This window comes from Ruegeria sp. AP11 (genome assembly GCF_056535865.1).
Window position 1 is genome coordinate 1 of sequence record NZ_JBQFJB010000002.1, and the last position, 57,671, is coordinate 57,671.

The window sequence follows — 57,671 nt, forward strand, 5'->3', positions numbered from 1 at the left end:
GCTATGACATTGGGGGGCTGGTCCTGCGTTATGCGCGTTTGCAGTCGTTGCGACGATTGCAAACCTGACGACCCAACGGCTGGTTTTGCTTTGGGGCGAAAGTTTGGGCCACTTCGTAATTGCCAAGGCGCAGGTACATTCGTAGGTCTGGTTATTAAGTACCTTCTGGACAAACGCTGGATCTTCTATGATCTGTCCTCGGCGCGGCAGCGCATGGCAAGAAATTCACGCTTTATACCATCATGGGGCTGGTCACGACCACAATCTTCTGGGGTTCCGAGACGGCCTGCTGGCTGATCTGGAAAACCGAACTTGCACGAGATTGGTGCCGTAATCGGCCTGACCATCGGCTATGTGGTGAAATACAATCTGGACCGGCGCTACGTGTTCACTGACGCGATGCTGTCGCTGGGGCGTGCCACATGATGCTCAGCGGCTGGGGGCGGTTTCCAGTCATCTTTGCACCGGTCGTTGACAGGCCGCGTTCCGAGGCCGACCTGACCGCGCTTTGACCAAAGGCGGCGTCATCGCGCGCGGGAACGGGCGTGCATATGGCGACTGCGCCATCAGTCGTCGTGGCACAATCGACATGCGTCACTTCAACCGCATGATCTCGTTCGATGCGGAAACCGGCATTCTGGTTGCAGAGGCTGGTGTGTTGCTGGCGGATGTCATCACCTCTTTCCTGCCGCGCGGTTGGTTCCCTCTGATCACGCCGGGTACCAAATTCGTGACCTTGGCGGCATGATCGCCGCCGATGTGCATGGCAAGAACCATCATCGTGACGGCTCAATGGCGGCGGCCCTTGAATGGGTCGATGTCATGGATGCCTCCGGTCAGGTGCACCGGGCATCCCGTACGGAAAACCCTGATCTGTTTGACTGGGTACCCGGCAGTATGGGGCTGACCGGAATTATCCTGCGGGCCGCCATTCAGCTTCAACCGGTCGAGACCGGCTGGATCAGGCAAACCACGATCCCGGCCCGGAACCTGTCTGAAGCGATGGAGATTTTCGAGACCTCCAACGCAAGCCCGTATTCAGTCGCATGGATCGATTGTCTCAAAGGCGGCGCAAACCGGGGCCGGTCTTTGGTTATGTTGGGCGAACACGCCCCGCGCGACATGCTGGGTGCCCGGGAAAATGTTGACCGGTACGCGCTGCGTCCCAAACGAAAAAAGAGTGTGTCCTTCGACTTTCCAGGTTTTGCCATGTCCGGCCCCGCGGTGAAGGCGTTCAACGCGCTCTACTACCGCGCTGGATTGCGCAAGGCCGGCGACAGCCTGGTGGATTGGGACAGCTATTTTTATCCTCTGGATGCGATTTTGAACTGGAACCGGATCTATGGGCGAAAAGGGTTTCTGCAATTCCAATGCGCTTTGCCGCTTGAGGCATCCAAAGCAGGTCTCGAAGCTCTGCTTGAGGCTATTTCCGAGGCTGGCGCCGGGTCATTTCTGGCTGTTCTGAAACGGTTTGGCGAACAATCCAGCAAGTTTTCGTTCCCCATGCTCGGTTACACACTGGCACTGGACTTTCCTGCCACCACCAAAAACCTCAGGTTGCTGGAACGGCTCGACCAAATTTCCATCGCCCATGGGGGCCGCTTCTATCTGGCCAAGGATGCCCGGATGACCGCACAGACATTGATCAAGAGTGATCCGCGTGTAGCGCGGTTCGTGGCACAACGTCAGGACAGCGGTGCCTCTGATACTTTTCAATCCTCCCAATCCGAAAGGCTCGTGCTATGAGCAAAGATTCCGTTCTCATTCTTGGTGCGCGCTCGGACATCGGCCTCGCGGTGGCGCATAAGTTCGCAAGCCTCGGCCATCCGATCCAGCTAGCGGCGCGCAATGTCGAAACTCTGGAACCCAATCGCGCCGACATCACGACGCGCTACAACGTCGACGTTACACTTCATACGTTCGACGCGCTGCAGCCCGATGGTTTTGCAGACTTCGTTGACGGCCTGCCAGACCTGCCAACGATCGCGGTTTGCGCCGTCGGGTTCATGGGTGAGCAATCGCAGAACGAACATCTAGCAGCCTCCCGCCTTGTCATGCGTTCGAATTACGAAGGTCCGGCGGGCATTCTGGCGGAACTCGCCAACCGGTTCGAGACGCGTGGTTCCGGCACGCTGGTCGGTATCAGTTCGGTCGCCGGTCTGCGCGGGCGCGCCACAAACTATATCTATGGCTCGGCCAAAGCAGGGTTTACCGCCTTCCTGTCTGGTCTGAGGAACCGGCTGGCAAAGAAGGGTGTGCATGTGGTGACGGTGCTGCCCGGTTTTGTCGCCACGCAGATGACGGAAAACATGGACTTGCCCGAACGGTTGACGGCACAACCGATGGAGGTTGCCGATAAGATCGCCACAGCTGTCGAACGTGGTAAAAACGTGGTTTATGTCCGTTCGATCTGGTGGCTCATCATGACGATCATCTGCAACATTCCAGAGAATGTGTTCAAGAAACTGAAACTATGAGATCGCTACCCGCTGCGTTCAGGGCCCGGAAGATTCCGGGCATTTGACCTTCAGGACGTAACCGGGACTGAGCAGCGTTTCAAAAACACCAACCGGTTCATAGTCGCAGGACCTTTCGTCAAGCACTTGTCGCAACCCGTGGGTCGCCCGCCCCGGTTCTCCGGGCCAACTTGCATGGATCGAGCTAATATAGAACGTGCTGCCATCGCGGGGCGCCGCATCCAGAACAAACCGCGCCAGCGGGCGAAAATCGCCGCGTAACCGCAGCATGATGTACATTTTCGACCAGGCCGTAGGGTCATTATGCAGCATATCCTTGATCGCTTCGGAATATCGCTCGGCGTCCATCCCGTCCCATTTTGGGTCGAAATAAGACGGATCTATCGCAACGCTCTGGGTCGACAAAGATGGCGCGTAGCTGTGATGCGATATGGGTGCGCCGCGCTCGATCATCAGCGGGATCAGACGAAATGTTCCGAAATAATGCAATACCTGCGATGGCGGCAGGTCCGCCAATGTTTCGATCACCTGACTGCCTGATCCTTCGACAAGACGCGGCGGCCATTTCGTCACCACGCGCATCCCGGTCGCTGCGAAAACGCAGCACAGCACAGCCAACCCCGCAAATGCAAAGGGACGGCGATAGCTTGTGGAGCGTAAAAGGCAATCGACCACCGCCCCGGACAATACGGGAATATCCCCAACATCCAAACCAGATGGCGCGAACTGACCGCCGGATATTTGCCAATTGCGGCAAGACCCAGAAAGACTGCCGTAATGGTGGTGACAAACAAAACCAGACCCGCTAGCTGCGATTGCTCTGACCCTTTCAAGAACGCAAGTGCGGCCAAAGCGGTCAGACACACCAATAGCAGTATGGCTGCGCCCCTAGTCTGAAACAGCTCCTGCGCGGCGTTGCCGAACCGGTACAACGCCTCCAATCCCAGCCCCCCATAAGCGTCGGGGAACGCGGTGATCTGGATTTTTGTCGCATGACCAATCTGAAGATAGTAGGCCAGAGCCAGCACAATCATCAGGCCAGCCAGCGCGATCTCTCTGACCTCAAGCTGACGCCTGAGCAGCCGTAGGATCAGAAATACACCCACCACGACACAAGAGCCTACAATGGTCGAAACGCCCAGAAGAAGACCCGCCAAAGGATCGCAATGTCGCAAAAATTGAGTGTCGCACTCCGGTCTTTCGCGTAGATCCAGGCCGCGAAGATGGCGAACCCGGCTGCATCGAAGGCATAGAATTTCAGCATCGAGCCGTTGATCAAAAATGACGGAAGCGACAGCAACACGAACAACCCTGCCGCCAGCGGCAGAGCACGCTTGCCAAAGGCGCCGACAAGTGCCGCCGAGATCACGCACAGCGTCAGCAGGATGATGACCAGTCGCATCGAATGAATTGACAGGCCAGAGATGGAGTGAAGCAGCAGGTTGAACACCGGCGGCCCTGCCTGCTGCGCCTCGGGCAAAGGGCCGAAGGCCTGGGCCAGGTTGTCCAGCGGAAAATTCAGAAGCTGCGAAACTTCATCTATCCAGATACTGCGGTCGGTCCAGAAGTAGATTTGGACGGCCCCGAAAACCAAAACCAGAATTAAAATCAGTAAACCAATCGGGCCGTTGGGCCGGCCAATGTCCTTTCCATGGCAGTCTCTCTGAATGTGCCTACATGGCAATGAGTAAACGAAACTGGGACAACGGGGCAAGGCGAGCGCATCAGGAGCCAGCGACCTTCTGGTGATGCGGGTCTTGTCGATGAGTTATTGCCGCGTGATCCGCAGACACGCGCGCAGGCCCTGATCTCCGACCTCGAAACTCAGCGCACCTCCGTGTTGTTCGGCAATCGTGGCGGCAATCGTCAGGCCCAGACCGAACCCATCGGAAGACCCTGTGTTCGAACCTCGCCGGAAGGGCGCCATCAGCGCCTCGATATCCGCGACAGACAAATCTGCCCCTTTGTCTTCCACCGTAATGGTCGCAGTGGTGGCGTCGGTTTCCAGTTGGACCTCGGCGCAGCGGCCGTATTTCAGCGCGTTGTCGATCAGGTTGGTCAAGGCCCGCCTGAGCGAGATTGGCCGCCCCACAACAAGCATTCGCCGAGTTTCCGTCAAAGATCCGTGCCCGCGACGGGACATGAAAACCGAAGGCGCGCCCTCAATCTCGACCGGGGCGATTTTCTGCAGCGTGACGGGCTTTTCCATATCCTGATAATCGGCGACAAGCGATTCAACCAAGGCGGTCAGCGAAATCTGTTGCGGTTCCTCAACGCTGAGTTCCGAGCGGGTGTAGGTCAGCACGCTTTCGATCATGCCGGTCATCTGGTCCACATCGGCCTCAAGCTTTTCGCGTAGTTCATCATCTGCGATCAGCGCGGCGCGCAGGCGCACACGGGTCGCTGGCGTGCCCAGATCATGGCTGACGCCCGACAGAACCGTGGCGCGCTTTTCCAGTTGCATCCGTTCGTCATCCAGATGCGCATTCACGGCCAGAACGATCTCGCGCAGTTCCGCAGGGCCGTCCGCCTCATAGCTATTCGGCCCGCCCCGGCGTTTGCGGTCGCGCAGAGCAGTGGCAAAGCGGGTGAAGCTGTCGGACACATTGCCGACCGATCCGAGAATGACCGCCAGCGCCACAACTGCTGCCAGAATGGCGGGCAGGCGCAGATCAGTGGGCGCAGCCCTGCAGCCCCAGACATCGGTGCCATCCACCCGTTGCCAGGGCTGCGCCCGAATTGCGCGATCAGGATGGGCTCACTGCAGTAGGTTGCCAACAGCCGGGTCAGGTTGCCCAGCTTCTCGGGTCCGGTCTGATCGATGCGCGACATGATATCCGAGACTGGATAGACCAACCGATCAGACATCACCGCAAGCGTCAGTTCGCGCCCAGCCAAAGGCGCAGTGCTGTCCGTGAGGATCGAGAGGTTTGTCACAAAGCTGCGATCCGACAGTCCCGGCAATTGTTCGAATTCCCCGGCATCGGCCAGCCGAGAGATCTCGGGTGGAAGCGGCGTGATTTTGATCCCCGGCGGCGGTGTCTGAGCCACGCGCAGATCCTCATACACGGTGAACCCGGCGACATAGGCGCGAGTCAGGAAGCTATCCCATGCGCGCGCCGAGGCGAACCATAATCCGGCAGCAAGCAGGCCGGTGGTAAAGGCCGCCCCGGTCCAGATCCATCCCAGGCTGCGCAGGCGCGGTGTCATGCGTCCTCTTCCACCGACACCTCGGCGGCAAAGACATAGCCGACCCCGCGTTCCGTGCGCAGCATTTGCGGGTCTTTCGGATTAACCTCGATCTTCGAGCGCAGCCTGCCGACCAGCATATCAATGGCGCGGCCCTGCGCCTCGGGTTTGTCTGCTTCGCCTGTGACATCCAGCGCAGCGGCAATCTCATCCCGGGTTAGCGGGATATGCGGGTTGGCCAGCAAAACCTTAAGCAGCGCGGTTTCCCGTTGCGACAGCGAGACCAGATAACCTTCGGGCGAATGAACCTCGTCGCGTTTGCCATCATAGCTCCAGTCATTGAACCGAAAGCTCTTGGTCCGACGGCGATAGGCCAAAGACGGCGTGCGGCGGGCGCGCTGCATCACCGCGCGGACACGCGCGAGCAAGAGCTGCGGGTTGAACGGCTTGGCAATATAGTCGTCGGCGCCGACTTCATATCCTGCCATCCGTTGATGGTCGGCAGACAGCGCCGAGACAAGAATGATCGGCACATCCTGTTCGGCGCGCAGGCGGGCGCAGATCTCGACACCATTCTCATCGCCCAGCATCACGTCCAGCAGGATCAGATCGATCCGGCCCGCGGTCAGGTGTGACCGGACCTCGGATTCGGTGCTGGCGGGCAAGGCGATGAACCCATTCTGTTGCAGGAATTGGGTCATCATCGACCGCATCTCGGGGTCGTCATCCACCACCAAAAGTCGCGGAATGCTCACGCGGTATGTCCTCCCAATCTTTGCACCTCTGGCATCATCCATTGTAACGAACGGAAACAGATTCAATGTCAACGTAACACGCTGTAACAAAAGCAGTGAAAAACTGGGCCTCGAAAGATGCACAGTACGGATTCCGCGTTGCCAGACGCTGATCTAGTCGCAGTATTGCGGGCATCGCTGCTCCGGCAGTCAAAATACAATCTTGGGAGGAGACAAGATATGAATCGTTTTGCATTTGCCACCGTTTCGACACTGGCCGTTGCGGCCGCGTCGTCCGCTGTGGCCGAGCCGCAGGCTGAAGTTCTGCATTGGTGGACATCGGGTGGTGAAGCCAAATCAGTAGCCGTTCTGCAGGAAGAATTCGCCTCGAACGGTGGCACCTGGACCGATATGCCAGTTGCCGGTGGTGGCGGTGATGCGGCGATGACCGCACTGCGCGCACGTGTTCTGGCCGGTAACGCACCAACTGCCGTTCAGTTGAAAGGCCCCGCCATTCAGGAATGGTATGAAGAAGGCGTTTTGGCCGACATCTCCAGCGTTGCCGAGGCAGAAGGCTGGGCGGACGTACTACCCGCCTCGATTGCTGGCCACATGCAATGCGAAGGTACCTGGTGCGCGGCTCCGGTTAACGTTCACCGCGTCGACTGGATCTGGGCCAACGCCGACGTTCTGGCCGCAAACGGCATCGAGATGCCGACCACATGGGACGAATTCAACGCCGCAGCCGATAAACTGCAAGCCGCTGGTGTGATCCCGCTGGCCCATGGTGGTCAGGCGTGGCAGGACGCAACCGTCTTTGAAACCGTGGTTCTGGGCATTGGCGGACCCGAGTTCTTCCAGAAAGCACTGGTCGATCTGGACCCCGAGGCGCTGACCTCGGACACCATGGTTCAGGTCTTTGACCAGATGCGCACCCTGCGCGGATACGTGGATGAAAACTTCTCGGGCCGCGACTGGAACCTGGCGACCGCGATGGTCATGAACGGCGAAGCGGCGTTCCAGATCATGGGTGACTGGGCCAAGGGTGAATTCCTGGCGGCCGGCAAGAAGCCCGGCGAAGATTTCCTGTGCGCCTCGACCCCGGTGACGGCTATCTGTACAACGTCGACAGCTTTGCCATGTTTGACGTGGAAGGCGACGACAAGAAAGCCGGTCAGGACCTGCTGGCCAAGCTGATCGTCGCGCCAAACTTCCAGAAAGTGTTCAACCTGAACAAAGGCTCGATCCCTGCGCGGACCGACGTGGCGCTGGATGACTTTGACATCTGCGCAAACCTGTCGGCCGAAGATATGGGGTCAACCTCGGCAGGTGGCTCGCTGCTGCCGTCCTACGCCCATGGCATGGCGCTGCGCGGTGCGCAGTCCGGTGCGATCACCGATGTTGTGACCGCGCATTTCAACTCGGATATGTCCTCGGCTGACGCGGTTCAGCAACTGGCGGACGCGGTAGCGAACAGCTACTGATCAACACGCTCTGCCCCTATAATGCGGGGCAGAGCATCTTTCCCGGAGGCTAAAATGTCCGAATGGCTGGAAAACCACCTGCCCAAGGTGGTGCTGGCACCGTCGTTCATCGCCGTATTGATCTTTGTCTACGGATTTATCGGATGGACCGCATGGGTGTCACTGACCCGATCGAAACTACTGCCGAAATACGAGATCAATGGCTTCATCCAGTATGAACGCCTGTTCGACTCTCCCCGTTGGGATACGGCGATCAACAACCTGTATATCTTTGGCGCGCTGTTCATCGTCATCGCGATGGTACTGGGCCTGTTGCTGGCCATCCTGCTGGATCAGAAGATCCGCGTCGAAGGGGCGATCCGCACGATCTACCTGTACCCCATGGCGCTGTCGATGATCGTGACCGGCACGGCGTGGAAGTGGATTTTGAACCCAGGTCTGGGCATTGAGTCCATGGTGCAGGGCTGGGGCTTTACCAATTTCGAATTCGACTGGCTGGTGAACCCTGACTACGCCATCTACACCATTGTTATGGCCGCGATCTGGCAAAGCTCGGGCTTCGTTATGGCGCTGTTTCTGGCTGGTCTGAGATCGGTGGATGGCGAAATCATCAAGGCCGCGCAGGTCGATGGCATCCCCACCTGGCGCATCTATACGGCGATCATCATCCCCTCGATGGCCCCGATCTTCCTATCGGCCTTCATCGTACTGGCGCACCTCGCAATCAAGAGCTTTGATCTGGTCATCGCCCTAACGGGTGGTGGTCCGGGTTATGCGACCGATCTGCCAGCCACCTACATGTATGCCATGGCTTTTTCGCGCGGCGATATCGGTCAGGCGGCCTCGTCCGCGATGATCATGATGCTGGTCGTCTTTGCCATCGTGGTTCCCTACCTTTACTCAGAGCTGAGGGCGAAAAATGACTGATCTGTCGATGCCCCAAACCCAAACCCGCACCCAAAGCGCCGCCGGCAAGATTGCCCTGCGATGGCTACTGTATGTCCTGCTGGGCCTGTTCGCGCTGTATTACCTGATGCCGCTGTTCGTGATGTTGACCACATCGCTGAAAAGCCTTGAGGAAATCCGTACTGGCAGCCTGATTTCGCTTCCGCGCGAGGTCAGCTTTGTCGCCTGGAAAACCGCATGGTCCGGGGCCTGTACCGGTATCCAGTGCGAAGGTCTGCGCCCTTACTTCTGGAACTCGGTCCTGATCGCGGTGCCTGCGGTCGCCATCTCCACCCTGCTGGGTGCGCTGAATGGCTATGTCGTGGCGCAGTGGCGGTTCAAAGGGGCCAACATCATCTTCTCGCTGATGCTGTTCGGCTGCTTCATCCCGTTTCAGGTTGTTCTGCTGCCGATGGCGCGTCTGTTGGGCATGATGGGGATCGCCGGGACCATTCCGGGCCTGATCTTTGTCCACGTGATCTATGGGCTGGGCTTCACCACGCTGTTCTTCCGCAACTACTATGTCACCATTCCGGCCGAGCTGACCAAGGCGGCCCGTGTCGATGGGGCCGGTTTCCTGCGGATTTTCTGGTCGATCTTCCTGCCGCTATCGCTACCCATCATCGTGGTGACCGTGATCTGGCAGTTCACCCAGATCTGGAACGACTTTCTGTTCGGCGTGTCGTTCAGCCAGGCGGGGACGCAGCCCGTGACCGTAGCGCTCAACAACATCGTAAACTCCACCACCGGCGTCAAAGAGTACAACGTCGACATGGCCGCCGCGATCATCGCGGGGCTGCCGACGCTGCTCGTCTATGTCGTTGCCGGTAAGTATTTCATCCGCGGCCTGACCGCTGGCTCAGTGAAGGGATAAGACCCATGGCTCCCATCCTTGATATCAACAATCTCTATAAGAACTACGGCGCAACCGAGATTCTGAAAGACATCAACATCTCGATTGATCCGGGCGATTTTCTGGTGCTGGTTGGCCCCTCAGGCTGCGGCAAGTCCACTCTGCTGAATTGCATAGCGGGACTGGAACCGATCACAGGCGGCACGCTTTCGATTGGTGGCAACGACATGACACATGTCAGCCCCAAGGATCGCGACATCGCGATGGTGTTCCAATCCTACGCTCTGTACCCGACCATGTCGGTGGCCAAGAACATCACCTTCGGCATGAAGGTGCGTGGTGTGGATCAGGCGACGCAGGAGGCCAAGCTGAACCAGGTCGCCTCACTTCTGCAAATTGAGCAGTTGCTGAACCGCCGACCCAGCCAGTTGTCAGGTGGTCAGCGTCAGCGGGTGGCGATGGGTCGGGCGCTGGTGCGTGACCCCAAGCTGTTCCTGTTTGACGAGCCGCTGTCGAACCTCGACGCCAAGCTGCGGGTCGAAATGCGTACCGAGATCAAGAAGCTGCACCAGACGCTGGATGCTTCAATCGTCTACGTGACCCATGACCAGATCGAGGCGATGACTTTGGCCACCAAGATCGTCGTTCTGAAAGGCGGGATCGTGCAGCAGATCGGTAGCCCGGCCGAGATCTATAACAATCCGGCCAACCTGTTTGTGGCCGATTTCATGGGCTCGCCTGCGATGAATCTGATCCCGGCGCAGGCAAGTCAAAACGGTTCGGCGACGCAGATTGCCATTTCTCGGCCTTCGGGCGAGACTTTGGTATTGAACGACGCCCGCAATCTGTCTCTGCCAAAGGATGTGATCCTGGGCTTGCGCCCAGAAGACATCGCCGAGGCCGGATTCCGTGCCGGAGCCGGTGTACAGGAGGCCGAATGCATGGTCGACATGGTCGAGCCCGCCGGGGCTGATACTTATGTCGTCTCAGAACTGGGCGGCAAACAGGTCACCGCACGGCTGCATGCCGAAACCAGTGCCAAGGCCGGTGAGGTGCTGAATTTTGCCATCGACATGAGCAAAGTATCATATTTCGCGAAGGAAACGGGTGAACGGTTGAACTAGCGCCCGGCACCGACTTCACGCCGGATCGTCTGTTATGTTGGAGCTGTTCAACATTCACTCGATCCGGTCCGTGCAGCGACAATCACTGAAATGCGCAGGCAAGATCGAGCGCGCGGGCCGGTCGTCAGAACGACGACCGGCCCGGCATCTTTAGAAATGCACTGAATTGGAAGTCGCCGGATCGACCGCCGATGGCACGAAGCGAGTCAGGTCAATGCCTTCGACCGCAGCCTTGTATTCTTCTATTTTCGGTGTGCGTCCCAGAATGGCGGACAACACCACAACCGGGGTCGAAGCCAGAAGGCTCTCGCCTTTCTTGTCCGGTGCGTCTGCCACGACGCGGCCCTGGAACAGGCGGGTCGACGTGGCCAGAACCGTATCACCCTTAGCGGCTTTCTCCTGGTTGCCCATGCAGAGATTGCAGCCCGGGCGTTCGAGATACAGGATATTTTCGTACTCGGTACGCGCCTTCTGTTTCGGGAACAGGTCGTCGAATTCGAAGCCCGAGTATCTTTCGAGCACTTCCCAGTCGCCCTCTTCCTTCAATTCGTCGATGATATTGTAGGTCGGCGCCGCGACCACCAGAGGTGCCTTGAACTCGACCTTACCGGTCTCTTTCTCGAGGTTCTTCAGCATCTGAGCGACAATCTTGATGTCTCCCTTATGCACCATGCAAGAGCCGACAAAACCCAGATCCACCTGCTTTTCAGCATTGTAATAAGAGATCGGACGGATCGTGTCATGCGTATATCGCTTGGACACATCGGCGTTGTTGACATCGGGGTCGGCGATCATCGGCTCGTCGATCTGGTCCAGATCAACGACAACCTCTGCGAAGTATGTGGCATTGTCATCCGGACGCAACGCAGGCTTCTCACCCGACTTGATCTCGGCAATGCGTGTATCTGCGATGTCGATCAGCTTTTGCAGCATGCCATTTTCATGCTCCATGCCTTTGTCGATCATGATCTGAATGCGCGATTTGGCCAATTCCAGCGACCCGACCAAAGTCTCGTCATTCGAGATACAGACCGAGGCCTTAGCCTTCATCTCAGCCGTCCAGTCGGTGAAGGTAAAGGCCTGATCCGCCAGCAGCGTTCCGATATGCACTTCGATCACGCGTCCCTGGAACACGTTGTCGCCATGCTGTTCCAGCATCTGCGCCTGTGTGGCATGGACCACATCGCGGAAATCCATGTGCCCGGCCATCTTGCCCTTGAAGGTCACTTTGACCGATTCCGGGATCGGCATCGATGCCTCACCGGTCGCCAGCGCCAATGCCACGGTGCCCGAGTCTGCCCCAAAGGCCACGCCTTTTGACATACGGGTGTGGCTGTCGCCGCCGATGATGACAGACCAGTCATCCACGGTGATGTCGTTCAGCACCTTGTGGATCACATCCGTCATCGAATGATAAACGCCTTTCGGGTCACGTCCGGTGACGAGGCCGAAATCATTCATGAACTTCATCAGGCGCGGCGTGTTGGCCTGCGCCTTGGCATCCCAGACCGATGCTGTGTGACACCCCGACTGATAGGCTCCATCAACACTGGGCGCCACAACTGTCGCGGCCATCGCCTCAAGCTCCTGCATGGTCATCAGGCCAGTGGTATCCTGCGAGCCAACTATATTGACCTTTACACGCACATCAGAACCGGCATGCAGTGTCTTGCCTGGCGTTGTGCCCAAGGCATTTTTGTTGAAGATCTTCTCAACGGCAGTCAGGCCCTGCCCTTCGTGACTGATTTCCTTGGATGGCGCGAAAACCAAAGGCGCTTCAATTCCCAATGTTTCAGCCGCAAATGTCTGGAGTTTCTTGCCGAAGACAATCGCGTACGAACCCCCGGCCTTCATGAACTCCACTTTCTGCGGGGTAAAGGACGAGGATACGTCGACCAGTTCCTCTCCATCTTCGCTCAGCAGCTTGCGGTCTTTGGAGTTGATCTTGAGGACGGTGCCGGTTGCGACCGAATACTTCTCTTCAAGGATCGGGTTGCCATCATTGTTCAGGATCGCTTTGCCATCCTCGTCCACCTTCTTGACCCAGTTTTTCAGATCAAGACCGATGCCACCGGTCACGCCCACGGTGGTCAGGAAGATCGGCGAGATACCGTTGGTGCCCGCAACGATCGGGGCGAAGTTGACGAAGGGCACATAAGGGCTGGCCTGTTTGCCAGTCCACAACGCCACGTTGTTAACGCCGGACATGCGCGACGAGCCCACACCCATGGTCCCCTTTTCCGCAATCAGCATCACATGCTTGCCGGGGTACTGCAACTTCAGCGCCTCAATCTCTTGCTGCGCCTTCTCGGAAATAAAGCACTTGCCGTGCAGTTCCCGGTCTGCACGTGAATGCGCCTGATTGCCCGGCGACAGCAGATCGGTCGAGATGTCACCTTCGGCGGCAACATAGGTCACGACTTCGATCTCTTCATCGATATCCGGCAGCTTGGTGAAGAACTCAGCCTGGGCATAGCTTTCAAGGATTTCGCGCGCCTTGGAATTGCCCGCCTCGAAGGCTTCTTTCAGGCGATCGGTATCAGCGTCGTACAAGAAGACCTGCGTTTTCAGAACCTCTGCCGCCTGCGCTGCGATCTCGGCGTTGTCACTCAAAGCCAGGTCCAGAAGCACCTCAACCGAAGGGCCACCCTTCATGTGCGACAGCAATTCAAAGGCGAAGGCCACCGAAATTTCTTCGACCACCGCATCGCTCAGAACGATCTCCTTCAGGAATCGCGCCTTCTCACCGGCAGCGCTGGTCGTGCCAGGCAGCGTGTTGTAGATGAAATGGTTCAGCGACTCTGCCCGATGCGGATGATCGACATCCTTGATCTGATCAACAAGCTCTCTGACAAGCGCGCCGTCATCAATGGGCTTGGGGTGCAGGCCCTGCGCTTTGCGGGTTTCAATTTCGTCGAGGTATTCTGTGTACAGGCTCATGGCTCATTCCGGCAATTGTGGCTTGCTGGCAGATGCTCAAAGTGTAGCGAACACCTGACCAAATTTATTTGTATGCCGCGGTATACTATAATGAAGCGAGTTGCAAGTGACCTAGCGCCAAGTCTCACTCATTTTTCTACTGCATTTACTAACGCCGTTAGACCGCACGTCACAGCCAAAACCGCATTAACAGCTCTGGTCACCCTGAAATTCAGGTCAAAAAACCCAGTTGTTTCAAACTCGATCCGTACTTTGGGAAATTCGTCCAGGATAGGTGCTGGTCAATTCGCTTCAGAACCCATATTAGGAGTGTCACGCGTTTATCAGGCAGAAAACCAGTCCCGTGTTCGACCTTCCCGCGCAGCGCGCGCACCTCTCCGAAAAGTATGACCTTGCCCCGTCGCCCGAGCTTGCCGCAAGCATGAGCGATATTTATGACCGGATGTCCCGTGTGGTATCTCCGGTGGATTGGGCGGTGTACGCGCCATACGTCAAGGCGATCAACGATCTGAAGACCGAGCGGAATGCGGTCATTCTGGGTCATAATTATATGACGCCCGAGATTTACCACGGCATTTCAGATTTTGGCGGTGACAGTCTGCAACTGGCCATCAAAGCGACCGAGGTCGAGGCGGATGTGATTGTGCAATGCGGTGTGCATTTCATGGCCGAGACATCAAAGATCCTCAGCCCCGGGAAAACCGTGCTGATGCCGGATATGGAGGCCGGATGCTCTCTGGCGGAATCGATCACCGCTGAGGGTATCGCCGAGATGCGCCGCCGCTATCCCGGCGCGCCCGTCGTATCCTATGTAAACACCACCGCCGAGGTCAAAGCGGCCTCGGACATCTGCTGTACCTCGTCCAACGCGGCACAGATCGTGGCGGCGCAGGACAGCCACACTGTCATCATGACCCCCGATCAGTATCTGGCGCAGAACGTCGCGCGCGACGTGCCGCAGAAAAACGTGGTCTGGTGGGAAGGCTCGTGCATTGTGCACGAGCAGTACAGCGCCAATGACCTGCGCGATTTCCGTGAATGGAACCCGGGCACGCGTCTGATCGCGCATCCCGAATGTCCGCCGGATGTTGTGGCCGAGGCCGATTTCTCGGGCTCCACCAGCGGCATCATCAAATATGTCACCGATGAGAAACCGGAAAAGGCGCTGCTGATCACTGAATGTTCGATGGCTTCGAACATTGCCGACGCGCTGCCCGAGGTCGATTTTGTCGGCCCCTGCAACATGTGCCCGTACATGAAGAAGATCACGCTTGAAAAAGTGCTCTACGCACTCGACACCATGACCGGACAGGTCAAGGTGGATGCCGAAATCGCCAGCAAAGCAAGACTGTCGGTGCAGCGTATGATCGATCTGTCGCGCCAACTGGGTATTTGACCGACGACATGCAGACTGTCGAGACGCCACGTGTGGTGATCATCGGGGCCGGGCTGGCGGCGGTTTACGCGGCGCTGAAGTTGGCCCCTGCCCCGTCGTGATGATCTCGCCCGAACCGCTTGGAATTGGAGCAAGCTCGGCCTGGGCGCAGGGTGGCGTCGCAGCGGCAATGGCGCGCACAGACAGCCCGCAGGCGCACGCAGAGGACACCATGCGCGCCGGGGCTGGTTCGGTTCTGCGCGAAGTGGCCGAGTTTGTGACCAACGCCGCGCCGGAGCATATCCTTGATCTATCCGATCTGGGCACCGGGTTCGACCGCACTGCCGATGGGGGCTTTGTCCAGTCACGTGAGGCAGCGCATTCAGCCGCGCGGGTGGTTCGGGTCAAGGGCGATCAGGCCGGGGCCGAGATCATGCGAGCGCTGATCGTCGCCCTGCGTCAAACTCCGTCTATTCAGGTCGTAGAAGGGGCGCTGGCGGTTGGGCTGGAAAGCGATGGTGAGAAGGTCAGCGGCGTCTATCTGACCAACGCCGAAGCACCGGGTGGACCTCAGGTTCTGTTGCGCGGGTCGGCGCATATCTTGGCAACCGGCGGCTCGGCTGGTCTTTATGCCCAAACCACCAATCCTGCGCGTATTCGGGGTCAGGGCATTGGTATGGCCGCCCGCGCCGGTGCGCGGATTGCGGATGCCGAGTTCATCCAGTTTCACCCCACTGCAATCGACGTCGGTGAAGACCCTACACCGCTGGCGACCGAGGCATTGCGGGGCGAAGGTGCCGTTCTGATCGATAGCAATGGACATCGGTTCATGCCCGATATCCATCCTGACGCTGAACTGGCTCCGCGCGACACTGTTGCGCGTGCCGTCTACCAGCAGACGCAGTTGGGCAATCGTCCCGCTCTGGATACGCGCAAGGCCATCGGCGCCGCGATCGGGGACAACTTTCCGACCGTGACCGAAGCCTGCCTGCGCCATGGTGTGGACCCGGTACACGATCCGATCCCGGTGACGGCCTCGGCGCATTACCACATGGGCGGTGTCGAAACCGATCTGGCCGGCCGAAGCTCATTGAACGGGCTTTGGGCCTGTGGCGAGGCCGCCTCGACCGGGTTGCACGGCGCGAACCGACTGGCGTCGAACGGTTTGCTTGAGGCTTTGGTGTTTGCGCGCGCCTGCGCGCGAGACATTGCGACGGATGTCTCCGAACGGAGCGCGCCGGAAGTCGACATCGCTCTGGTGCCCGATGGTTCTGCCGGGCAACACCCCGATTTGTCCGCTCTGCGCAACACCATGACCAAATTTGTTGGCGTGGTCCGTGATCAGGATGGTCTGCACCATGCCCTGACCGATATCGCAACGCTTGAGGCCCGGCACACGGGCTGCGACCTATTCCTGAACATGACGGCCACCGCCACCCTGATCGCGGCAGCCGCGTTGCTGCGCGAGGAAAGCCGTGGCACGCATTACCGCTCTGATTTTCCTGATCTTATTCCCGGACCCGGCCAACGCTCTGCCCTGATGCTGGGCGATGCTCTGGCCTTGCGGGACCGTATTGCAAAGGACGCAGAATGACCCATCCGGCTTTGCCCGACCTGATCTTGGAACCTTTGGTGCGATCAGCACTGATGGAGGATTTGGGCGCCTATGGCGATATCACCACTCAGACCGTAATCCCCGAGGATGCAACCTATGCCGCCCGACTGAACGCCCGCGCGGATGCCGTGGTCTCGGGAATGCAGGTTGCTGCGTTGGCCTTCCGGCTGGTCGATCCTTCGTTGGAGATCTCGACACACATTGCGGACGGGCAGCGCTGCGCCAGGGGCGACACGCTGATGGAGATCCGGGGCAAAGCGTCCTCGATCCTGTCAGGAGAGCGCGTGGCGTTGAACTTTGCTGGACGGCTGTGCGGTGTGGCCACCGCGACGGCGGCGCTGGTGGCGGAAACCAGGGGCACCAGGGCGCGCATCACCTGCACGCGCAAAACCACACCCGGTCTGCGCATCGTAGAAAAACAGGCCGTTCTGCATGGCGGTGGTTTCAATCATCGGTTTTCCCTGTCCGACGCGATCCTGATCAAAGACAACCATATCGCGGCGGCGGGTGGCGTGCGTGCGGTACTGGAGGCGACGCAGGCTCGCGCCTCGCACATGATGAAGGTCGAGATCGAGGTGGACACGCTGGATCAATTGGCCGAAGTGCTTGAGGTGGGCGGAGCCGATGTCGTCTTGCTGGACAACATGTCGCCCGACATTCTGACCAAAGCGGTTGCGCTGGTCGACGGTCGACTGATCACCGAGGCCTCGGGCAACATCAACATCGACACGGTGGCAGCCGTGGCGGCGACGGGCGTGAATTACATCTCGTCCGGGGCGCTGACCCATTCTTATCCTTGTGTCGATCTTGGGCTGGACTTTTGATGGGAGGGGATACTTAGACGCCCCCACTGATCTCGATTTGCCGCAATGGTTTGCAGATAATCCCTTCCCGGGCGGAATATGTCGCTTACACCCTTTGATACCGGGTGGCCCTAAAGGCCGACAGATCGTGGTTCATCGGTGTACCCGCCGCGATATCCGCAACCAACTCGCCCGTCTTTGGGGCCATCATCAAGCCATAGTGGCTGTGGCCAAACGCTGCGATCAAGCCGGGAAACCCCTCGATCTCGCCAATACAAGGCAGGCTGTCGGGTAAACTGGGCCGCTGACCGGACCATGTGGACATGTTGCTGTCGTCAAGATCGGGCAACAACGCACGAGCCAGTGTAACCAGCCCCTCAAGGCGTTTCGGGTTGTCGGGTGCGTCAAGCCCTGCGAACTCTGCAGTTCCGGCAACGCGCAACCCTTCGGCCATCGAGGAAGCGACAAATTTCATGTCCATATCCATGACCGAATGAGTCAGCGTGACGCCCGGATCGGTGAATGAAACATGATATCCACGCTCGGATTCCATCGGGATTTTTAAGCCCAATCGTCGCAAAAACTCCGCAGACCATACGCCCATTGCAATGACCAGTTTTGCCGCCGTTCTCTGGCCCTGATCGGTGGTGTAAAGCCAATCACCGTTAGGAGTGGGTCCAACACCATGCACAGTTTCGCGCAGAATAGTGCCGCCCAGGGTTTGAAATTTCTCGGCCAGAACAGTGGCGATCCGACCCGGAGACACCGCCCGCGCCTGTCCCTTTATCAGAATAGCAGCTTGAAATTCTGTCGTCAGATGCGGCTCCAATTCGCGAAGCTCGCCTGCGTCTATCCGTTCGATTTCTGCGCCGCGAGACTGGCGCATACTGTAGTCCAGCGTTTCAGGATTGGCAGAGTCGGCGTTTCGAAAGGCGTGCACATAGTAACTGTCCACAATCAGGTCTTCATGACCGGTTCCCGCCAGATGGCGGCGGAATAAACTAATGCAGCCGCCGTTCAGGAAATCCATCGCGTCCGAAATCGGACCAATTCGGTCGGGATGCCCTTCTCGCAAGAACCTCAGGCCCCAGGGAAGCAATCGGGGCAGGTAAGAAGGCTTCACCGTCAAAGGCCCATCGGGATCAAGCAGACAGCCGGGCACTTTTTTCCACATACCTGGAAGAGGCTGTGGAATGCTGGACCATGGTGAGATGATCCCCGCATTTCCGGCGGATGTGGCCTGCCCGGGCGCCGCCCGATCTATCAGCGTGACTGCGAAGCCGCGTTGAACAAGGGACAGAGCACAGCATATCCCCACGATCCCGGCCCCCAGAACCGTGATGTTATCATTTTCAGCCATTTGGAACGCTTAATTCGGTGTTGCTTGATAGACAGCCCCGACATTTGGGGCTGCCGTGCTTCAGACCGGTTCAGATCGTGCCCAGCTCGACGTCCTTACCATCCTTGATGACAAAGTGCGCGAAAGGCCGGTCTTTCAGATTGCCATCCGGGTGGAAGGCTACGTCCATGCCGTAGCCGGTATAGTTGACCGGATTGCCGGTCCGAACAGCTTCGAGCAACGGAACCGCTCCGCCGACATCTGATCCACCGCCATTGGTGATGTTCAGGATTTCCTTGGTATAGACCGTCGCGTCCGGCGTGCCTGCCTTTTCCATTGCGGCGGCGTGCACGGCCATCGAATCCGCGCACAGGGCCGAGAAAGGCAGGAAGGTGCCGGGTTCGACACCCATCAGACCCTCGAACTCTTTGTAAGCAGCGGAAGAACTGTCATTGGTGGCCTGCAGGTGGTTGATACCCTCGCCGACCTCGGTGCCGACGGCTTCGATGAACTTGCCGCCGCCGTTCACACCGGCGCTGGCGGCGATGGTCAGAGTGTAAAGCTCGGCCTCATAACCGCCCCGGAACCATTCCTTGGCGATCGAGGTGAACTGGGTGACATAGGCGGGCAGGAAGACGGCGGTGACGTCCTCGCTCATGACCTTGTCGACTTCGGCGCGGAAGCTGGGCTGATCGGGCTTTACCTCGGCCTGCACCACCACTTCGCCGCCACCGGCCTCGATGGTCTCGATGAAGGGGCCGATCATCGACTGGGTGAACGCGGTCTGCACCGCAAGGATACCGACCTTTTTGTGGCCTGCCGCCAGCATCGCCTTGGCCGGGGGTATACCCCACTCGCGGCCCGTGGCCTGAAAGCGCCAGATCAACCCGCCATGGTCGCCCTCGGTGATCGCATCCGCCGCGCCCAGACAGCTGACCGAGACGCCCTTTTCGATGGCCAGCGGCTTGACCGCCAGCGTCGGGCCGGACCCCCACATGCCGACAATGGCGCTGACCTGATCTACGTCCAGCAGCTTGCGCGCGGCGCGCACGGCGGAGGTGGGGTTGGTTTCGCTGTCCTCGGCGATGATCTCGATCTGACGGCCATCCAGAATGCCGCCCGCGTCGTTGATCTGGCCTGCGATCACCTGCGCCGCCTTGACGATGTTGGGCCCGTATGAGGCCCCGCCGCCGGTCAGGGGCGAAATCATGCCAATCTTGACCGGTGCGTTCTGCGCCAGCGCGGGCAGCGGCAGGCTCGTGGCGGCAAGTCCCGCCGCCGTCGTGCCCAGAAACCGCCTGCGGTTCATGATCAGTTTCGTCATCACTCTGTCCTCCTCTGAGTGGTCATGTGCTGGCGGGGACCTCCTCGACCCCTTCCTCCAGCGTCAGTTGCAATGCGTCGTTGAAGCGGTTGAACGCGCCACACAGCGCGATGCGCCAGGTCAGCTCGACGATCTGCGCATCGGTGAAATGGGCGCGCAGGTCAGTGACCTCGGCATCGCGCATCCGGTTTGCGCGGGTGGTGACGGCCACGGTAAAGCGCACCACCATCTTGTCGACCTCGTCCAGTTCCGGGTGATCCTCGACATCTGGCAGACGCGCGATGCCCTCGGCGCTGAGGCCCGCAACCTCCAGCATCGGCGCGTGGTGCGAGATGCAATAGGTGCATTCGTTCAGCTTTGACACGGTCACCAGCGCCAGTTCCAGCGCGCGGCGGGGCAGCACCGCCTCGTCCCGCAGGTCCAGCAACATGCCGAACAGGTGCTTCAGGATCACCGGACGGTGCGCCATCGCGCCGACCAGATTGCCGAACGGGCCATAGCGGTTCATTTCATCAAAGACGGCGCGGGCCTCATCCGGAAGGGAGTCTGCCGAGAGGGGAGAAATCCGGCTCATGACAGATCTCCGTCTTTCGCCTGCAGGCGGTATTCACGCATGAAACCCTGCGGGCGATAGATCAAGAGAAGGATGAGGCCCACACCGATCAGGATCAGACGTAGTGACGCGGCCTGCCCAGCGTCCAGAAACGGCATGAGGTCTTTCAGGAAACGGGTGCCTTCCAGCAGCACCATCACCGATACAGCGCCGATCATCAGGCCGGTGTTCGATCCGCGCCCGCCCGCAATCACGGCCATGAAGGCATAGGCGGTGACAAAAGCGCCGAATTGCGTGGGGTCGATATAGCTGAAGTAAAAGCTGTGCAGGCTGCCCGCCGCGCCGATGATGGCCCCGCCTGCGGCAAAGGTGCGGACGCGGAACGACAGGGTGGTTTTCCCCAGCGTCGCGGCGACCAGATCATCCTCGCGCAGCGCCCGCAGGACGCGCCCGAAGGGCGAGACCGTCAGCAGTTGTGCAAAGACAAAGCACAAGGCGAAGACCGCGACCGAGATGGCAAGGAATATCAGCTCATAGTTCAGGCCCGAGGCAACGCCGGACAGCGGTCGGGGATGCCGGGCAAGCCGTTGGCACCACCGGTCAGCCAGGTCTCGTTCAGCAGGAACAGGCGGACGGCCTCGGCAAAGGCGAGTGTGGCGATGGCCAGATAATCCTCGCGCAATCGGGCCGAGACCAGCGCCACCAGTGCCGACAGGATCACGGTCACGATCACCGCCAGCACGGCGGCGATCAGCGCGGGCACCCCGGCCAGCGCCGACAGGCCCGCGACATAGGCGGCAACGGCGAAGAAACCGAAGATGCCGAAATTGACCATCCCGGCCTGACCCCATTGCAGGTTCAGCGCCAGCCCGATCAGGGCCGAGATGACGACGAAGATGAGAATTGCGGTGAGATAGCCGATCATCTGCTGATCCTCGCTTTGCCAAACAGTCCGTGCGGGCGCAGCAACAGCACCAGGACGATAATCAGGAAGGCCACTGCCTGACGGTAGGTGGTGGGTAGGATCAGGGTCGACAGCTCTTCGGCCACGCCGATCAGCAGCGCGCCGACAACGGCCCCCAGCGGGTTGCCGATGCCGCCCAGAATGACGGCAGCAAAGACCGGCAGGATATAGTTCCAGCCCATCAGCGGATCGACCACGCCGTCCATGCCCACCAGCACCCCGGCAAAGCCCGCCAACACCCCCGAGATCGCCCAGACCGCCCCGATAACATAGTTGCGGTTGATGCCCCGCACGCCCGCCAGATCAGGGTTGTCCGACACCGCGCGCATGGCGCGGCCCAGCGGGGTACGCATCAGGATGAACCACACTGCGACCATTGCCAGCAGGGAAACGATAACGATGGTAATCTGCTCGTTATTGACGCGCATCCCCATCCAGCGATGCGGGCGCGCCACGGCAATGTCATAGCCGCGAATATCCGACCCCCACAGGAACCGCACCACATTCTCCAGCACGAAATAGACCCCCATCGACGCCACCAGCAGCGTCACATGGTCCGAATTGCGCAGCGGCCTATAGACCAGCCGATCTGTCAGCAGCGCGACCGAGGCCAGCCCGACCGCCCCCAACCCGGCGGCCAGCAGCAGCGGTGCGCCGATATCGACGTTGAAAAACAGCGCGATATAGGCCCCCATCGTAATCATCGAGCCGATGGCGAAATTGGGAAAGTTCAGAACACCGTAAGTCAGCGACAGCGCGATGGCGGGCAGGGCCACCAACAGCCCCGAGACCACGCCGTTCAGCAGGATTTGCAACATCACACAGACTCCGCCGCTGTGACATCCGCCGTGCCCATATAGAGCGCGTGGATATCCGGATGGTTGAGGAAATCGGCGGCGGGCATCTGCGCCCGGACCTGACCCGAGACAAGCACGATGGCGGTTTCCGAGATCACCATCGCCTCTTTCACATTCTGTTCGATCATCAGGATCGACACGCCCGCATCTTTCACGGCCTTCACGGCCTGAAACATCTCGGCCACGTATTTCGGGGATAGCCCGGCGCTTGGTTCATCCAGCAACAGCAGCGAGGGGTCGGGCATCAGCGCGCAGCCAAAAGCCAGCATCTGCCGCTGACCGCCGGACAGATTGCCCGCCATGTCGCCTTCGCGATGGGCAAGATCGGGGAAGATGTCGAACACCCGCTCGCGCGCGGCTTTCAGGCCCTTGGTGTCTTTGGCGATGAACTCATAGGCCAGCGTCATGTTCTCGCCGATGGACATGTTGCGGAACACGTTGTGTTCCTGAGGCACGTACCCCAACCCAGCGCGGGCCTTGGACGGCGCGTTCAGCCGGGTCACATCGGCGCCGTTCAGCGTGATCGTGCCCGCGCGCGGCGTCAGCAGGCCAACCAGCGATTTGATCAGCGTCGACTTGCCCGCCCCATTAGGCCCCACGATGGTCGAGATCGCGCCTTCGGACACGGTGAACCCAGCGCCCTTGATGATGTCGCCGCCGCTGCCGTAACCGGCGCGTAAGGAATCGACTGTCAGGATCGGATTGCTCATCACGCCATGCTCCCCAGATAGGCTTCCAGAACGCGTGGGTCGGTGGTGATCTGCGCGAACGAGCCGTGCATCATCTCGCGCCCTTCGGTCATCACGTAGACGCTGTCGCACAGGCGCTCAATCATCTCCATGTCGTGTTCGACGATAGCGAATGTGACGCCTTCGGCCTTGAGCGACAGGATGAAATCGGCCAGCACGCCCTCCATCGTCGGCGCGACACCGGCGGCGGGTTCGTCCAGCAGGATGACCTTGGGCGACAGCATCATGGCGCGCAGTACCTCGAGCAGCTTTTTCTGCCCGCCAGACAGGTTCGCCGCCGACTGATCAGCCAGCCGCCACAGATCGACCCGTTCCAGCAGGGCGCGGGCCTGTTCGATGGCTTTCTCTTCCTCAGCCCGGATACGGGCGCGGGAAAACAGCGAGGCGGCGATGCCTTCGCCCAGTTGTCCGGGGCGTGCCAGCAGCAGGTTTTCCAGAATGGTCAGCGCCCCCAGATCGCGGCTGATCTGGAAGGTGCGCACCAGCCCTTGTTCGGCCAGCTTGTGCGGCGGCAGGCCGGTGATGTCGGCGCCATCTAGAACCACTTGGCCCGCGTCAGGGCGAAAGGCACCGCCGATAGTGTTGAACAAGGTGGTCTTGCCCGCCCCGTTGGGGCCGACAATCCCGGTCACCTGCCCGGTGGGTATGTCGATTTGCCCGACGTTCAGCGCCTGAAAGGCCCCGAATTTCTTGATCAGGCCTGAAATCTTCAGCGCGCGTCCCCTCCCATGTTCCAGATTTTCTGCGCCTTGCCGTCGGTTGCGTAGGGCAACCAGTAATCCGACAATTGCTTGGGTGTGTGTTTGATGCGGTGGCTCAGCAACGCCTGTGCGCAGGCGGCCAGGGCGGCTGCATGGGCCGGATCACCGGCCAGGTTGTCATGACAGTGCGGGTCCGCGTTCAGGTCGTACAGCAACGCGGACTGCGCCGGGAAATGAATGTATAGCCAGTCCCGCGACATCAGCGCGGTAAAACAGCAATCGTCTACGTGATCCGGCAGTAGATGAGCCAAACCCGGGTTCAGGCGCAGCTCGCGGAAATCGGTTTCCCACACCGTATGCCAGCGCCAGTTCTTGGGCGCGCGGCCGCGCAGGAACGGGGTCAGGGCATGACCGTCACAATGCGGCGCAAGCTGGCCCACAGCCTCGGCTATGGTGGGCAGGATGTCGATGGTTTCGGTGAAGGCGTGGCTCTCGGAGCCATGGCTGGCCGGATGGCGTGGATCGCGGATCATGAGCGGCACATGGAACAAGCCCGGGAACGGCCCGCGCCGCCCATAGATCCAGTTGTCGCCCAACTGGTCGGCATGGTCCGAGGTGAAGATGATCAGCGTTTCATCATACCGCCCGCTGGCCTTGAGATCGGCGATCAGCGCGCCGAACTTCTGGTCCACCTCGGCCATGTTGCCGTAATAGGCGGCGCGCATGGCCCGGTCGTGATCGTCGGTCACCTGATCGGGCGCAAGATCAGCGCGGAAATAGCGCTTGGACCCGTAAGCCTCAAGGGACGCGGCCAGAAACGGGTGGCTGTCGGAAACCTGGGCAGGCGTAGCGGGCCGCGCCGGGACTGACAGATCCGCCGAGTCGAACATTCGGTTGAACGGTTCGGGTGCGACCATCGGCGGATGCGGGCGCAGGCAATTGAGGTTCACGAACCACGGCCGCAGCCCCATCTCGGCGATGTAATCCCGCGCCGCGCCGAACATGAAGGCGGTATCGCTGAATTCCGCCGGGTACTGGCAGGGTGCATCCGGTTGCGCCGGATCATAGCCGCCTTTGGGCAGAAAGATACTTTCGGGATCGTCGCCCTGCTCGATCACGACCCCTTGCCCATCCAGCCAATCGCGCCACGCGGCAAAGCCGTCATGGTAGAAGAACCCCGCGCGCGTTTCGAACCCGGGACAGACCCAGGGCTGCAGCTGCGCGGTATTGTCGGGGTCGTTGGGGGTATCGGTATAACCGAACAGAACCGGCGTGCGACCGCTGTCCGCCACCAGATGCGCAAGGGTCGGAACGCTGGCGGGCAGTGGAGTTTCATTGCTGACCTGCCGGTGGTTCATCAGGTACAGCCCGGTCAGCAGCGAGGCCCGCGACGGCCCGCAGGGCGCGGCCTGCGCGTGATGCCGGCGGAACGACATCGCCTCGGTCGCGAAGGCGTCCAGATGCGGCGTTTTCACGTCCGGATGCCCCCATGCGGCAATAGAATCCCCGCGCCACTGGTCGGCAATGACCAGCAGCACATTCCGAATTGCTGACATATCTCTCCTGTATTTTTCTAGTTTGCGTCCTCGGCCATGGCCTGGATCGCGTGTCTGAAAGCGTTCTTGAGGGACGCCATCATCTCGGTTTCAAATTGCGGACTGTGATAGACCAACGATTGCACTTTGAGCCCACGCAGCGCGCAGAGCACCAGATTGATGCAATCGCGGATGGCACCTTCGTCCCAGCCTTGCGCGGCGAAGGTGTCGTGCAAAATGGCGTAATAGCTGTTGAACAGATCGCGCAGCCCCTTGGCCACGGGTTCGGCCAGTTCATCGTCATTGCGCGCTGCAAGCGTCAACTCCAGTGAAGGCAGAACAACATCATCGGCAAACATGTTCTCCCACGCGCCATCGACAAAGGCGTCGACGTCGAATGCGCCGTCCTTGAGATCAGCAACCAGCCCGCGCAAACGCTCGGGGACCTCCTGCCAGAGATCAAGCGCCGCATCCAGCAGCAGCGCGTTGCGGTTGGGATAGTGGTGAAACATCGCCCCCCGCGAGACACCGGCCTGACGGCAGATTTCCGGCGTCCCGGCATTGCGAAAGCCCTTCTCCATCAGCGTCAGCAAGGTGGCGCGCCGCAATCTGGCACGCATCTCTTCGCTTTTTTGTTGTTGTCTACTCTGGGTCATGGGCCTTCGAATCGTCCTCGGTGTCGAGGTTGGTTTACGTTAGGATGACCCGGACGTCCCCGTCAAATAAAAAACATACACGTCTGTTTTTATTTTCTGCAGAAGTAAATATCTTTGAACGAGATCACTCTATCGCCTGCCCATGATCGGCATTGGAGGTCGCTTGCCGAAACACGCATTTTCGCCCGACTAACTCAAAGCTCCTAAAACTCTTTTAATTACAGTCAAATGGGATGCGTCAACTCGTAAGCCATTCCATAACCTGCCGCACCTCTCGTCGCACGGGGCGGCTTCCCGAACCTCAATGAAATAGCCATGTGTCGGGGAATGACCTCATCAAACAGCCGAACGACCCGGCCCTCGGCAAGGTCCTGATCGATCAAAGGCAACCAGCCGATCACGATCCCCTGCCCTTGCGCCGCGCCGCGCAACAGAGCGTTTGCGTCCTGAAATATCGCACCGCGCAGCCGGTCTGAAACCGCCACATTCATAGCGGAAAACCAATCCAGCCACCCCCAATGGTTCCTTTGATGCAGCAAAGGCAGGTGCAGCAGATCTTTTGGATCCTCAATCGGTCCATGGGCAGCCAGAAAAGACCGAGAGGCAATGGCAACGGGGCTGAGCTCCAGCAGTTTGATCGCGTCATCCGATGCTTCGGACATGCGGTCCCAACGGATCACGATATCAACGTTTTCATGCGTGCGCGTTCCGGGTTCGAATGATGGCACGACCTCAAGCTCGGTATCGGAGTGGATTTCCCAGAAATCACTGATCCGTGGCATCAGCCAGCGCGCTGTAAGGATCGGACCAGCGGCCAGACGCACCACTTTGCGGGACCGGCGGTGCAGCGTGCGCACCGCGTCATCCAAAATTCCAAAGGCCTGTGCGGTGGCCTCGGCCAGCCTTTCGCCGTCTTCGGTCAGCGTGACATTTCGACCGCTGCGGACAAACAACTGCGTACCGAGCTGATCCTCCAGACCGCGAATATGGTGGCTGATGGCCGTCGGCGTGACTGACAGCGCCTCGGCCGCGGCGCGGAAGCTGCCCTGCCGGGCCGCGGTTTCGAAGGCGCGCAAAGCGGGAAGTGAGGGCTTCATCACAGGACTATTGATTAGTTTTTCTCATTGGTTGCTGAGAAAGTTGCTTTTGTAAATGGCAAAGCTCTCTGGAAAACTACAATAACGCATAGCAAAACTCATGAGTTGATGGTCCATTCCAGCCGGCGCCGCGGTCGCAAAGACCGATTGAAAGACACCGCTCAGGACGATGCTGCCCCGCCGGTCTGGCCGGGCGTGGTTGCCGGGCGGTTCAAGCCGCTTGCTCTGGATGAGGTACAGCGGGTCGAGGCTTCTGCATTCTCCCTGCTGGCGGCGCTTGGCCTAAGTCAGGCCACCCCTTCGATGATCGACAAGGTGATCGCGGCGGGTGGCGCGCTGACCGATGACGGGCGGCTGCTGTTTCCCGAAGCGCTGGTCCGCTGGGCGATTGATGGGGCGCAACGCGGTTTTACTCTGTGCGGGCAGCGGCCCGAAAACGACCTGAAGATCGAAGGCGCGCGCGTGCATATGTCGACCGGCGGGGCGGCTCCGGGGGTGTTCGATCTTGATACGCATGATTATCGCGATTCCACCCTGCAGGACCTTTATGACGCGGCGCGCATCGTGGATCGGATGGACAATATCCACCATTTCAGCCGGTCGGTGGTGGCGCGCGATATCGAAGATACCGCCACAATGGACCTCAACACCGCTTATGCCTGTCTGACCGGCACGTCCAAACATGTGTCGATTTCGATCACCGAACCGCAGAACGTCGCCCTGATTGCCCAGCTTTGTTATCGCATCGCAGGCGGTGAGGCTGCGTTTCGCGCCCGACCCTTTCTGACGGTCATGGTCTGCCACGTGGTGCCGCCGATGCGCTTTGCCGAAGAGGCCTGCGAAGTGCTGGAACTGGCGATCGGGGCGGGTTTTCCGGTTCAGTTGATCAGCGCCGGTCAGGCCGGGGCGACCAGCCCTGCGACAATTGCGGGCTCGCTGGTGCAGGCGGTGGCCGAAACGCTGGCCGGACTGGTCTTTGCGCGGCTGGTCGATCCCGAAGCACGGGCGATCTTTGCGCCCAAACCGCTGGTGGCCGATCTGCGCACCGGTTCCATGAGCGGCGGCGGCGGCGAACAGGCCATTCTGATGGCGGGCGCCGCGCAGATGGGGCGGCATTGGGATTTGCCCACCAGCTCGATTGCCGGGATCACCGATGCCAAGCGGCTGGATGCGCAATACGGAGCCGAGAAATCGCTGGCCGTGACTATGGCCGCCCATGCCGGGTCGAATATTGTGACGCAAGCGGCGGGCATGATGTCCAGCCTTCTGGGCGTCAGCCATGCTGCCTATGTCAGCGACAATGACCTGTTGGGCAACATTCTGCGCACCATTCGCGGCATCGAGGCGACGCCCGAGAACATCGCCGCCGATATCATCGCGGATGTGTGTCGGGGTGAGGGGCACTATCTGGGTGAGTTGCACACGTTCAGCCGGATGAAATCCGACTATTTCTACCCCGATATCGGTGATCGCCGCGCCCCCCGCGACTGGGAAGAACAAGGTGGGCAGCGGATCGGCGATGTGGCGCGCGAACGGGCGCGCGACATTCTGCAAAGCCACTTCCCCGCGCATATCCCCGATACCATCGACCGCGACCTGCGGGACCACTTCGACATTCGCCTCACACGGGCCCAGATCGGACGACCGGAATGAGACAGTCTGACCTCAATACACGCGCCCGGGCCGTTCTGCCCGGCGGCGTCAGTCACGAACTGCGCTATCGCGACCCGCATCCCGTCTTCATCAACCGCGCGCGAGGGCCGAGAAATGGGATATCGAGGGGCGGCGGTACATCGATTTCAAGATGGGTAGCGCCAGCCAGATGCTGGGCCATGGCCATCCCGCCATTGTCGAGGCGATCCGAAAACAGGCCGGGCAGGCGATTTTCAGCGCCGATTGTCACGAGGCTGAGATCCAGTGGGCCGAATGGGTCAATCATCTTTATCCCTGCGCCGAGCGCACGCGGTTTACCGCTTCGGGCAGCGAGTCGACCATGTTGGCCTTGCGTCTGGGCCGCGCGCAATCCGGCAAGGACCATGTATTGCGTGTGGACGGGCATTATCACGGCTGGCACGACCATGCGCTGAAAGGGGCCAAACCCGGAACCGATCAAGTCGCGTCGCTGGGCGTCCCGGAGGCGGTGAGTGACCTGATCCATGTCTGCGCGGCGGACCCTGATGCCATGGAATACGCCCTGCAGGATGACCGCATCGGCACAGTCATCATCGAGGCGTCCGGGGCTAATTACGGCTCGGTGACGTTGCCGACAGGGACATTGCAGGCGCTGCACGACGTGGCGCGGGCGGCGGGTGTGGTGCTGATCTTCGATGAGATCATTACCGGGTTCCGCTGGTCACCCGGTGGACGGCAGGCCCGCGATGGTATCGTGCCCGACCTGACCACTCTGGCCAAGATCGTCACCGGCGGTCTGCCCGGCGGCGCGGTCTGTGGCCGGGCCGAGATCATGGAGTTGATGAACAATACAACCGCTCGCGACGGCATTGCGCCAGCGGTCAGCCACAAAGGCACGTTCAATGCCTCGCCTCTGGTCGCGGCGGCGGCCTGCGCCGCGATGCCCGTGCTCGCCAGTGGTGAGGCGCAGACTCAAGCCGATGCAATGGCCGCGCGGATGCGCGACGGCATGAACGCCGCGCTGACCGATCTGGGCGTGCCGGGGCTGGCCTATGGCGAAAGCTCGGTCTTTCATCTGTATCTTGGCGCCAACGGTCTTGATGGCCTTGGCCCCGCGCAGATACGCGGGCTGCCCAAAGCCACGGTCAAAGCTTATCGCGACGGGATGCTGGCGCGCGGGGTGGATATGATGTCCTACACCTCGGGCGTTACATCGGCGGCGCATGAACCAGAACTGATCGACGAAGCGTTGGAAGCGTTTCGCGCGACCCTGTCCGAAATGATCAGTGACAGGGTGCTGCCATGACCCTGCCCTCGCACGCCCGCACGGTCATCATCGGCGGTGGCGTCATCGGCTGTTCCATCGCCTATCATCTGGCGCGTGAGGGGCGGCGGGACATCGTGGTTCTGGAACGCTCGAAATTGACCAGCGGCACCACATGGCACGCCGCCGGGCTGGTGCGCCGCCTGCGACCCTCGGCAACACTGACCAAGCTGATAAACTACTCCATTGATCTCTATGGCGAGTTGGAGCGTGAAACCGGGCAGGCCACCGGCTGGACCCAGACCGGTTCGCTGACACTGGCGACCAACCCCGACCGGCTGACCAATATCAAGCGGCAGGTGTCGCTGGGCCGTGCTTTCGGACTGGAGGCCGAGGTGGTCGATGCCGCCCGCGCGCAGGAGCTGTGGCCACTGATCACGGTGGACGATGTGATCGGTGCGGTCTGGTCGCCTGCGGATGGCCGGGTCAACCCGTCGGACGTGGCGCTGGCCCTGTCCAAGGGCGCAAGAGCGCGCGGGGTCCAGATTTTCGAAGACACCCGCGTTACCGGGCTGCAAAAGAAAGACGGGCGCATTTCCGGGGTTGAGATCGGCAATCATGTGATCGAGGCCGAAGAAGTGGTGATCGCCGCCGGTCTCTGGTCGCGCGAAGTGGCCGAGATGGCCGGGGCGCATATGCCGCTTTATGCCTGCGAACATTTCTACATCCTGACCAAACCGCTGGCCGAGGTGCAGGCGCTTGGCAAGGGCGCTCATCTGCCCACGCTGAACGACCAAGACGCCTATCTCTATGCCCGCGACGATGTCGAGGGGCTGTTGGTCGGCTCGTTCGAACCTCATGCCAAGGGGATTTCGACCCGCGATCTGCCCGCCGATTTCTCATTCGATCTGTTGGATGAAGATTGGGATCACTTCATGCCGATGATGGAAAACGCCCTGCGCCGCATTCCGGCGCTGGAAACCGCCGAGGTGCGGATGCTGCTGAACGGGCCGGAAAGCTTCACGCTCGACAGCCAGTTCATGCTGGGCGAAAGCCCCGAGGTGCCGGGCCTGTTTCTCATGGGCGGCATGAACTCGACCGGTATCGCGTTGGCGGGCGGCGCGGGCAAGGCGATGGCCGAATGGATCATCGCCGGGGAACCGACGATGGAGCTGAACGAGGCCGATATCCGCCGTTTCAGCCCGGAAATGAACGTGATGGGCGCGCTTGAGGCGCGCATCCCCGAAGTGCTGGGCCGCCATTACGACAATCCCTATCCGGGCCGGTCGATGGAGACGGCGCGCGGCCAACGCCGCTCTCCCATCCATGCGGGGCTGGTGGCCGCCGGGGCGCGGTTCGAGGCGCGCGGCGGCTGGGAACGCGCGGTGCATTTCGGAGGGGGCGCCGCGCATCTGCCGCTGACCTTCGGCATCCCCGCATGGCGTGAACAGGTGGCGCAAGAGGTTCAGGCCTGCCGCACCAGCGCCGCCATTCTGGACCAGTCCGCCTTTGGCAAGATCATGGTGCAGGGGCCGGATGCCACGGCCTTTCTCAACCGACTCTGTGCGGCGCAGATGGATATTCCCGTCGGACGCATCGCCTATACGCAAATCCTCAATACGCGAGGTGGCGTGGAAAGCGACCTGACCGTGCAGCGTCATGGGCCGCAGACCTACCTATTGATCGTTGGTGTCGGTGAGGTTGTGCGCGACATGCAGCGGATGCGCGAAACGAAAGGTACCTTCCGCGTCGAATTCACCGATGTGACCAGCGGCTACGCCATTCTGGGGCTGGCAGGGGCCAAAGCGCGCGACGTATTGCAGGCCACCACGAACGTGCCCGTTCCCGATCTGAAACGCTTTCATTTCGCCCCGGTCGAGATCGGTTTGGCGCGTGGCTGGGCCGGGCGGCTGAGTTTCACCGGCGAAGAAGGTTATGAGCTGTATATCCCCGCCGACATGGCGATGACCGCGCATGAGGCGTTGGTCGCTGCGGGTGCGCGCCATGCGGGGCTTTATGCCAACGGCAGCCTGCGCATCGAAAGCGGGTTCCGCGCCTTTGGTCACGAACTGACCCCGGGGACCACGCCGCAAGAGGCCGGGCTGGATGGCTTTTGCGCCTTTGGCACCGGTTTTGTCGGCGAAGAGGCATTGCAAAAAGCGGGCCGCGCGACGCGCCGCATCGTCTCGCTTTTGTTCGATGATCCGAACGCGATCCCGATCCATGACGAACCGGTCTATTATGATGGAAAGGTCGTCGGCCAGATCACCTCGGCTGCGTGGAGCTATCGCTTCGGGCGATCGCTTGCCCTTGCGATGGTCAGCGCTCCGCTTGGGCAATTGGCCAAACAAACAGTTCTGCCCGGTTTCGAAGTTGAAATCGCCTGCGCCCGCTTCGCCACCCGCGCCTCTCTCAAACCCGCGAAGGAGGCGTTCTGATGTCGGACATCCCCCGCACCACCCGCGTCGCCATCATCGGCGGCGGCATCATGGGCGTGGCGACGCAGTTTCAACTGGCCGAAAACGGCTGGACCGACACCATCCTGTTCGAAAAGGCCGAACTGACCAGCGGATCGACCTGGCACGCGGCGGGGCAGATTGCCCATGCGGTGGGCAGCCGGATCGCGGGCTGGATCAACAAAACCTCGATCGAGACCTACAAACGCGTTGAGGCGGAAACCGGTCAAAGCATCGGCTGGCACGAGGTCGGCGGGTTCCGCATTGCCACCACCGACGATGAGGTCGACTGGATGAAGTCGATCATGGGTGTGGGCAAACTGCTGGACCTGCCGATGGATCTGGTGGGGCCCGAGGAGGTTGCTCGCTTAAATCCGTTCTACAGAACCGACGATATCAAGGCGGCGGTGCGCACCTATCAGGACGGGCACATCGATCCCTCGGGCGTCACCATGGCGCTGGCGGCGGCGACCCGTGCGCGCGGGGCCAGAAATGAGCGGCGCAATCAGGTGTTGGGGGCCAGCCGCAAGGGCGATTTGTGGCTGCTGACGACCGAAAAAGGCGATGTGCTGGCCGAACACGTGGTGATCGCCGCCGGGTCCTACGCCAATCAGGTGGGGGAATGGTTCGGGCTGAAAATCCCCTCGGTGTCGTGCCTGCACCATTATCTAGTCACCGATACTGTGCCCGAGTTCGAAGGCCGCCCGGAACTGCCGGTGATGCGCGACAATGCCTATGGCGGCTATATCCGGCAGGAACAAAAATCCGGCCTGATTGGCATCTACGAAGGCCATGTCTGCCCCACCGTCTGGGAGATGCCGCAAGGTGCGCCCTGGGCTGCGGAAAATGAGCTGTTCGAGGCCGATTATGACTCGATCGGCGATTTCCTGATGGTGGCCTTTGCCAAAATGCCGGTGCTGGCCGATCTGGGCATCAAGCGTGTGGTGCGCGGGGCGATCACGCATACGCCGGATGGCGGTATGCTGGTCGGGCCATCCGGCGCGCCCAATGTCTGGCTGTCCTGCGGCTCGTCCATCGGTCTCGCTTGGGGTGGCGGGGCTGGCAAGGTGCTGGCCGACTGGATGGTGCATGGCGCGGCCGAAATCAACACGCGCGGGTTCGATCCCCGCCGGTATGGCGATTTCACCACCGATCATTTCATTGTCGAGCGCACCAAGGATGAATTCATGCGCCGCCACGACACGCCCTGCCCCGGCAAACAGTTCGAAAGCCTGCGCCCGCTGAAACGGCATCCGCTCTATGATCGGCTGGCCGCCAAAGGCGCGGTGTTTGGCGAGGTCGCCGGGTGGGAGCGCCCGCGCTATTTCGGCAAAGTGGGCGAGGTTGAGCGGATAGGCTGGGGTCATCAGAACTGGCACGCCAACGCCACGGTCGAGGCCAAGGCCACGCGCACCGCGGCGGGGGTGATCGACCTGTGCGCCTTTGCCCAGTTCGAGATCACCGGCAGAGATGCGGCGGCGCTGCTGGACCGCCTGTCGGCCGACCGCATCCCAAGCAAAGACGGGCGGATCAACCTGAACCACCTGCTGACCGCACAGGGCCGGTTCGAGACCGAGATCACCATCTGGCACATCGCCGAAGATCATTATTTCACCGGCTCGGCGATTGCCCGCGCCGATCCGGATTTCGACTGGATCAGATCCCATATCCGCCCCGGTGAACACGTGCGGATGATCAACCGTAGCGCCGATTGGGGGATGCTGGCGCTGTCCGGCCCTGCCTCGCGTCGTATCTTGTCGCAGCTAACCGATGCGGACCTGTCCAACGCCGCGTTCCCGTGGCTTTCGGGGCAACGGATCATCGTCGCGGGCGTGCCCTGCTATGCCCTGCGTGTGTCTTTCGTGGGCGAGTTGGGGTGGGAACTGCACGCCCCGCTGAACCGTATTGCCGAAGTTTACGACGCGCTGTTCGACGCGGGTGCGGCGCACGGGCTGACCGATCTGGGCTCCTACGCCTTCAACGGCATGCGCATGGAAAAGGCCTATCGTGCCAGCGCTGAGCTGACCACCGATGTCGGGCCGCTGGATGTCGGGCTGGACCGTTTCGTCGCAGCCGAGGGTCGGGAGTTTCTGGGCAAACAAGCTCTGCTGTCCCGTGACCCGGAATGGGAACTGTTCTACGCGGAACTCCACGCCGACGACATCGATATTCATGGCGGTGAACCCGTGCTGCTGAATGGCCAGCCTGTCGGGCTGACCACCTCGGGCGGCTATGGCTATACTGTTGGCAAGTCGCTGGGATGGCTGTTCGTGCGGCGCGGCACACCGCCCGAAGGCCTCAGCGTGCAGATCCTGAACCGAGACATTCCCGTCACCGTCCATCACGACGCCATTTATGACCCGCAAAACCTGCGGCCCCGATCCGAGGATTGAGATCATGACCACAATCAACGGCGGCGAGGCCGTCTATCGTGTGCTGAAAGCCAACGGAATCGATACCGTTTTCGGGCTGCTCGGCGGCTCAATGCTAGAGCTCTACGATGCCATGTATCAGGGCGGCGGCATCGCCTATGTCGGGGCCCGCGATGAACGGGCGGCGGGGCATATGGCCGATTCCTGGGCGCGGATGACCGGCAAACCGGGCGTGGTTCTGGGCGCACAGGCCGGGCCGGGTGTGGTCAACATCGTCACCGCCGTGGCCGAGGCGCATCTGGCCTATTCTCCGATGGTGGTGATCGCCGGGGCGATCACCCGCGCCGATCAATGCAAGGATACGTTTCAAGAGGTCGATCAGGTCGCGCTGTTTGCACCGATCAGCAAACGCTCGGTCATGGTGACCGATCCGTCACGACTGGTGCCGATGTTGGAGGATGCAATCCGGCTGGCCAATACGGGCCGTCGCGGTCCAGTGGTGCTGCATGTTCCGCGCGACCTGTTCGCGGCGGACATCCCGACCATCGCGCCTGAACCCGTCAACATTGCCCGTCCGGGACCCGCCGCCCCGAACGATGTCGCCGCGATTGCCGATCTGCTGGGTACAGCCAAACGCCCGGTCCTCTTCGCAGGCGGCGGCCTCAAATGGAGCGCGGGCCGGGATGCGTTGACCGCGCTGGCCGAAAAGCTTGAAGTGCCGGTGGTGGCCTCGACCGGCCATGCCGATGTCATGCGCCACCGGCATCCATGGTTCGCCGGTCAGGCCGGACCGCGTGGCAACCGGGTGGCCAGCCGTCTGACCAAAGAGGCGGATGTGATGGTTGTGCTGGGCGCACGGCTGGGCTTCAACTCAACCTTTCACAGCAATGATTACGTTGGCTCTGATACACGGATCGCCCATGTGGATGTCGAGGGCGCGGCTATCGGGCGCTACTTCCCGGCCAAGATAGCGGCGCAGGGCGATGCGCGGCTGACCGCCGAGGCATTGACCGAAGCGACCCCGAAACCCGACTGCACACCATGGCGCGATGCCTTCCACGCTGATATGGACAGCCTCTGGGCCGAACGTGCGGAAGAAGCCACCATCGGCACCCTGCCCTTGCACCCGCGCCGCGCCCTGGCCGAGATACGCGATGCCCTGCCCAAAAATGCCATCGTCACGCTGGATACCGGCAACACCTGCCTTCAGGCCGCCGACCGGCTGGCGCATTACGCGCCGATGTCGCTGATCACACCGCTCGATTTTGGGCTGGTCGGCTTTGGCCTGTCCGCCGCAATCGGGGCCAAGGCCGCCGCGCCCGAACGCCCGGTTGTGGCGGTGATGGGCGATGGGGCCGTAGGATACACGATGATCGAGATTCAGACCGCCGTTTCGCACAATCTGCCCATCACCATTGTCGTGCTGGATAACGAGGCCTGGGGGGCCGAGAAAGCCTATCAGCAGGAATTTTACGGCGGACGCCTGCTGGGGGCTGAAATCACGTCGCCGCGCTTTGACAAATTTGCCGAACTTTGCGGCGGCACAGGCATCTGGGTCGACGGACGCGGCGGCATGGGTCCCGCCTTGCGGCAGGCGATTGCGTCCGGACAAACCACCGTCATTCAGGCGAAAATCGATCCCGGCGCGCTGATGACGCTGCGCAAGGATCTGTTCAAGGCACCGCAGGAGGGGAAATAGGCATGGCCACCTGGGACACGATCATCATCGGCGCCGGAAACGCCGCCTTCTGCGCCGCCCATGCCGCGCGGGAAAAAGGGGCAAGCGTGCTGATGCTGGAATGCGCGCCTGAGGCGGAGAACGGCGGCAATTCCCGTTTTACCGCCGGTGCCATCCGCTTTGCCTATGACGGGGTCGACGATATCAGGGCGCTTTGCCCTGATTTGTCCGAGGACCAGATCGCCATCACCGATTTCGGCACCTATACCGAAGAGCAGTTCTTTGACGACATGTTCCGCGTCACGCAGTACCGCACCGATCCGGCGCTGTGCGAACGCATCGTGCGCTCTTCGCGCGAAACGATGCACTGGATGCGCGGCAAAGGTATCCGATTCATGCCGATCTATGGCCGTCAGGCATTCAAGGTGGATGGTCGGTTCAAGTTCTGGGGTGGCCTGACGCTTGAAGCCTGGGGCGGTGGCGAAGGTCTGGTGGACGCTCATACCAGCATCGCCCGCAAGAGCGGCATCGAGATCCGGTACCAGACCCGCGCCATCAAACTGCTGACTGACAGTCACGCGGTCACCGGAGTCCGCGTGCGCCACCAAGGTAAGCTTGAGGATATCAGTGCCAGATCTGTGGTCGTGGCCGCCGGCGGCTTTCAGGCCAGTCCGGAAATGCGCACACGTTACCTTGGCCCGGGGTGGGAGATGGCGCGGGTGCGCGGCTCGCGCTTCAACACTGGCGAAGGCCTTAGGATGGCCATGGAGATCGGAGCCTCGACCTATGGCAACTGGTCCGGCTGCCATGCGGTCGGGTGGGATTACAACGCCCCCGAATTCGGCGATCTGGAAGTGGGCGACGGGTTCCAGAAACACTCCTACCCATGGGGCATCATGGTGAACGCGGCGGGTCGTCGGTTCGTGGACGAGGGCGCGGATTTCCGCAATTACACGTACGCCAAATACGGCCGGGTGATCCTGAACCAGCCCGAACAGTTCGCCTGGCAGGTGTTCGATTCCAAGGTCACGCATCTGCTGCGCGACGAATACCGGATCAAACGGGTGACCAAAGTGTCCGCTCCAACCCTTGAGGCGTTGGCCCAAAAGCTGGAAGGCGTTGATCCGCAGGGTTTTCTGGATGAGGTCAAAACTTTTAACGCAGCGGTGGATACGGGCACGGCCTTTAACCCGAACGTCAAAGACGGGCGCAGCACCATAGGTCTGACAGTGCCAAAGTCCAACTGGGCCAACACCATCGATGAAGGCCCGTTCGAGGCCTATCAGGTCGGCTGCGGCATCACATTCACTTTCGGCGGGCTGCGCATCGACCCGGACACGGCGCAGGTGCTGGACAATGATCTTGCCTCGATTCCGGGGCTTTATGCGGCAGGTGAGTTGGTGGGAGGCGTGTTCTTCTTCAACTACCCCGGCGGAACCGGCCTGATCAACGGATGCGTATTCGGACGACTGGCAGGCTCTAACGCGGGCGGCGTGTGATACCGGCGCGGGTCACCTGAAAATCGCTTTATTTAGTAAAATATACCTGTCGCCCGGATAGCGCGCCCAGAGTGCGGCCGGTCGAACAAGTGTGAAACCTCTGATCTGTGAAAAATATTCAAATTGGCAAAAAATAATTCCCTCAGAGGATTTGCGTTCGCAGTGCAGATTTCCCAACGCGTATCCAACTTGGGAGGAATGCATGACACAAACACGACGAATTTTCACCATCGCCACCGCCGTAGCAGCCTTTTGCGCATCCACCGGGATGAGCTTTGCCGGTGACGCTTTGGACCGCATCATGTCGAACAACACGCTCAAAGTCGCGACGGATGCAAACTGGGCCCCGCAAAGCTTTCTGAATGACAACAACGAAATGGATGGCTTTGATGTCGATGTCGCACGCGAGATCGCCAAGCGCTTGGGCGTCGAAGTCGAGTTTGTGACACCCGCCTGGGATATCATCACAGCAGGCAACTGGAACGGGCGCTGGGATGTATCGGTGGGCTCGATGACACCGACAAAAGCGCGGGCCGAAGTGCTGAGCTTTCCGGCCGTCTACTATTATACCCCGGCAGCTGTCGCGGTGCACAATGACAGCTCGGTCACGTCGGTTGACGAGCTCAATGGCAAAGTCATGGGGGCCTGCACCAGTTGCACATTCGAACTGTACCTGCAGCATGATCTGACAATTGATGCCGAAGGTGTCCCAGCTTTTGACTACAAAGTCGAACCGGGCGAAATCCGATCCTACAAGGACTCGACCGCTGTGATGGACGATCTGCGGTTGGGTGATGGCACCCGTCTGGATGGTATGGTCGGTTCCTTGCCAGCCATTCTGGAAGGCATCAAAAACAACTATCCCTTCAAGGTGATCGGTGACCCGGTATTCTATGAGCCGCTGGCCATCGCCATCGATCGTGGCGACCAGGAGCTTAACGACAAGCTCGCCGGTATCGTGGCGGAAATGCGGTCGGATGGCACGCTAACCAAACTCAGCGAGAAGTGGTACGGCGTCGACTATACCTCTACTAAATAACGATAAAACAGGTTGGCCCGCACCCGTGCGGGCCACCTGAAGCAGGAGGCAGGTCATGCTTTACGCTGATACGGTGGTCAACGATCCGCTGGTCCACAAACCCAAAGTAATCGCAATCATGCTGGTGGTCGCAACGGCATTCTTTGCGCTGATCGACACCACGGGATCAATCATCGGCGAGCTTATGCGCCCGGTAATCGGTGAACCCGCCGATTCCGGGTTCTATGGGCGCTTTGCCACCGGACTGGTGCTGGGCATTCTGTTCGTGCTGAACATCGTTCTGATCGGATTTCTCAAGTTCCGGCTTCAGGTCGCCATCGTCTGGCTGCAGTTGCTGGCCCTGTTCCTTGCCTTCTTCTATGGCTTCGATCTGGATTTCGTCTTCATCCGGTCGAAGGTCTGGTTCATGGTCAGCCAGGGCGTCTTCACGACGCTTTATGTCTCGGCCATTTCTATCACCTTGGCGTCTATACTGGCGATCATCGGAGCCGTAGCCAAACTGTCATCAAACGGCTTCGCCTTTGCGATCGCCAGTTTTTACACCTCATTCTTCCGGGGCCTGCCGCTGCTGATGCAGGTCTATCTGATCTATCTGGGCTTGCCCCAGCTGGGTTATGTGATCGACGCCGTGCCCGCAGGTATTCTGGCGCTGACCCTGTGTTATGGCGCTTATATGACAGAGATTTTCCGGGCAGGCATCCAGTCGATCCCGAAAGGCCAGTGGGAAGCCTCGCGCTCGCTGGGGTTCAGGTTCGGCCTGACCATGCGCCGTATCATCCTGCCGCAATCGCTGCCGCTGATCATCCCGCCCACCGGCAATCAGTTCATCGCGATGCTGAAAGACAGCTCTCTGGTGTCGGTCATCGGTGTATGGGAGCTGATGTTCCTGGCCCGCACCTTGGGCACCAAGACCTTCCAGCATATGGAGATGCTGATCACCGCGGCGCTGATCTATTGGATGCTGTCGATGTGCCTTGAGCTGATTCAGGGCCGGATCGAACGTCATTTCCGCACCAAAAGCCATTAAGGAGACCGCGTCATGGCTGAACCGATCATCGAAATGCGCGGCGTCAACAAATGGTATGGCAGTTATCACGCGCTGCGCGATATCAACTTCACCGTCAACAAAGGCGACAAGATCGTTGTCTGCGGGCCCTCCGGGTCAGGCAAATCCACCATGATCCGCACCCTCAACTGGCTTGAAGCGCATCAGGAGGGCGAGATCATTGTCGACGGGCTGCACCTGCACGCCAAAATGAAAGATATCGACAAGGTGCGGATGGAAGTTGGCATGGTCTTCCAGCACTTCAACCTGTTTCCACACCTGACCGTTCTGCAAAACCTGACGGCTGCGCCCATGTGGGTGCGCGGCGTGCCCGAGGCCGAGGCGCGCGCGACAGCGATGAAATATCTCGAACGGGTGCGCATCCCCGAACAGGCCGACAAATATCCCGGCCAATTGTCGGGTGGCAAACAGCAGCGTGTTGCCATTGCTCGATCCCTATGCATGAACCCCAAGGTGATGCTGTTTGACGAGCCGACATCGGCGCTTGATCCTGAAATGGTGTCCGAGGTTCTGGACACAATGGTCGGTCTGGCCCGCGACGGGATGACGATGGTTTGCGTCACCCATGAGATGGGCTTTGCCAAAGCCGTGGCCGACCGAGTGATTTTCATGGACGAAGGACAAATCATCGAAGAAAACGACCCGGTGAGCTTCTTTGACAATCCGCAAAGCGACCGCACCAAATTGTTCCTGAGCCAAATCCTGCAGCACTAGTTTCATGCCAGACTTCTTAAAGATGCAGGGTCTGCACAATCACTTCGTGATTGTTGACGCCCGAAACGCTCCCTACTGCCCGTCACCAGAGGAAATCATCTGGGTGTGTGACCCAAAGGTTGGTGTTGGCGCGGATGAGTTGGTCGTGCTGGAACCTTCGGACCTGCCCGATGTGCGTGCCAGACTGCGTATTTATAACATTGACGGGACCGAGGTGCAGGCCTGCGGCAACGCAACACGCTGCGTGGCCTGGATGTTGCTGGAAGAGGCTGCGGCGGATGAGATCACCCTGCAAACACAAGTCGGCCCCCTGCGCGCCGAACGCCGTGGCGACCATCTGGTTCAGGTGGAAATGGGCGTGCTGACACAGGACTGGCAAGCCATGCCTTTGTCCGGACAGCAGGATATGATGGCGCTGCCGGTTGGCAATGCGGCGTTGCAAAATCCGATAGGTGTCAGCATCGGCAATCCTCATGCGGTGTATTTCACCAACGATCTGGACAGCGTGGACCTGCCCGCATTGGCCCCGAAAATCATGGCGGATCCGCTTTTTGTCGAAGGCGTCAATGTGGGTGTCGTCCAGATGTTGTCCGCGACCGAGATGCGGCTTTCCGTCTATGAACGCCCGGGTGTTCTGACCACGGCCTGTGGCTCGGGCGCCTGTGCCGCGGTGCAGGCGGCGCGCCTGTCGAGACGGACCGATCAGGCTGAGATGCGGGTGCACATGCCAGCGGGAGAAGTGACCATCCGTATCCGGCCCGATGATGTGGCCGAGATGACCGGCCCGGTCGCACATTGCTTTGCCGGGCATTATCAGTATCCGGGTGAAATCGCTTCAACCCCGGTGTGAGTTTTTCAGTTTCCAGCGTCCTTCGCCGGTGGAAAATACGAATACGGAACAAGAGGAGTGATCGGGATGCGGACAGGCGGACAGGTGCTGATCGACATGCTGCGGGTCAACGGGGTCGAGGCCATATTCGGCGTCCCCGGTGAGAGCTATCTGGCGGCGCTGGATGCGTTGCATGATTGCTCGAACACGTTGAAATACTACACCACCCGACAGGAAGGCGGCGCGGCCTTCATGGCGGCGGCCTATTCGGATGCCACAGGCAAACCGGGTGTCTGTTTCGTGACGCGCGGGCCCGGTGTGACCAATGCCTCGATCGGGGTGCATACGGCACAGCAGGGTTCGACCCCGCTGATCCTGCTGATCGGACAGATCCCGCGCGCCCATCGCGACAAAGAGGCGTTTCAGGAGGTCGATTATCGCCGATATCTGGGCCACATGGTCAAATGGGTGGCCGAGATCGACGACCCGGCGCGCATTCCCGAATACCTCAACCGCGCCTTTCGCACCGCCCTGTCGGGACGTCCCGGTCCGGTGGCGTTGGCCTTGCCCGAGGATATGCTGGCCGAGCTGACCGACACACACGATCTGCCTGCCGTCAAACTGACCCCGCCCGCACCAACGCCTGCCGATCTGGAGCAGGTGGCTGAACTGTTGGCTGGGGCCGAACGTCCACTGCTGCTGCTGGGCGGCACCTGCTGGACCGAGGAAGGGCACGCCGCAGCGATCCGTTTTGCCGAGGATCACGGGCTGCCGGTCGCAGTCGGGTTTCGCAGACAGGGGCTGTTCCCGCATGATCACCCGAATTTCATCGGCAATCTGGGCTTTGGCGGCAATCCGATGCCAAATGAATATGCCAAATCCGCCGATCTGGTGATCGCGCTGGGGGCGCGGCTGAATGACGGGACCACGTTGAAATTCAGCTTGCTTCAGGCTCCACAGCCCGCTTGTAAACTGGTCCATATCCTGCCCGGACCCGAAGATCTGGGGCGGCTCTATCAAGCCGATCTGCCCATACTGGCAGACCCGAACGAGGCTGCAAAGTCACTGGCTCTGCTGCCGGTGGCCAAGCGCCATTCGCCCAAAGATGCCCGTGCAGACTATGAAGCGATGCGCGCTTTGCCTGTACAGTCCGGTCCGGTCGATATGGCCGAGGTTATGCGCGTTCTCAACACCACGCTGCCTGCCGGGGCCACCATGACCACGGGCGCAGGCAACGCGGCGGACTGGCCCAATATCCATTTCGACTATCGGCAGTTCCTTGGGGCGCTGGCCCCGATCTCGGGCGCGATGGGTATGGGCGTTCCGGCTGCGGTGGCGGCCAAGGTGGCACGCCCTTATGCCCCCGCCGTCTATATTGCGGGCGATGGCGATTTCCTGATGAACGGGCAGGAGTTGGCCACAGCGGTGCAATACGGGCTCGATCCGATTTTCATCATTATCGACAACGGCATGTACGGCACCATCCGCACCAATCAGGAACGCAAACATCCCGGACGCGTCTCGGGCACCGCGCTGACCAACCCCGATTTCGCGATGGTAGCGCAAGGCTTTGGTGCCCATGGCGAGCGCGTGGAAAACACCGCCGAATTCGCTCCGGCGCTGGAACGTGCGATGGCCTCGGGCAAGGCGGCGGTCATCCATATTCTCGTCGGACCAGGCAGTCTTGGCCCCAACCTGACACTGGCCGATCTGGCAGAGGCGTCCTGATGCTGTCCAACCTCGTGGATGAACTGCCTCCGTCGCCGATCATCGGCGTGTTCAACAAGGCGTTCGAGATGCGGCAGGCGGGCGCGGATCTGATCGACTTTTCCGTGGGCGAACCCGATTTCGACACCCCCGCCCATATCTGCGAGGCTGCCATTGCCGCGATACGCGCGGGCGATACGCGATATACCCCCACCGACGGAACGGGCACAGTCAAGGCAGCGGTGATCGAGAAATTCCGCCGGGACAATGAGTTGGCATTTTCCCCCTCGGGAATCATCGTCTGTTCCGGGGCCAAGCCTCTGCTGGCCTCGGCGATTCAGGCGGTGCTGAATCCCGGCGATGAGATGATCCTGCCCGTGCCACTGTGGGCGTCGCATCTGGGGATGGTGCAGGCCGTGGGCGGCAGGCCGGTTCTGGTCGACACCGCCGCGACCGCGTTCAGGCTGACGCCCGAGGCGCTGGAGAAAGCCATCACCCCACGCACACGGCTATTGATGCTCTGTTCACCGTCGAACCCAACCGGCGCGGTCTATTCGGCGGCCGAGCTGAAGGCACTGGCAGAGGTGTTGCGGCGGCACTCACAGGTCAACGTGATCTCGGATGATCTGTATGAGCACATCATCTTTGACGGGACTGAATTCGCCACGCTGGCCGCAGTTGTGCCCGATCTGCGTGACCGTATCCTGACTGTGAACGGGGTTTCCAAATCCTATGCCATGACCGGCTGGCGCATCGGCTTTGCTGGCGGGCCGGACTGGTGGACTGGCGGCATTCGCAGCCTGTTCAGCCAGACCAATGGCGGCCCTTGCTCAATCTCTCAGGCCGCAACTGTCGCGGCGCTGACCGGACCGCAGGATTTTCTTGGCGACTGGTGCGCCACCTATCAGCGCCGCCGTGATGTCGCGCTGGCCGGGTTGGCACAGATCGACGGTTTGGAAACCCGGGAACCGGGCGGCGCATTCTATCTGATGCCGGATTGCGGCGCGCTTTTGGGGCGGACCACACCGGACGGGAACAAATTGACCAACTCAACCGATCTGGCCGCTTATCTGATGGATCATGGCGCAGTGGTGGTGCCCGGCCCCGGGTTTTCCTGCGATCCGTTTTTCCGCATGTCGATTGCGACCTCGGAAGGCAATATCATCGAAGGGATAGAGCGCATGAAATCTGCCGTGGAGAAACTGAGCTGATGGCACCGAGATTTGACCAGTTCGCCGCCGATCTGCGCTATGACGACCTGCCCGAGGCCGCGCTGTGGACGCTGCGCCGGTCATTTGTCGACACGATGGGCGTAGCCGCCGTGGGTGCGACAACCGAATTGTCCAAAATTGCGCGCCGCACCGCGCCCTTGATCTTTGGCACAGGTGCTGCGGGCGGCGCGCGGATGCTGATGGACGGGCGCGCGGTCAGCCCGTGGGCGCGGCCATGGCCGGGGCGTTCACCGTAGACAGCATCGATGCCCATGACGGCACCACCCCCTGCAAGGGGCACGCGGGATCAGCCATCTTTCCGGCGATGATCGCCATGGCACAGGCCAGCGGAGAGAACATCGACGGCAAACGCTTTGCTGAAATCCTCGCCGCCGCCTATGAGATTTCGTACCGTGCGGGGCTGGTGCAGCACGCAACCTGTGCCGATTATCACACTTCGGGCGCGTGGACAGCCGTGGGTGTGGCCGCTGCCGGGGCAAAATTGCTGGGCGGCAGCGCGGAACAGATTCGCCACGCGGCGGGCATCGGCGAATATCACGGCCCCCGCAGCCAGATGATGCGCTGCATCGACCATCCGACCATGCTGCGTGATGGCGTGGGCTGGGGCGCGCCCTCGGGTGTGACGGCAGCCTATCTTGCGTCCGAGGGGTTCACCGGCGCGCCGGCTCTGACCTGTGAAGGCGATGAGGGAGCGGAATATTGGGCCGATCTGGGTTCCGGCTGGCGACTGATCGAGCATACGCATTACAAGGCCTATCCGTGCTGTCGCTGGGCGCACCCGTCGCTCGATTCTGTACACGACATGATGCAGCAGCACGGTTTCACCCATGATCAGGTGGACAGCGTGGACATCCGCACCTTCCACTATGCCACCCGTTTGGCCGGGCATGAGCCGCAGAATCTGGATGAGTTCACCTATGCCATCGCCTTCCCCGTGGCAGCGATGATCGTGCGCGGTCAGGTCGGTGTGTCTGAATTGACAGATGACGCGCTATGCGACCCCGATATCCTGCGCATCAGCCGCGCCACCCGGTTGATTGATGATGCGGAAATGACCCGCATCAGCACCGACAAACGCTGGGCACAGGTATCGATAACCCTGAAAGACGGTCGCCGGATCGAGGATGCCCCCCGCACCCCACGCGGAGACGCTGACATGCCGTTGTCCGATGCGCAGATCACCGACAAATTCCACATGCTGGCCGATCCGGTTCTGGGCTCCAAGCGGGCAGAGGACATTCGCCACCTGTCGGAACAATTCGATCACCTGAACGCATCCGAACTTCAGCACCTGTTCGATCTGTGCACGGCAAGTGTCTGACAGGAAAAGGCTGGGACAAACGGGACATTTACCATACTGTCAGCGCGTTGGACTTTCATCGAGTTTTCAGATGTCACGGAAAATCCCACCCTTTGCCGCCATTCGTGCGTTCGAAGCCGTTGTCCGGCTGGGTCGCAATGTTGAAGCCGCGCAAGAGCTCAACGTTACGGGCTCGGCCATCAGTCATCAGATTAAGTCGCTGGAGGCTTTCGTAGGCACAACGCTATTGCAGCGCGGAACCAACCAACTGGTTGAAGCGACGGATGACGGCAAAGCACTCTATGAGCCGCTGCGTCAGGCATTGGACACGCTTGATGCGGCATTTGCCCAGTACACGGACAAGAACAGCGATCAGTCGGTTTCGGTACACATGTATCAATCACTGGCCAATATGTGGCTGATTCCGAAACTGCCGCAATTGCGAGAAGCTGCCCCAAATGTAACGGTCAATGTCGTCACCATGCCCGAAGAGATCACTCTCAGCGGCAGTGATATAGATATGGCCATCGTATATGCTAACAAACCTCCGCAAGAGGCGCGCTGCATCAAGCTGTTCGATGAGATAATCCAACCGGTCTGCGCGCCGGAATACCTCGCGGCACGCGGATCGGTTCCCCAACCCGAAGAGCTGCTGTCGGAACCTCTGATCCGCAGCCGCCATCATGCAAATGAATGGAACCGATGGTTCTCGGCAGCGGGTCTGAGCGAAACCCCATGGAAACCGATAGCCGACATGGACAATCGTTCGAACGCGTTGCAGGCGGCACAGAGCGGGCTGGGCTGGGCAATGGACCGCCGGCCCTTTGGTGAAGAGGGGCGGCGCAAAGGGCATCTCGTTGCGCCGCTTGATCTGAGCATTCCCACCGGCAATGCCTATTATCTTGTAACCTCGTTTCGCGCGGATGGCTCTCGGGCCGTCAGCCAATTCCGCACATGGTTGCTGCGCATCTGTTCAAGGGAATTTCTGCTTATGTGAAGAATTTGCCGTGGCCGCCCGGGTGTGAACAGGTGGTCTGGAAGCATGAAGCAGAACCCTGCGTTTTCAGTGATGAAGATCTGACCCCTAGCGTTTCCTGCCGGACCTGAACCCCAGCATGGCCCCTGCCAGTGCGACACCTACGGCCAGGATGATCAGCGTCGCCAAGGCGTTCACATCCGGTGACACGGCGATCTTGACCTTCGAGAAGATCAGCATCGGCAGAGTGGTGGCACCAGGCCCCGAAGTGAACGAGGCGATGACAAGATCGTCAAAGGACAGGATGAAAGCCACGATGCCGAGTTTTCAATCTGGTTCGGAATTCGAATGGGCGGCGTATATATCGGACTTTCTTACGAATGGCTGAGAACTGGCGTTCTAACGAAAGAGCGGGTTGATCTTCTGAAACAAGCCCTCCGGATACCCGAATAGCGCAGACAAATCTGTCCCGGATAACGCCCCAAACTGTTTGATCCATCGTAGCTTTAAGCTCAGCGCATGATGTTGTTTCATGGTAAGAACATGACGATCGCTGCGAGAGCACCGGCGAAGAGGCAGGCCTTTAGGCACCTGTTGTATGTGATTGCTCCGACAGCACCATCTTGCCGATGGTCGTTTTCAGCGCGTCCTTCACGTCAACCTCAAGTGGGACGTTGTCGTCCCACGTTTCTGCATCGCTTCTTGCATCACGCCATCCGCCATGGACGTTGGCCGAATGCTTCGAAACTTCTGAATCCATGTCTGGCCCACCCGAAAAGGCGGGCCAGATTGGTCGATATGGGCGCATATCCCTAGTCGTACAAAACAGCCGAAATCTTTGGGTCGTCCATATTCGAGGCGTCGTAGTAGTAGAAACCTGTGTCGATCAGTTCCGGAACCTCTTCACCGTTCAGAGCTGCAACCGCAGCCTTCACGGTCTCGTAACCGATACCCACAGGATTCTGCGTGATCGCACCCGCCATAAGACCACTTTTGATCGCGTCTTTCTGAGCCTTGCCGCTGTCATAGCCAATGATGACCAGCCCCTCGGTGCCCAGTTCCTGTACGCCATTTACAACGCCGATGGCTGAGCCCTCGTTTGTTCCGAAGATCCCGTTCAGATCCGGGTTTGCCGTCAGGATCGCTTTGGTGACTTCGGTCGATTTCAGATGGTCACCCTGGCCATATTGAACCGTGACAACCTCGATGTCCGGATACTTTTCGGCCATGCGATTGACGAAGCCATCACGACGGTCGATGCCGGTACGGCTGGTCTGGTCATGTGCCACAACGGCCACTTTGCCCTTCCCGCCCAGTTTTTCGGCCATCTTGTCCGCGGCCAGACCAGCGGCTGCAAGATTGTCGGTGGTAGCAGTGGAAACCGGAATATCACTGTCAACGCCGCTGTCGAATGCAATGATCGGTATGCCCTTCTCATTCGCCTGTTTCAAAAGCGGGATTGCAGCCTGACTGTCCAAAGCGGCAAAACCGATCGCTTTGGGATTATTGGCCAGGGCAGCGGCCAGCATATCGATCTGGCGGTCCACCATTGTTTCATTGTCCGGGCCTTCGAAACTGATCTTGACATCGAACTCATCGGCCGCCTGTTCCGCACCAGATTTCACCGCTTGCCAGAACTGATGCTGGAAGCCCTTGGAAACCATCGGGATATAAACTTCTTCTGCTACCGCCATCGAGGCGGATCCTGTCAGGGTTGCGGCGCTCAGCGCACCCAGAATGAAACGACGTGAAAACATGTTTTCTCCTCCAGTTGGTCGTTTTGGTCTTTGCTCAAATGAACTTGATCAACCTGCCTTCCTACGTCGTGCCATATCGGCGTAGACGGCCAGGATGATAATTGCGCCGGTCACGACGGTCTGCCATTCCTGTGCTACGGACAAAACGCGCAGGCCGTTGGTCAGCACAGCCATGATCAGCGCGCCGATCAGCGTACCAAGGATGGTGCCGCGCCCGCCGGACAAAGACGTTCCGCCGATCACCACCGCAGCGATTGCTTCCAGTTCGTATCCCAGCCCCAGCGCGGGTTGTGCCGAATTCAATCGCGAGGCGATCAGAATACCGGCGACACCGCAGATTGCTCCGGCCAACGCATAGATGCGCATCTTCCACATGTCGGTGTTCACGCCCGACAAACGTACGGCCTCTTCGTTCGAGCCAAGCGCAAAGGTGTAGCGACCCAGAACTGTACGCCCGAGGATGTACGAAGCGGCAATAGCGACCAGAAACAGGATCAGTACACCGTTCGGGATCGGCAATGCGGGGAATATCTCTCCGATCAGTGACCCGCGCGAGATCTGATCGAACCCGGGCGTATCGTTGAAATAGATCGGGCGCGTACCCGAGATGACCAGCGACAGGCCCTTGAGGATCAACATCATGCCAAGCGTGGCGATAAAGGGCGGGATTTTCATCTTGGCAACGAAAGTGCCCGAGCACAGGCCGCAAAACGCACCGGCGGCAATGGCAGCTATCACGCCCAACAGCAGGGGCATCCCCAGATATGTCAGGACCACGCCGGCGATCACGGCACAGAACGTCATCAATGTTCCAACCGACAGATCGATACCGCCGGTAATAATGACCAAAGTCGCGGCCACTGCCAGCACACCATTGACCGATGTCGCCTGAAGAATGGCGATCATATTGGATGTTTGCATGAAATTGGGTGAAGCGATGGAAAACCCGATCAGCAGCACAATCAAACTGGCGAAAGCCAACAGCTTTTGATACGCGCCGCTATCCGCAAGGCCCGAGAGCGGCTTTTTCTTTTCGATATCCGATACTGTTGTCAATGTGCTGCCCCCGTTACCTGCATCGCCGCTGCCCGTTGCGTGGCCAGATGCATTATGTCTTCCTGAGTGGTGTCTTTGCCGCCGGGCAGAATTCCGGTCAGCCTGCCTTCGCACATCACTGCGATGCGATGACTGAGGCGCATGATCTCAGGCAGCTCAGACGAAATTACGATGATCGTCTTTCCCTGCCCTGCAAGCTCTTCCAGCAATTTATAGATCTCGGATTTGGCGCCCACGTCGATACCGCGGGTGGGTTCGTCAAAAATCAGGATGTCGCAGTCGCGCAAAAGCCATTTGGCAATCACGACCTTTTGCTGGTTGCCGCCCGATAAAAGCCGGACTTCCTGAACGTCCGAAGGTGTTCGGATACCCAGTTGTTTGATGTAGCTTTTAGCAGTCGCGCTGATTTCGCTGTCCTTCAGAACTCCGCCAGAACCGGTGAAGCGATCCATCGATGCCAAGGCGATGTTGTCCCGAACATTCATACCTGTGGCGAGGCCGAAATGCTTACGATCTTCTGAAAGATATCCGATCCCCGCCTTGACCGCATCAGCGGGCGATCTGATCGAGACCGCCTTGCCATGCACCCGAATTTCGCCGCTGTCTCTTGGGTCAGCTCCGAAAATGGCGCGCGCAACCTCGGTTCGTCCTGCACCCATAAGGCCAGCAAATCCGAGAATTTCCCCTTTTTGACCGAGAAGCTGACATCGTGAATTTCGGTGCTGCGGCTAAGCCCGGTAACCTGCAACGATACCTCTGCGTCGCCCAGGCAAGGCACTTCCAGAGGCTCTTCATTAACCTCTCGGCCAACCATCATCGCGATAATCTGGCTGATAGGTGTTTCGGCAGCGCCGATGGTGCCAACATACTCGCCATCCCGCATCACCGTAACACGATCTGAAATTTGCTTGAGCTCGTCCATCTTGTGGCTGATGTAAACGACGCCAACGTCTTCGGCCTTGAGACGACGGATAATGACAAAAAGTTCGGCAATCTCTGCATCATTCAACGCCGCTGTGGGCTCGTCCATGATCAAAACCTTGGATCGAAACGACAAAGCCTTTGCAATTTCGACCATCTGCTGTTTCGCAATGGTCAGGCTCCCGACCAACGCCCTGGGATCTAGGTTCAGGTTCATCGCCGCAAAAATTCTGGCAGTCTGTGCGTTCAGAGCGGCCTCGTCCAGCCGACCAAAGCTCTTGCGGGGTTCGCGCCCGATAAAAATGTTCTGCGCTACGGTCAGATCATTCATCAGGCTTAACTCCTGATGAATGATGCCGATGCCCAGATCCTGAGCCTCTCTTGGCGTTGTCGGGCTGACCTCCCGCCCTTCGATCTTCAGGACCCCACCGTCGCGCTGGTAAATGCCCGACAGGATTTTCATCAACGTACTCTTTCCAGCGCCATTCTCGCCCATAAGTGCGTGAACTTCGCCCGGCTCAAGATCGAACTGCACGGATTTCAATGCGTGTACGCCGGGAAAAAACTTATCAATCCCGGTCATTTCGACCATCTTTGAAATAGTATCTCCCATTTGCCCCTCTCCCCTGGGCCACATGCAGATTACATCACGGCTTCGATCTGCATTGGTGCAAACACTACGCCCCTCAAGGCAAGTTCCTCGTCTTTGGTTTGCTCGATGATCTGATCGTAACGGACGATGGTCTGACCGGCATGGATTTGCGCCAATCCAGACCTGTGAGCGCACGTAACAGGTTCAGACGAAGTTTCCGGAATACGCGCAGGTTGATCATCCGCCTGCCGGCCACGCAGAGCCACGACAATCTTGCCTTGCGGCTCGCGGTGGCGCGCCGCCCCATCCACAACATCTTTGCCGCCTTGTGCTTGCATCACATCACCGCCTGCTTAGCCCATGTTGCTAAGGCGGCGCACCTCTTATGTCAACTAATATGTTAGTATGTTAAATTGTGATTCCTATGCAATCCGCACCCGATGGGTCACCCGCGCGGCTTTGTCAGGTTGTTGAGGGCCGATTACGCTATAGCGCCAGGGCGCTCTGAGTTGGCCCGACCTGTCCCATCTCAAATGACCTCATTTTCCGCGCGCGGTAATTGGCTGTCCCGTCAGGCCCAAACTTACCCAGACCTCACTCAATGCAAAAAAATGGCACAAGATACGGCAGCGGATCTGGCACGGCGACATGAGGTTGCCCAGGGATGGATCGCCTAGCGTGTTGGTGATTTTTGCATAACGCGCTGAAAACACATGATCCGGTTATCAGAAGCTAAACAGGCGCATTTCCGAGATACCGCTGGTTCCTGCTCACTTCCGGTCTGATCTTAAAGTATTTGAAGAAAGCACGCGACATCGCAGAACGAGAGGTAAAGCCAGTCGCGGTAGCAATCTCCGCAAGCGGCATATCAGTGTGTTTCAGCAGGCTATGGGCTCGTTCCAAACGCAGTTCTTTGTATGTGTCCAAAAGCTTGGCACCCGTCTTGGACAGATATCTTCTTTGAAGCTGGCGGGTGGATGCGCCCACCGCCTCGGACAGTTCGGAAATTTTCAAAGGCTCTTCGATATTATCAAGCATGGTCGCCAGCGTGAAAGAGACCAGTTCATCCCCATTCGCTTTTCGAATTAGCCGGTTGGTGATCTGGCTCTCGATTGCCTTTTCTGGCTCTTTGAGGCCAACAAACCTGCACAACGCATCCGCAAGATGTTCTCCGTGATCCATCGAGACAAATTCGGCAAGCAATCGAAGGGCACTGATGCAAGTTATGGCACTATGCAAACGCCCATTGGCCGAAATACATGTTGCCTGTCCACAGCTGACTATTCCATGTTCCCACGCCGCCGTTTCGAAACTTGGGTGAATGGCGGCCACCTTTCGTTCTGAATCGCTGATCTGAGCCAATAGCATCGCAGCACCACCGACAAGGAGTATTCTGGGAGAGAGGTTCATCACCTGTGCAGCCCAGGCCCTTTGTTCACCAATCGGGCACCAACTGCTTTCCCAATCACCCAAGAATATCGCCGTTCGCCCACCCCAGTAGAGTGGCCCCCCGACCTTTTCCTCCGCCAGAACGCGCAAATTGACGACATAGGAATGTGCATCCATCAGCGTGTTCAAAGCGCGATAGAATTCAACAATGATTTCCGCCGAAGCCTTGTCGGCACTGTGCCGAAGAATGATGTCGATGTACCGGGTACGTTCAGCCGCCGCCGCAGAGACCTCAGCCAAGTTTGAATGAACATTCCGCACAACATAATGTTTCATCTGACTCAATCACCTTGGTTCGAACTACAACGGAAACGGAGCTCTCATTGGTTATGGCAAACCCCGCCCTGTGTTGGGCGGGGTTGAGGAGTATTATTCAGCGGCGTCTTCGTATTCTGACATGGGCGGGCATGTGCAGATGAGGTTTCGGTCTCCGTAAGCGTTGTCGACGCGGTTGACGGGGGACCAGTATTTGTCGACGCCCATGGAGCCCGGCGGGAAGCAGGCCTGTTCGCGCGAGTAAGGCCGGTCCCAGTCGCCGACCAGATCGCGCACCGTGTGGGGGGCGTTTTTCAGCGGGTTGTTTTCCGCGTCGATCTTGCCGTCGATGATGTCCTGCGCCTCGGCCCGGATGGACAGCATGGCGTCGCAGAAGCGATCCAGCTCGTCCTTGGGTTCGGATTCCGTGGGTTCCACCATCAGCGTGCCGGCCACCGGCCAGGACATGGTGGGCGCGTGGAAGCCTGAGTCGACCAGACGTTTGGCCACGTCATCGACGCTGACATTGCCTTCATCCGCCAGCGGACGGGTGTCGAGGATGCATTCATGCGCCACACGGCCCGTCTCGGACGTGTAGAGGATCGGATAGGCATCCTTGAGCCGCGCCGCGATATAGTTGGCGTTCAAGATCGCCACTTTGGTCGCCTGGGTCAGACCGGCGCCACCCATCAGCAGCACATAGGCCCAGCTGACCGGCAGGATCGACGGAGACCCAAAGGGCGCCGCCGAGACCGGGCCCACGGCGGTGCCGTATTCCGGGTGGCCGGGCAGGTGCTCCTCCAGATGCGCCTTGACGCCGATCGGACCCATGCCGGGGCCGCCGCCGCCATGCGGGATGCAGAAGGTCTTGTGCAGGTTCAGGTGGCTGACATCGCCGCCGATCTTGCCCGGCTGCGCCAGACCGACCATGGCGTTCATGTTGGCCCCGTCGATATAGACCTGACCGCCGTGGTCATGGGTGATCTGGCAGACCTCCTGCACGGTTTCCTCGAACACGCCATGGGTGGACGGATAGGTGATCATGCAGGCGGCCAGATGATCGCTGTGCTTTTCCGCCTTGGCGCGGAAGTCGTTCAGGTCGATATTGCCGTTCTCATCCGCCTGCACCGGCACAACCTGCCAGCCCACCATCTGCGCCGAGGCCGGGTTGGTGCCATGCGCCGAGGTCGGGATCAGGCAGACATTGCGCTGCCCCTGCCCACGGGCGAAGTGGTAGTTGCGGATGGTCAAGAGGCCCGCATATTCCCCCTGCGCGCCCGAGTTGGGCTGCTGCGAGATCGCGTCATAGCCGGTGATCTGGCACAGCTTGTCGTTCAGATCGTCGATCATTTGGGTGTAGCCCTGCGCCTGATCTTGCGGGCAGAACGGGTGCAGATTGCCGAACTCGGGCCAGGTGACCGGGATCATCTCGATCGTGGCGTTCAGCTTCATGGTGCACGAGCCCAGCGGGATCATCGCCCGGTCCAGCGCCAGATCGCGGTCGGCCAGACGGCGCATATAGCGGGTGATTTCCGCCTCGGCCCGGTTCTTGTGGAAGATCGGGTGGGTCAGGTATTCGCTTTCACGCAGCGCATAATCCGGCAGGCGGTATTGCTTGTTCGAGCTGTCATCCTTGCGATCGATGCCAAAGGCGCCCCAGACCGCCTCGATGGTCTCGGGGCGGGTCTGTTCGTCCAGGCTGATGCCCACTTTCGTGTCGCCCACCTTGCGCAGGTTCACACCGCGCGCCACGGCGGCCTCCATCACCACGTTCTGCAGATGGCCGACCTCGACCGTAATGGTGTCGAAGAACACTTCCGGTTCCACCGCAAAGCCTGCCTCTTCCAGGCCGGCGGCCAGGCGCGAGGTCTTGCGGTGCACCGATTGCGCGATGGCCTTGATGCCGTCGGGGCCGTGGTACACGGCATACATCGAGGCGATGACGGCCAGCAGCGCCTGCGCGGTGCAGACGTTCGAGTTGGCTTTCTCACGCCGGATATGCTGTTCGCGGGTCTGCAGCGCCAGGCGGTAGGCCTTGTTGCCGCGGCTGTCGATGGAAACACCGATGATCCGGCCCGGCATCGAACGCTTCAGCTTGTCGGTGGTCGCCATATAGGCAGCGTGCGGGCCGCCATAGCCCATCGGCACGCCAAAACGCTGGGTCGAGCCGATGGCGATATCCGCGCCCATCTCGCCCGGTGACTTCAGCAGCGCCAGCGACAGGATGTCGGCGGCCACGATGGCAATCGCTTTATGTTCATGCAGCGCCGCGATCTCCTTGGTGAAGTCGCGCACATGGCCGTGGGTGCCGGGATACTGGAAGATGGCGCCAAAGACCGCGCCCGCATCCAGCGTGTCCGGATCGGCCACCTGCACCTCGATGCCCAGAGGCTCGGCGCGGGTTTTAATGACCGCGATGGTCTGCGGGTGGCAGTTCTTGTCGACGAAGAAGGCCGCGTTGTTGGCCTTGGACCGGCCGCCGCGCTTGGCCATCGCCATCGCCTCGGCGGCAGCGGTGGCTTCGTCCAGCAGCGAGGCGTTGGCCACGTCCAGCCCGGTCAGGTCGCTGACCATGGTCTGGAAGTTCAACAGCGCTTCAAGACGGCCCTGAGAGATTTCCGGCTGATACGGCGTATAGGCGGTGTACCAGGCCGGGTTTTCCAGAATGTTGCGCAGGATCGGCGCGGGCGTGGTGGTGCCGTAATAGCCCTGACCGATCAGCGAGGTCAGGACCTTGTTCTTGCTCGCCACCTCTTTCATGTGGAACAGCGCGTCGCGCTCGGTCATCGCCGGACCCCAGTCCAGCGGTTCGGTCTGCCGGATCGCAGGCGGGACGGTGGCGTCGATCAGCTCGTCCAGTGTCCTGAAGCCGATCACCTTGAGCATGTCGCGCATCTCGGTCGGGCTGGGCCCGATATGGCGGCGGTTGGCGAAGTCATAGGCTTCGTAATCGGTCAGTTTGAAGGCCATGTGTTGCGCTCCTCAGGGAATGTCTCGCCCAGCCGCTCTGGCAGATGCCTCCGGCGTGGGGTGAGGGCCGTCTTGGAAGCTGTCCAGTGGACAGCTTCAGGCCCGAACGGGCGGAGCCCCAAATCAGCGGCTCCGAGTGAAAGAAGGGGACGGATCCGCACGGGGATCCGCCGATGCGTTTACCCGATGAAGGCCTTGTAGCCGGCCTCGTCCATCAGGTCTTCGAGCTGCGCGGCATCGCTGATCTTGATCTTGTAGATCCACGCCTCGCCTTCGGGGTCTTCGTTCAGCGCGCCGGGGTTGTCGGCCAGCGCTTCGTTCACTTCGACAATCTCGCCATCGACCGGGGCATAAAGCTCGGACGCGGCCTTGACGGATTCGATCACGCCGATCTCGCCATCCTTCTCGAACTCGTCACCCGCTTCCTGCTGTTCGACGAAGACCACCTCACCCAGCTGCTCGGCGGCGTGTTTGGTGATGCCCAGCGTGGCAATGTCGCCTTCGACGGTCAGCCATTCATGCTCTTCGGAATAATAGGTTGCCATAGTGTTACTCTCCTGACTTCAACGCTTGTAATTCTGTTTGACGAAGGGCAGCGCCACGATCTGTGCCGGTTGCGCCTTGCCCCGGATGATCAGATTGACCTTCTCGCCCGGCTCGCCATGGCCTGCGGACACATAGCCCATCGCCACCGGGCCGCCGACCGTGGGGCCAAAACTGCCCGAGGTGATCTGGCCAATGCTGTTGCCATTGCTGCACTGGATCTCAACGCCCTGACGCGCCGGTGCGCGGCCATCGGGCTGGATGCCCACCAGCTTGCGCGCCGCGCCTTCGGCCAGCTCCTTTTGCACCCGCTCGGCACCCGGAAAGCCGCCCTCTTCCTTGCGGCGTTTCTGAATGGCCCAGCCGAGGCTGGCCTCAATCGGCGAGGTGCTCTGGTCGATGTCATTGCCATAAAGGCACAGCCCCGCCTCCAGCCGCAGGCTGTCGCGCGCGCCCAGACCCGCCGGTTCGCAATCCTCATGCGCCAGGAAGGCCTTCGTGATCTCGATCGCCTTGTCCTCGGGGATCGAGATCTCGTATCCGTCCTCGCCGGTATAGCCCAGTCGCGAGATGCGGCATTCGACGCCCAGGATGTCGGCAACGGTGGTTTCCATGAACTTCAGATCTCGCGCTGCGGGGCAGAGTTCGCCCACCACATTTTCCGCCGCAGGCCCCTGAACCGCCACAAGCGCGCGGTCGAAGATCTCGGTCACCTCGACGCCTTCGAGGTTGTCGCGCATATGCGGAATGTCCTGATGCCGCAGCGCCGCGTTCACCACCACAAAGTAATGATCCCCCGCATTCGACACGATCAAATCATCCATGATCCCGCCTTCGGCATTGGTAAAGAACCCGTACCGCGCCTTGCCCTCTTTCAGCGTCGCATAAGCCTGCGGGCACAGAGCCTCCAGCTTCTCGCCCACATTCTCACCCCGCAGGATCACCTGACCCATATGGCTCACATCAAACACCGCCGCCTTCTCACGGCACTGCTTATGCTCTCCCATAATCCCCAAAGGATACTGAACAGGCATCTCCCAACCCGCAAAA

At 60.0% G+C, this 57,671-nt stretch carries 48 protein-coding genes and 5 pseudogenes (1 of these 53 running past the window's edge); 25 read left to right on the top strand and 28 right to left on the bottom strand.

From position 1 onward, the window contains the following. Positions 1 to 508: 508 nt before the first annotated feature. From ACR3E4_RS17915 to ACR3E4_RS17925, 3 genes are read left to right on the top strand one after another with little or no spacing between them, the layout of a single operon-like run. A complete protein-coding gene (locus ACR3E4_RS17915) occupies positions 509 to 748 on the top strand; it encodes an FAD-binding protein (RefSeq protein WP_480567116.1) in 240 nt (79 codons plus the stop codon). Next, entirely contained in the window at positions 745 to 1,746 is a 1,002-nt protein-coding gene (locus ACR3E4_RS17920; RefSeq protein WP_480567118.1) for an FAD-binding protein, read from the top strand. The genes ACR3E4_RS17915 and ACR3E4_RS17920 overlap by 4 nt, the downstream gene beginning before the upstream one ends. Beyond that, positions 1,743 to 2,477 (top strand): SDR family oxidoreductase, encoded by a 735-nt coding sequence (locus ACR3E4_RS17925; protein ID WP_480567119.1) that lies wholly within the window; start codon positions 1,743 to 1,745, stop codon positions 2,475 to 2,477. The genes ACR3E4_RS17920 and ACR3E4_RS17925 overlap by 4 nt, the downstream gene beginning before the upstream one ends. Before the next feature lie 18 nt (positions 2,478 to 2,495). On the opposite strand, the gene ACR3E4_RS17930 is transcribed toward ACR3E4_RS17925, so the two are convergent. From ACR3E4_RS17930 to ACR3E4_RS17950, 5 genes and pseudogenes are all read right to left on the bottom strand, one after another. Then, positions 2,496 to 3,050, bottom strand: a complete 555-nt coding sequence (locus tag ACR3E4_RS17930; RefSeq protein ID WP_480567120.1) for a hypothetical protein — start codon at positions 3,048 to 3,050, stop codon at positions 2,496 to 2,498. Next, entirely contained in the window at positions 3,047 to 3,634 is a 588-nt protein-coding gene (locus ACR3E4_RS17935) for a hypothetical protein (protein ID WP_480567121.1), read from the bottom strand. The genes ACR3E4_RS17930 and ACR3E4_RS17935 overlap by 4 nt, the downstream gene beginning before the upstream one ends. Continuing rightward, positions 3,598 to 4,071: a hypothetical protein gene (locus tag ACR3E4_RS17940; protein ID WP_480567122.1), complete on the bottom strand. Its 474-nt coding sequence runs from the start codon at positions 4,069 to 4,071 to the stop codon at positions 3,598 to 3,600. The genes ACR3E4_RS17935 and ACR3E4_RS17940 overlap by 37 nt, the downstream gene beginning before the upstream one ends. Positions 4,072 to 4,245: 174 nt before the next feature. Further along, positions 4,246 to 5,687, bottom strand: a pseudogene (locus tag ACR3E4_RS17945) (sensor histidine kinase). Further along, a complete protein-coding gene (locus tag ACR3E4_RS17950; RefSeq protein ID WP_480536021.1) occupies positions 5,684 to 6,421 on the bottom strand; it encodes a response regulator transcription factor in 738 nt (245 codons plus the stop codon). The pseudogene ACR3E4_RS17945 and the gene ACR3E4_RS17950 overlap by 4 nt, the downstream one beginning before the upstream one ends. A gap of 219 nt (positions 6,422 to 6,640) precedes the next feature. Between ACR3E4_RS17950 and ACR3E4_RS17955 the strand changes: the two are divergent. The 4 genes and pseudogenes from ACR3E4_RS17955 to ACR3E4_RS17970 all read left to right on the top strand — a co-directional run bounded on the left by ACR3E4_RS17955 (position 6,641) and on the right by ACR3E4_RS17970 (position 10,806). Beyond that, positions 6,641 to 7,884: pseudogene (locus tag ACR3E4_RS17955) on the top strand (ABC transporter substrate-binding protein). Positions 7,885 to 7,938: 54 nt separating this feature from the next. After that, positions 7,939 to 8,811 carry a carbohydrate ABC transporter permease gene (locus ACR3E4_RS17960; RefSeq protein ID WP_170622510.1) on the top strand — a complete coding sequence of 291 codons (873 nt, stop codon included), beginning with the start codon at positions 7,939 to 7,941 and terminating at the stop codon, positions 8,809 to 8,811. After that, positions 8,804 to 9,703 carry a carbohydrate ABC transporter permease gene (locus tag ACR3E4_RS17965; protein ID WP_480536019.1) on the top strand — a complete coding sequence of 300 codons (900 nt, stop codon included), beginning with the start codon at positions 8,804 to 8,806 and terminating at the stop codon, positions 9,701 to 9,703. Before ACR3E4_RS17960 ends, ACR3E4_RS17965 begins: the two co-directional genes overlap by 8 nt. A gap of 5 nt (positions 9,704 to 9,708) precedes the next feature. After that, positions 9,709 to 10,806 carry an ABC transporter ATP-binding protein gene (locus tag ACR3E4_RS17970; RefSeq protein ID WP_480536018.1) on the top strand — a complete coding sequence of 366 codons (1,098 nt, stop codon included), beginning with the start codon at positions 9,709 to 9,711 and terminating at the stop codon, positions 10,804 to 10,806. A 150-nt stretch (positions 10,807 to 10,956) separates the two neighbouring features. Here the strand turns inward: ACR3E4_RS17970 and ACR3E4_RS17975 are convergent, their stop codons facing one another. Then, on the bottom strand, positions 10,957 to 13,746 hold the full coding sequence (locus ACR3E4_RS17975) for a bifunctional aconitate hydratase 2/2-methylisocitrate dehydratase (protein ID WP_480536017.1): 2,790 nt from the start codon (positions 13,744 to 13,746) through the stop codon (positions 10,957 to 10,959). A 343-nt stretch (positions 13,747 to 14,089) separates the two neighbouring features. On the opposite strand from ACR3E4_RS17975, the gene nadA reads away from it, so the two are divergent. The 3 genes and pseudogenes from nadA (at position 14,090) to nadC (ending at position 17,560) form a co-directional block, all read left to right on the top strand. Beyond that, the gene (gene nadA, locus ACR3E4_RS17980) at positions 14,090 to 15,142 is read left to right on the top strand and encodes a quinolinate synthase NadA (protein WP_480536016.1); all 1,053 of its coding nucleotides are present in this window, start codon (positions 14,090 to 14,092) and stop codon (positions 15,140 to 15,142) included. Positions 15,143 to 15,150: 8 nt separating this feature from the next. Next, positions 15,151 to 16,715, top strand: a pseudogene (locus ACR3E4_RS17985) (L-aspartate oxidase). Continuing rightward, positions 16,712 to 17,560, top strand: a complete 849-nt coding sequence (gene nadC / locus ACR3E4_RS17990) for a carboxylating nicotinate-nucleotide diphosphorylase (RefSeq protein ID WP_480536013.1) — start codon at positions 16,712 to 16,714, stop codon at positions 17,558 to 17,560. Before ACR3E4_RS17985 ends, nadC begins: the two are co-directional and overlap by 4 nt. An 85-nt stretch (positions 17,561 to 17,645) precedes the next feature. On the opposite strand, the gene ACR3E4_RS17995 is transcribed toward nadC, so the two are convergent. The 11 genes from ACR3E4_RS17995 to ACR3E4_RS18045 form a co-directional block, all read right to left on the bottom strand. Next, positions 17,646 to 18,899: an NAD(P)/FAD-dependent oxidoreductase gene (locus ACR3E4_RS17995; protein ID WP_480536012.1), complete on the bottom strand. Its 1,254-nt coding sequence runs from the start codon at positions 18,897 to 18,899 to the stop codon at positions 17,646 to 17,648. A gap of 70 nt (positions 18,900 to 18,969) precedes the next feature. After that, positions 18,970 to 20,202: an ABC transporter substrate-binding protein gene (locus ACR3E4_RS18000; RefSeq protein WP_480536010.1), complete on the bottom strand. Its 1,233-nt coding sequence runs from the start codon at positions 20,200 to 20,202 to the stop codon at positions 18,970 to 18,972. Positions 20,203 to 20,224: 22 nt separating this feature from the next. Then, the gene (locus ACR3E4_RS18005; RefSeq protein WP_480536009.1) at positions 20,225 to 20,776 is read right to left on the bottom strand and encodes a carboxymuconolactone decarboxylase family protein; all 552 of its coding nucleotides are present in this window, start codon (positions 20,774 to 20,776) and stop codon (positions 20,225 to 20,227) included. Beyond that, complete coding sequence (locus ACR3E4_RS18010; protein ID WP_480567123.1) at positions 20,773 to 21,249, bottom strand: ABC transporter permease subunit; 477 nt, start codon at positions 21,247 to 21,249, stop codon at positions 20,773 to 20,775. The genes ACR3E4_RS18005 and ACR3E4_RS18010 overlap by 4 nt, the downstream gene beginning before the upstream one ends. A 44-nt stretch (positions 21,250 to 21,293) precedes the next feature. Beyond that, a complete protein-coding gene (locus ACR3E4_RS18015) occupies positions 21,294 to 21,680 on the bottom strand; it encodes a branched-chain amino acid ABC transporter permease (RefSeq protein WP_480567124.1) in 387 nt (128 codons plus the stop codon). Then, a complete protein-coding gene (locus tag ACR3E4_RS18020; RefSeq protein WP_480536006.1) occupies positions 21,677 to 22,537 on the bottom strand; it encodes a branched-chain amino acid ABC transporter permease in 861 nt (286 codons plus the stop codon). The genes ACR3E4_RS18015 and ACR3E4_RS18020 overlap by 4 nt, the downstream gene beginning before the upstream one ends. Further along, positions 22,537 to 23,286 carry an ABC transporter ATP-binding protein gene (locus tag ACR3E4_RS18025; RefSeq protein ID WP_480536005.1) on the bottom strand — a complete coding sequence of 250 codons (750 nt, stop codon included), beginning with the start codon at positions 23,284 to 23,286 and terminating at the stop codon, positions 22,537 to 22,539. Before ACR3E4_RS18025 ends, ACR3E4_RS18020 begins: the two co-directional genes overlap by 1 nt. Further along, positions 23,286 to 24,113 (bottom strand): ABC transporter ATP-binding protein, encoded by an 828-nt coding sequence (locus ACR3E4_RS18030; protein ID WP_480567261.1) that lies wholly within the window; start codon positions 24,111 to 24,113, stop codon positions 23,286 to 23,288. Before ACR3E4_RS18030 ends, ACR3E4_RS18025 begins: the two co-directional genes overlap by 1 nt. After that, the gene (locus ACR3E4_RS18035; protein WP_480536004.1) at positions 24,035 to 25,582 is read right to left on the bottom strand and encodes a sulfatase-like hydrolase/transferase; all 1,548 of its coding nucleotides are present in this window, start codon (positions 25,580 to 25,582) and stop codon (positions 24,035 to 24,037) included. The genes ACR3E4_RS18030 and ACR3E4_RS18035 overlap by 79 nt, the downstream gene beginning before the upstream one ends. Before the next feature lie 17 nt (positions 25,583 to 25,599). Further along, a complete protein-coding gene (locus ACR3E4_RS18040; RefSeq protein ID WP_480536003.1) occupies positions 25,600 to 26,181 on the bottom strand; it encodes a TetR/AcrR family transcriptional regulator in 582 nt (193 codons plus the stop codon). Positions 26,182 to 26,441: 260 nt separating this feature from the next. After that, positions 26,442 to 27,314: a LysR family transcriptional regulator gene (locus tag ACR3E4_RS18045; protein ID WP_480567125.1), complete on the bottom strand. Its 873-nt coding sequence runs from the start codon at positions 27,312 to 27,314 to the stop codon at positions 26,442 to 26,444. A gap of 108 nt (positions 27,315 to 27,422) precedes the next feature. Here ACR3E4_RS18045 and ACR3E4_RS18050 point away from each other — a divergent pair, with 108 nt between their 5' ends. From ACR3E4_RS18050 to ACR3E4_RS18120, 15 genes and pseudogenes are all read left to right on the top strand, one after another. Then, positions 27,423 to 28,967: a trimethylamine methyltransferase family protein gene (locus ACR3E4_RS18050; protein WP_480535999.1), complete on the top strand. Its 1,545-nt coding sequence runs from the start codon at positions 27,423 to 27,425 to the stop codon at positions 28,965 to 28,967. A 151-nt stretch (positions 28,968 to 29,118) separates the two neighbouring features. Continuing rightward, on the top strand, positions 29,119 to 30,252 hold the full coding sequence (locus ACR3E4_RS18055) for an aspartate aminotransferase family protein (RefSeq protein ID WP_480567127.1): 1,134 nt from the start codon (positions 29,119 to 29,121) through the stop codon (positions 30,250 to 30,252). Beyond that, positions 30,249 to 32,648, top strand: a complete 2,400-nt coding sequence (locus ACR3E4_RS18060; RefSeq protein WP_480535997.1) for a GcvT family protein — start codon at positions 30,249 to 30,251, stop codon at positions 32,646 to 32,648. Before ACR3E4_RS18055 ends, ACR3E4_RS18060 begins: the two co-directional genes overlap by 4 nt. Further along, positions 32,648 to 35,059, top strand: coding sequence for a GcvT family protein (locus ACR3E4_RS18065; RefSeq protein ID WP_480535995.1), 2,412 nt, complete (start codon positions 32,648 to 32,650; stop codon positions 35,057 to 35,059). The genes ACR3E4_RS18060 and ACR3E4_RS18065 overlap by 1 nt, the downstream gene beginning before the upstream one ends. Positions 35,060 to 35,063: 4 nt before the next feature. After that, on the top strand, positions 35,064 to 36,737 hold the full coding sequence (locus ACR3E4_RS18070) for a thiamine pyrophosphate-binding protein (RefSeq protein ID WP_480535994.1): 1,674 nt from the start codon (positions 35,064 to 35,066) through the stop codon (positions 36,735 to 36,737). 2 nt (positions 36,738 to 36,739) lie between these two features. Next, the gene (tcuA, locus tag ACR3E4_RS18075) at positions 36,740 to 38,215 is read left to right on the top strand and encodes an FAD-dependent tricarballylate dehydrogenase TcuA (protein WP_480535992.1); all 1,476 of its coding nucleotides are present in this window, start codon (positions 36,740 to 36,742) and stop codon (positions 38,213 to 38,215) included. Between the two features lie 202 nt (positions 38,216 to 38,417). Next, the gene (locus ACR3E4_RS18080; RefSeq protein WP_480535991.1) at positions 38,418 to 39,254 is read left to right on the top strand and encodes a transporter substrate-binding domain-containing protein; all 837 of its coding nucleotides are present in this window, start codon (positions 38,418 to 38,420) and stop codon (positions 39,252 to 39,254) included. A 55-nt stretch (positions 39,255 to 39,309) separates the two neighbouring features. After that, positions 39,310 to 40,281: an amino acid ABC transporter permease gene (locus ACR3E4_RS18085; protein ID WP_480535989.1), complete on the top strand. Its 972-nt coding sequence runs from the start codon at positions 39,310 to 39,312 to the stop codon at positions 40,279 to 40,281. A gap of 12 nt (positions 40,282 to 40,293) precedes the next feature. Further along, a complete protein-coding gene (locus ACR3E4_RS18090; protein ID WP_480535987.1) occupies positions 40,294 to 41,034 on the top strand; it encodes an amino acid ABC transporter ATP-binding protein in 741 nt (246 codons plus the stop codon). Between the two features lie 4 nt (positions 41,035 to 41,038). Next, complete coding sequence (dapF, locus tag ACR3E4_RS18095) at positions 41,039 to 41,884, top strand: diaminopimelate epimerase (protein WP_480535986.1); 846 nt, start codon at positions 41,039 to 41,041, stop codon at positions 41,882 to 41,884. Between the two features lie 66 nt (positions 41,885 to 41,950). Beyond that, positions 41,951 to 43,591, top strand: coding sequence for a thiamine pyrophosphate-dependent enzyme (locus ACR3E4_RS18100; protein ID WP_480535984.1), 1,641 nt, complete (start codon positions 41,951 to 41,953; stop codon positions 43,589 to 43,591). Further along, complete coding sequence (locus tag ACR3E4_RS18105) at positions 43,591 to 44,781, top strand: pyridoxal phosphate-dependent aminotransferase (RefSeq protein WP_480535983.1); 1,191 nt, start codon at positions 43,591 to 43,593, stop codon at positions 44,779 to 44,781. The genes ACR3E4_RS18100 and ACR3E4_RS18105 overlap by 1 nt, the downstream gene beginning before the upstream one ends. Then, positions 44,781 to 45,439, top strand: a pseudogene (locus ACR3E4_RS18110) (MmgE/PrpD family protein); the annotation flags it as partial. The gene ACR3E4_RS18105 and the pseudogene ACR3E4_RS18110, both read left to right, overlap by 1 nt. 168 nt (positions 45,440 to 45,607) lie before the next feature. Further along, the gene (locus tag ACR3E4_RS18115) at positions 45,608 to 46,123 is read left to right on the top strand and encodes an MmgE/PrpD family protein (RefSeq protein WP_480567263.1); all 516 of its coding nucleotides are present in this window, start codon (positions 45,608 to 45,610) and stop codon (positions 46,121 to 46,123) included. Positions 46,124 to 46,193: 70 nt separating this feature from the next. After that, on the top strand, positions 46,194 to 47,099 hold the full coding sequence (locus tag ACR3E4_RS18120; protein WP_480535979.1) for a LysR substrate-binding domain-containing protein: 906 nt from the start codon (positions 46,194 to 46,196) through the stop codon (positions 47,097 to 47,099). An 87-nt stretch (positions 47,100 to 47,186) separates the two neighbouring features. Here ACR3E4_RS18120 and ACR3E4_RS18125 read toward each other — a convergent pair whose 3' ends face one another. The 11 genes and pseudogenes from ACR3E4_RS18125 to gcvT form a co-directional block, all read right to left on the bottom strand. Continuing rightward, positions 47,187 to 47,393 (bottom strand): hypothetical protein, encoded by a 207-nt coding sequence (locus tag ACR3E4_RS18125; RefSeq protein WP_480535978.1) that lies wholly within the window; start codon positions 47,391 to 47,393, stop codon positions 47,187 to 47,189. Positions 47,394 to 47,661: 268 nt separating this feature from the next. Beyond that, a complete protein-coding gene (locus ACR3E4_RS18130; RefSeq protein ID WP_480535976.1) occupies positions 47,662 to 47,838 on the bottom strand; it encodes a hypothetical protein in 177 nt (58 codons plus the stop codon). Positions 47,839 to 47,890: 52 nt separating this feature from the next. After that, the gene (locus ACR3E4_RS18135) at positions 47,891 to 48,835 is read right to left on the bottom strand and encodes a substrate-binding domain-containing protein (protein WP_480535974.1); all 945 of its coding nucleotides are present in this window, start codon (positions 48,833 to 48,835) and stop codon (positions 47,891 to 47,893) included. A 48-nt stretch (positions 48,836 to 48,883) separates the two neighbouring features. Then, complete coding sequence (locus ACR3E4_RS18140) at positions 48,884 to 49,891, bottom strand: ABC transporter permease (protein ID WP_480535973.1); 1,008 nt, start codon at positions 49,889 to 49,891, stop codon at positions 48,884 to 48,886. After that, positions 49,888 to 50,550, bottom strand: coding sequence for an ATP-binding cassette domain-containing protein (locus tag ACR3E4_RS18145; RefSeq protein WP_480567128.1), 663 nt, complete (start codon positions 50,548 to 50,550; stop codon positions 49,888 to 49,890). Before ACR3E4_RS18145 ends, ACR3E4_RS18140 begins: the two co-directional genes overlap by 4 nt. A gap of 413 nt (positions 50,551 to 50,963) precedes the next feature. After that, positions 50,964 to 51,449, bottom strand: a pseudogene (locus ACR3E4_RS18150) (ATP-binding cassette domain-containing protein); the annotation flags it as partial. A gap of 5 nt (positions 51,450 to 51,454) precedes the next feature. Further along, positions 51,455 to 51,742, bottom strand: coding sequence for a hypothetical protein (locus tag ACR3E4_RS18155; RefSeq protein ID WP_480535970.1), 288 nt, complete (start codon positions 51,740 to 51,742; stop codon positions 51,455 to 51,457). Between the two features lie 394 nt (positions 51,743 to 52,136). Continuing rightward, on the bottom strand, positions 52,137 to 53,129 hold the full coding sequence (locus tag ACR3E4_RS18160) for a helix-turn-helix domain-containing protein (protein WP_480535969.1): 993 nt from the start codon (positions 53,127 to 53,129) through the stop codon (positions 52,137 to 52,139). A 93-nt stretch (positions 53,130 to 53,222) separates the two neighbouring features. Then, positions 53,223 to 56,078 carry an aminomethyl-transferring glycine dehydrogenase gene (gcvP, locus tag ACR3E4_RS18165; RefSeq protein ID WP_480567079.1) on the bottom strand — a complete coding sequence of 952 codons (2,856 nt, stop codon included), beginning with the start codon at positions 56,076 to 56,078 and terminating at the stop codon, positions 53,223 to 53,225. A gap of 179 nt (positions 56,079 to 56,257) precedes the next feature. Continuing rightward, positions 56,258 to 56,623 carry a glycine cleavage system protein GcvH gene (gcvH, locus tag ACR3E4_RS18170; RefSeq protein ID WP_480536646.1) on the bottom strand — a complete coding sequence of 122 codons (366 nt, stop codon included), beginning with the start codon at positions 56,621 to 56,623 and terminating at the stop codon, positions 56,258 to 56,260. An 18-nt stretch (positions 56,624 to 56,641) separates the two neighbouring features. Beyond that, on the bottom strand, positions 56,642 to 57,671 hold the 3' portion of the coding sequence (gcvT, locus tag ACR3E4_RS18175; protein ID WP_480567129.1) for a glycine cleavage system aminomethyltransferase GcvT. The gene runs 65 nt beyond the window's last position; 1,030 of the gene's 1,095 nt are visible here — the last part of the coding sequence; the start codon falls outside the window, past its right edge; the stop codon is at positions 56,642 to 56,644.

What these genes read in the sequence shown, in the direction of transcription:
- gcvH (WP_480536646.1), bottom strand. Translation starts at nt 56,623, where the DNA reads ATGGCAACCTATTATTCCGAAGAGCATGAATGGCTGACCGTCGAAGGC.
- ACR3E4_RS18090 (WP_480535987.1), top strand. Translation starts at nt 40,294, where the DNA reads ATGGCTGAACCGATCATCGAAATGCGCGGCGTCAACAAATGGTATGGC.
- ACR3E4_RS18000 (WP_480536010.1), bottom strand. Translation starts at nt 20,202, where the DNA reads ATGACGAAACTGATCATGAACCGCAGGCGGTTTCTGGGCACGACGGCG.
- ACR3E4_RS18050 (WP_480535999.1), top strand. Translation starts at nt 27,423, where the DNA reads ATGGTCCATTCCAGCCGGCGCCGCGGTCGCAAAGACCGATTGAAAGAC.
- ACR3E4_RS18055 (WP_480567127.1), top strand. Translation starts at nt 29,119, where the DNA reads ATGGGTAGCGCCAGCCAGATGCTGGGCCATGGCCATCCCGCCATTGTC.
- dapF (WP_480535986.1), top strand. Translation starts at nt 41,039, where the DNA reads ATGCCAGACTTCTTAAAGATGCAGGGTCTGCACAATCACTTCGTGATT.
- ACR3E4_RS18060 (WP_480535997.1), top strand. Translation starts at nt 30,249, where the DNA reads ATGACCCTGCCCTCGCACGCCCGCACGGTCATCATCGGCGGTGGCGTC.
- ACR3E4_RS18160 (WP_480535969.1), bottom strand. Translation starts at nt 53,129, where the DNA reads ATGAAACATTATGTTGTGCGGAATGTTCATTCAAACTTGGCTGAGGTC.
- ACR3E4_RS18155 (WP_480535970.1), bottom strand. Translation starts at nt 51,742, where the DNA reads ATGCAAGCACAAGGCGGCAAAGATGTTGTGGATGGGGCGGCGCGCCAC.
- ACR3E4_RS18070 (WP_480535994.1), top strand. Translation starts at nt 35,064, where the DNA reads ATGACCACAATCAACGGCGGCGAGGCCGTCTATCGTGTGCTGAAAGCC.
- ACR3E4_RS18005 (WP_480536009.1), bottom strand. Translation starts at nt 20,776, where the DNA reads ATGAGCCGGATTTCTCCCCTCTCGGCAGACTCCCTTCCGGATGAGGCC.
- ACR3E4_RS18145 (WP_480567128.1), bottom strand. Translation starts at nt 50,550, where the DNA reads ATGGGTGCAGGACGAACCGAGGTTGCGCGCGCCATTTTCGGAGCTGAC.
- ACR3E4_RS18080 (WP_480535991.1), top strand. Translation starts at nt 38,418, where the DNA reads ATGACACAAACACGACGAATTTTCACCATCGCCACCGCCGTAGCAGCC.
- ACR3E4_RS17960 (WP_170622510.1), top strand. Translation starts at nt 7,939, where the DNA reads ATGTCCGAATGGCTGGAAAACCACCTGCCCAAGGTGGTGCTGGCACCG.
- ACR3E4_RS18115 (WP_480567263.1), top strand. Translation starts at nt 45,608, where the DNA reads ATGCAGCAGCACGGTTTCACCCATGATCAGGTGGACAGCGTGGACATC.
- ACR3E4_RS18135 (WP_480535974.1), bottom strand. Translation starts at nt 48,835, where the DNA reads ATGTTTTCACGTCGTTTCATTCTGGGTGCGCTGAGCGCCGCAACCCTG.
- ACR3E4_RS18065 (WP_480535995.1), top strand. Translation starts at nt 32,648, where the DNA reads ATGTCGGACATCCCCCGCACCACCCGCGTCGCCATCATCGGCGGCGGC.
- ACR3E4_RS18045 (WP_480567125.1), bottom strand. Translation starts at nt 27,314, where the DNA reads ATGAAGCCCTCACTTCCCGCTTTGCGCGCCTTCGAAACCGCGGCCCGG.
- ACR3E4_RS18025 (WP_480536005.1), bottom strand. Translation starts at nt 23,286, where the DNA reads ATGAGCAATCCGATCCTGACAGTCGATTCCTTACGCGCCGGTTACGGC.
- ACR3E4_RS18020 (WP_480536006.1), bottom strand. Translation starts at nt 22,537, where the DNA reads ATGTTGCAAATCCTGCTGAACGGCGTGGTCTCGGGGCTGTTGGTGGCC.
- ACR3E4_RS18100 (WP_480535984.1), top strand. Translation starts at nt 41,951, where the DNA reads ATGCGGACAGGCGGACAGGTGCTGATCGACATGCTGCGGGTCAACGGG.
- ACR3E4_RS18040 (WP_480536003.1), bottom strand. Translation starts at nt 26,181, where the DNA reads ATGCGTGCCAGATTGCGGCGCGCCACCTTGCTGACGCTGATGGAGAAG.
- ACR3E4_RS17995 (WP_480536012.1), bottom strand. Translation starts at nt 18,899, where the DNA reads ATGGCTGAAAATGATAACATCACGGTTCTGGGGGCCGGGATCGTGGGG.
- ACR3E4_RS18105 (WP_480535983.1), top strand. Translation starts at nt 43,591, where the DNA reads ATGCTGTCCAACCTCGTGGATGAACTGCCTCCGTCGCCGATCATCGGC.
- ACR3E4_RS17975 (WP_480536017.1), bottom strand. Translation starts at nt 13,746, where the DNA reads ATGAGCCTGTACACAGAATACCTCGACGAAATTGAAACCCGCAAAGCG.
- ACR3E4_RS18130 (WP_480535976.1), bottom strand. Translation starts at nt 47,838, where the DNA reads ATGGATTCAGAAGTTTCGAAGCATTCGGCCAACGTCCATGGCGGATGG.
- ACR3E4_RS18120 (WP_480535979.1), top strand. Translation starts at nt 46,194, where the DNA reads ATGTCACGGAAAATCCCACCCTTTGCCGCCATTCGTGCGTTCGAAGCC.
- ACR3E4_RS18035 (WP_480536004.1), bottom strand. Translation starts at nt 25,582, where the DNA reads ATGTCAGCAATTCGGAATGTGCTGCTGGTCATTGCCGACCAGTGGCGC.
- ACR3E4_RS18085 (WP_480535989.1), top strand. Translation starts at nt 39,310, where the DNA reads ATGCTTTACGCTGATACGGTGGTCAACGATCCGCTGGTCCACAAACCC.
- tcuA (WP_480535992.1), top strand. Translation starts at nt 36,740, where the DNA reads ATGGCCACCTGGGACACGATCATCATCGGCGCCGGAAACGCCGCCTTC.
- ACR3E4_RS17970 (WP_480536018.1), top strand. Translation starts at nt 9,709, where the DNA reads ATGGCTCCCATCCTTGATATCAACAATCTCTATAAGAACTACGGCGCA.
- gcvP (WP_480567079.1), bottom strand. Translation starts at nt 56,078, where the DNA reads ATGGCCTTCAAACTGACCGATTACGAAGCCTATGACTTCGCCAACCGC.
- ACR3E4_RS17920 (WP_480567118.1), top strand. Translation starts at nt 745, where the DNA reads ATGATCGCCGCCGATGTGCATGGCAAGAACCATCATCGTGACGGCTCA.
- ACR3E4_RS18015 (WP_480567124.1), bottom strand. Translation starts at nt 21,680, where the DNA reads ATGATCGGCTATCTCACCGCAATTCTCATCTTCGTCGTCATCTCGGCC.
- nadC (WP_480536013.1), top strand. Translation starts at nt 16,712, where the DNA reads ATGACCCATCCGGCTTTGCCCGACCTGATCTTGGAACCTTTGGTGCGA.
- ACR3E4_RS17925 (WP_480567119.1), top strand. Translation starts at nt 1,743, where the DNA reads ATGAGCAAAGATTCCGTTCTCATTCTTGGTGCGCGCTCGGACATCGGC.
- ACR3E4_RS17965 (WP_480536019.1), top strand. Translation starts at nt 8,804, where the DNA reads ATGACTGATCTGTCGATGCCCCAAACCCAAACCCGCACCCAAAGCGCC.